The organism is Neobacillus sp. FW104-15D2, from assembly GCF_058790155.1.
The window spans coordinates 57,672-115,342 of sequence record NZ_JBYTCJ010000009.1 but is presented as its reverse complement, the minus strand read 5'-3'; the positions used below and the strand labels follow the sequence as shown (position 1 = coordinate 115,342).

Annotated in this window: 51 protein-coding genes, 1 other RNA gene and 1 riboswitch (2 of these 53 cut by a window edge); of the genes, 28 read left to right on the top strand and 24 right to left on the bottom strand. The window is 40.6% G+C overall.

The features are described from left to right. From leuB to ilvE, 7 genes are all read right to left on the bottom strand, one after another. Window positions 1-433: the 5' portion of a 3-isopropylmalate dehydrogenase gene (leuB, locus tag AC3WR0_RS09505; RefSeq protein ID WP_492552089.1), read on the bottom strand. The gene continues 674 nt to the left of window position 1, outside the view; 433 of the gene's 1,107 nt are visible here — the first part of the coding sequence; the start codon lies at window positions 431-433; the stop codon falls past the left edge of the window. 18 nt (window positions 434-451) lie between these two features. Next, on the bottom strand, window positions 452-1,996 hold the full coding sequence (locus AC3WR0_RS09500; protein WP_492552088.1) for a 2-isopropylmalate synthase: 1,545 nt from the start codon (window positions 1,994-1,996) through the stop codon (window positions 452-454). Next, complete coding sequence (gene ilvC / locus AC3WR0_RS09495) at window positions 1,983-3,014, bottom strand: ketol-acid reductoisomerase (protein WP_492552087.1); 1,032 nt, start codon at window positions 3,012-3,014, stop codon at window positions 1,983-1,985. Before ilvC ends, AC3WR0_RS09500 begins: the two co-directional genes overlap by 14 nt. A gap of 28 nt (window positions 3,015-3,042) precedes the next feature. Continuing rightward, entirely contained in the window at window positions 3,043-3,564 is a 522-nt protein-coding gene (gene ilvN / locus AC3WR0_RS09490; protein WP_027321866.1) for an acetolactate synthase small subunit, read from the bottom strand. Next, window positions 3,561-5,285 (bottom strand): acetolactate synthase large subunit, encoded by a 1,725-nt coding sequence (ilvB, locus tag AC3WR0_RS09485; protein ID WP_492552086.1) that lies wholly within the window; start codon window positions 5,283-5,285, stop codon window positions 3,561-3,563. Before ilvB ends, ilvN begins: the two co-directional genes overlap by 4 nt. Window positions 5,286-5,709: 424 nt before the next feature. After that, a complete protein-coding gene (gene ilvD / locus AC3WR0_RS09480; RefSeq protein WP_492552085.1) occupies window positions 5,710-7,377 on the bottom strand; it encodes a dihydroxy-acid dehydratase in 1,668 nt (555 codons plus the stop codon). Window positions 7,378-7,386: 9 nt separating this feature from the next. Beyond that, window positions 7,387-8,292, bottom strand: a complete 906-nt coding sequence (ilvE, locus tag AC3WR0_RS09475) for a branched-chain-amino-acid transaminase (RefSeq protein WP_492552084.1) — start codon at window positions 8,290-8,292, stop codon at window positions 7,387-7,389. 402 nt (window positions 8,293-8,694) lie between these two features. Here ilvE and AC3WR0_RS09470 point away from each other — a divergent pair, with 402 nt between their 5' ends. Beyond that, window positions 8,695-9,525, top strand: a complete 831-nt coding sequence (locus AC3WR0_RS09470; RefSeq protein WP_492552083.1) for a formate/nitrite transporter family protein — start codon at window positions 8,695-8,697, stop codon at window positions 9,523-9,525. Between the two features lie 141 nt (window positions 9,526-9,666). Here AC3WR0_RS09470 and AC3WR0_RS09465 read toward each other — a convergent pair whose 3' ends face one another. The 3 genes from AC3WR0_RS09465 to AC3WR0_RS09455 all read right to left on the bottom strand — a co-directional run bounded on the left by AC3WR0_RS09465 (window position 9,667) and on the right by AC3WR0_RS09455 (window position 12,053). Then, window positions 9,667-9,828: a hypothetical protein gene (locus AC3WR0_RS09465; RefSeq protein WP_492552082.1), complete on the bottom strand. Its 162-nt coding sequence runs from the start codon at window positions 9,826-9,828 to the stop codon at window positions 9,667-9,669. 161 nt (window positions 9,829-9,989) lie between these two features. Then, on the bottom strand, window positions 9,990-11,222 hold the full coding sequence (gene pepT, locus AC3WR0_RS09460) for a peptidase T (protein WP_492552081.1): 1,233 nt from the start codon (window positions 11,220-11,222) through the stop codon (window positions 9,990-9,992). A 93-nt stretch (window positions 11,223-11,315) separates the two neighbouring features. Then, window positions 11,316-12,053, bottom strand: coding sequence for an RDD family protein (locus AC3WR0_RS09455; RefSeq protein WP_492552080.1), 738 nt, complete (start codon window positions 12,051-12,053; stop codon window positions 11,316-11,318). 139 nt (window positions 12,054-12,192) lie between these two features. On the opposite strand from AC3WR0_RS09455, the gene AC3WR0_RS09450 reads away from it, so the two are divergent. The 7 genes from AC3WR0_RS09450 (at window position 12,193) to AC3WR0_RS09420 (ending at window position 16,699) form a co-directional block, all read left to right on the top strand. Then, window positions 12,193-12,789, top strand: a complete 597-nt coding sequence (locus AC3WR0_RS09450) for a GNAT family N-acetyltransferase (protein WP_492552079.1) — start codon at window positions 12,193-12,195, stop codon at window positions 12,787-12,789. 13 nt (window positions 12,790-12,802) lie between these two features. Further along, entirely contained in the window at window positions 12,803-13,012 is a 210-nt protein-coding gene (locus tag AC3WR0_RS09445) for a hypothetical protein (protein ID WP_492552078.1), read from the top strand. A 144-nt stretch (window positions 13,013-13,156) separates the two neighbouring features. Beyond that, a complete protein-coding gene (locus tag AC3WR0_RS09440; protein ID WP_492552077.1) occupies window positions 13,157-13,861 on the top strand; it encodes an MBL fold metallo-hydrolase in 705 nt (234 codons plus the stop codon). Window positions 13,862-13,875: 14 nt separating this feature from the next. After that, window positions 13,876-14,469, top strand: a complete 594-nt coding sequence (locus tag AC3WR0_RS09435) for a TetR/AcrR family transcriptional regulator (RefSeq protein ID WP_492552076.1) — start codon at window positions 13,876-13,878, stop codon at window positions 14,467-14,469. Next, entirely contained in the window at window positions 14,453-14,794 is a 342-nt protein-coding gene (locus AC3WR0_RS09430; RefSeq protein ID WP_492552075.1) for a YrdB family protein, read from the top strand. The genes AC3WR0_RS09435 and AC3WR0_RS09430 overlap by 17 nt, the downstream gene beginning before the upstream one ends. A 265-nt stretch (window positions 14,795-15,059) precedes the next feature. Next, window positions 15,060-15,353, top strand: coding sequence for a putative quinol monooxygenase (locus AC3WR0_RS09425; RefSeq protein WP_492552074.1), 294 nt, complete (start codon window positions 15,060-15,062; stop codon window positions 15,351-15,353). Window positions 15,354-15,577: 224 nt separating this feature from the next. Then, window positions 15,578-16,699: an NADH-dependent flavin oxidoreductase gene (locus tag AC3WR0_RS09420; RefSeq protein WP_492552073.1), complete on the top strand. Its 1,122-nt coding sequence runs from the start codon at window positions 15,578-15,580 to the stop codon at window positions 16,697-16,699. 218 nt (window positions 16,700-16,917) lie between these two features. Here the strand turns inward: AC3WR0_RS09420 and AC3WR0_RS09415 are convergent, their stop codons facing one another. The 5 genes from AC3WR0_RS09415 to AC3WR0_RS09395 all read right to left on the bottom strand — a co-directional run bounded on the left by AC3WR0_RS09415 (window position 16,918) and on the right by AC3WR0_RS09395 (window position 22,613). Further along, entirely contained in the window at window positions 16,918-18,600 is a 1,683-nt protein-coding gene (locus tag AC3WR0_RS09415) for a glycosyl hydrolase family 28-related protein (protein ID WP_492552072.1), read from the bottom strand. A gap of 490 nt (window positions 18,601-19,090) precedes the next feature. Further along, complete coding sequence (locus AC3WR0_RS09410) at window positions 19,091-19,807, bottom strand: exonuclease domain-containing protein (RefSeq protein ID WP_492552071.1); 717 nt, start codon at window positions 19,805-19,807, stop codon at window positions 19,091-19,093. A gap of 17 nt (window positions 19,808-19,824) precedes the next feature. Then, on the bottom strand, window positions 19,825-20,796 hold the full coding sequence (locus tag AC3WR0_RS09405; protein ID WP_492552070.1) for a DUF294 nucleotidyltransferase-like domain-containing protein: 972 nt from the start codon (window positions 20,794-20,796) through the stop codon (window positions 19,825-19,827). A gap of 73 nt (window positions 20,797-20,869) precedes the next feature. Next, entirely contained in the window at window positions 20,870-22,171 is a 1,302-nt protein-coding gene (locus AC3WR0_RS09400) for an ammonium transporter (protein WP_492552069.1), read from the bottom strand. A gap of 118 nt (window positions 22,172-22,289) precedes the next feature. Then, window positions 22,290-22,613, bottom strand: coding sequence for a MerR family transcriptional regulator (locus tag AC3WR0_RS09395; RefSeq protein WP_492552068.1), 324 nt, complete (start codon window positions 22,611-22,613; stop codon window positions 22,290-22,292). A 186-nt stretch (window positions 22,614-22,799) separates the two neighbouring features. Here AC3WR0_RS09395 and AC3WR0_RS09390 point away from each other — a divergent pair, with 186 nt between their 5' ends. Continuing rightward, window positions 22,800-23,717 (top strand): DUF2971 domain-containing protein, encoded by a 918-nt coding sequence (locus AC3WR0_RS09390; RefSeq protein ID WP_492552067.1) that lies wholly within the window; start codon window positions 22,800-22,802, stop codon window positions 23,715-23,717. Window positions 23,718-23,919: 202 nt separating this feature from the next. Here AC3WR0_RS09390 and AC3WR0_RS09385 read toward each other — a convergent pair whose 3' ends face one another. Beyond that, window positions 23,920-24,912, bottom strand: a complete 993-nt coding sequence (locus AC3WR0_RS09385) for an NADPH:quinone oxidoreductase family protein (protein ID WP_492552066.1) — start codon at window positions 24,910-24,912, stop codon at window positions 23,920-23,922. 483 nt (window positions 24,913-25,395) lie between these two features. On the opposite strand from AC3WR0_RS09385, the gene AC3WR0_RS09380 reads away from it, so the two are divergent. After that, complete coding sequence (locus AC3WR0_RS09380; protein WP_492552065.1) at window positions 25,396-28,131, top strand: dynamin family protein; 2,736 nt, start codon at window positions 25,396-25,398, stop codon at window positions 28,129-28,131. Window positions 28,132-28,213: 82 nt separating this feature from the next. Here AC3WR0_RS09380 and AC3WR0_RS09375 read toward each other — a convergent pair whose 3' ends face one another. Beyond that, window positions 28,214-28,918 carry an MOSC domain-containing protein gene (locus tag AC3WR0_RS09375; RefSeq protein WP_492552064.1) on the bottom strand — a complete coding sequence of 235 codons (705 nt, stop codon included), beginning with the start codon at window positions 28,916-28,918 and terminating at the stop codon, window positions 28,214-28,216. Between the two features lie 147 nt (window positions 28,919-29,065). Between AC3WR0_RS09375 and AC3WR0_RS09370 the strand changes: the two genes are divergently transcribed. Further along, a complete protein-coding gene (locus tag AC3WR0_RS09370) occupies window positions 29,066-29,560 on the top strand; it encodes an isochorismatase family protein (RefSeq protein ID WP_492552063.1) in 495 nt (164 codons plus the stop codon). A gap of 62 nt (window positions 29,561-29,622) precedes the next feature. Here AC3WR0_RS09370 and AC3WR0_RS09365 read toward each other — a convergent pair whose 3' ends face one another. Together AC3WR0_RS09365 and ssrS are read right to left on the bottom strand one after the other, a co-directional pair. After that, window positions 29,623-30,606, bottom strand: coding sequence for a DMT family transporter (locus AC3WR0_RS09365; RefSeq protein ID WP_492552062.1), 984 nt, complete (start codon window positions 30,604-30,606; stop codon window positions 29,623-29,625). Window positions 30,607-30,872: 266 nt separating this feature from the next. After that, window positions 30,873-31,067, bottom strand: a non-coding RNA gene (gene ssrS, locus AC3WR0_RS09360) — 6S RNA. 51 nt (window positions 31,068-31,118) lie between these two features. On the opposite strand from ssrS, the gene AC3WR0_RS09355 reads away from it, so the two are divergent. After that, window positions 31,119-31,670: a hypothetical protein gene (locus AC3WR0_RS09355; RefSeq protein ID WP_492552061.1), complete on the top strand. Its 552-nt coding sequence runs from the start codon at window positions 31,119-31,121 to the stop codon at window positions 31,668-31,670. Window positions 31,671-32,238: 568 nt separating this feature from the next. On the opposite strand, the gene AC3WR0_RS09350 is transcribed toward AC3WR0_RS09355, so the two are convergent. Continuing rightward, window positions 32,239-32,958, bottom strand: a complete 720-nt coding sequence (locus AC3WR0_RS09350) for a polysaccharide deacetylase family protein (protein ID WP_492552060.1) — start codon at window positions 32,956-32,958, stop codon at window positions 32,239-32,241. A 201-nt stretch (window positions 32,959-33,159) separates the two neighbouring features. On the opposite strand from AC3WR0_RS09350, the gene AC3WR0_RS09345 reads away from it, so the two are divergent. The 11 genes from AC3WR0_RS09345 to AC3WR0_RS09295 all read left to right on the top strand — a co-directional run bounded on the left by AC3WR0_RS09345 (window position 33,160) and on the right by AC3WR0_RS09295 (window position 47,430). Then, window positions 33,160-34,230: a CAP domain-containing protein gene (locus AC3WR0_RS09345; RefSeq protein WP_492552059.1), complete on the top strand. Its 1,071-nt coding sequence runs from the start codon at window positions 33,160-33,162 to the stop codon at window positions 34,228-34,230. A gap of 121 nt (window positions 34,231-34,351) precedes the next feature. Next, window positions 34,352-34,855: a hypothetical protein gene (locus AC3WR0_RS09340; RefSeq protein WP_492552058.1), complete on the top strand. Its 504-nt coding sequence runs from the start codon at window positions 34,352-34,354 to the stop codon at window positions 34,853-34,855. A gap of 255 nt (window positions 34,856-35,110) precedes the next feature. After that, window positions 35,111-36,490: an amino acid permease gene (locus AC3WR0_RS09335; protein WP_492552057.1), complete on the top strand. Its 1,380-nt coding sequence runs from the start codon at window positions 35,111-35,113 to the stop codon at window positions 36,488-36,490. A gap of 106 nt (window positions 36,491-36,596) precedes the next feature. Continuing rightward, complete coding sequence (locus tag AC3WR0_RS09330; RefSeq protein WP_492552056.1) at window positions 36,597-36,926, top strand: rhodanese-like domain-containing protein; 330 nt, start codon at window positions 36,597-36,599, stop codon at window positions 36,924-36,926. Between the two features lie 31 nt (window positions 36,927-36,957). Further along, window positions 36,958-37,923, top strand: a complete 966-nt coding sequence (locus tag AC3WR0_RS09325) for a bile acid:sodium symporter family protein (protein WP_492552055.1) — start codon at window positions 36,958-36,960, stop codon at window positions 37,921-37,923. A gap of 599 nt (window positions 37,924-38,522) precedes the next feature. Continuing rightward, a complete protein-coding gene (locus AC3WR0_RS09320) occupies window positions 38,523-41,066 on the top strand; it encodes a putative bifunctional diguanylate cyclase/phosphodiesterase (protein ID WP_492552054.1) in 2,544 nt (847 codons plus the stop codon). Between the two features lie 409 nt (window positions 41,067-41,475). Next, window positions 41,476-42,327, top strand: a complete 852-nt coding sequence (locus tag AC3WR0_RS09315; RefSeq protein WP_492552053.1) for a hypothetical protein — start codon at window positions 41,476-41,478, stop codon at window positions 42,325-42,327. A 250-nt stretch (window positions 42,328-42,577) separates the two neighbouring features. Next, on the top strand, window positions 42,578-42,829 hold the full coding sequence (locus tag AC3WR0_RS09310) for a hypothetical protein (protein WP_492552052.1): 252 nt from the start codon (window positions 42,578-42,580) through the stop codon (window positions 42,827-42,829). 163 nt (window positions 42,830-42,992) lie between these two features. Then, window positions 42,993-43,077: riboswitch (cyclic di-GMP riboswitch) on the top strand. 100 nt (window positions 43,078-43,177) lie between these two features. Next, window positions 43,178-45,835 (top strand): DUF4084 domain-containing protein, encoded by a 2,658-nt coding sequence (locus AC3WR0_RS09305; protein ID WP_492552051.1) that lies wholly within the window; start codon window positions 43,178-43,180, stop codon window positions 45,833-45,835. A 339-nt stretch (window positions 45,836-46,174) separates the two neighbouring features. Then, on the top strand, window positions 46,175-46,936 hold the full coding sequence (locus AC3WR0_RS09300) for a threonine/serine exporter family protein (RefSeq protein WP_492552050.1): 762 nt from the start codon (window positions 46,175-46,177) through the stop codon (window positions 46,934-46,936). Between the two features lie 47 nt (window positions 46,937-46,983). Beyond that, window positions 46,984-47,430 (top strand): threonine/serine exporter family protein, encoded by a 447-nt coding sequence (locus AC3WR0_RS09295; RefSeq protein ID WP_492552049.1) that lies wholly within the window; start codon window positions 46,984-46,986, stop codon window positions 47,428-47,430. Window positions 47,431-47,470: 40 nt separating this feature from the next. Here AC3WR0_RS09295 and AC3WR0_RS09290 read toward each other — a convergent pair whose 3' ends face one another. Continuing rightward, on the bottom strand, window positions 47,471-48,433 hold the full coding sequence (locus AC3WR0_RS09290; RefSeq protein ID WP_492552048.1) for a LacI family DNA-binding transcriptional regulator: 963 nt from the start codon (window positions 48,431-48,433) through the stop codon (window positions 47,471-47,473). 208 nt (window positions 48,434-48,641) lie between these two features. After that, complete coding sequence (locus AC3WR0_RS09285; protein ID WP_492552047.1) at window positions 48,642-49,841, bottom strand: MFS transporter; 1,200 nt, start codon at window positions 49,839-49,841, stop codon at window positions 48,642-48,644. Between the two features lie 229 nt (window positions 49,842-50,070). Between AC3WR0_RS09285 and AC3WR0_RS09280 the strand changes: the two genes are divergently transcribed. Continuing rightward, on the top strand, window positions 50,071-50,424 hold the full coding sequence (locus tag AC3WR0_RS09280) for a winged helix-turn-helix transcriptional regulator (protein ID WP_492552046.1): 354 nt from the start codon (window positions 50,071-50,073) through the stop codon (window positions 50,422-50,424). Between the two features lie 459 nt (window positions 50,425-50,883). On the opposite strand, the gene AC3WR0_RS09275 is transcribed toward AC3WR0_RS09280, so the two are convergent. Further along, complete coding sequence (locus AC3WR0_RS09275; RefSeq protein ID WP_492552045.1) at window positions 50,884-51,609, bottom strand: VC0807 family protein; 726 nt, start codon at window positions 51,607-51,609, stop codon at window positions 50,884-50,886. Window positions 51,610-51,861: 252 nt separating this feature from the next. Between AC3WR0_RS09275 and AC3WR0_RS09270 the strand changes: the two genes are divergently transcribed. Beyond that, window positions 51,862-52,953: a YflT domain-containing protein gene (locus AC3WR0_RS09270; protein ID WP_492552044.1), complete on the top strand. Its 1,092-nt coding sequence runs from the start codon at window positions 51,862-51,864 to the stop codon at window positions 52,951-52,953. Window positions 52,954-53,096: 143 nt separating this feature from the next. On the opposite strand, the gene AC3WR0_RS09265 is transcribed toward AC3WR0_RS09270, so the two are convergent. Beyond that, window positions 53,097-53,231 carry a hypothetical protein gene (locus tag AC3WR0_RS09265; RefSeq protein WP_492552043.1) on the bottom strand — a complete coding sequence of 45 codons (135 nt, stop codon included), beginning with the start codon at window positions 53,229-53,231 and terminating at the stop codon, window positions 53,097-53,099. 463 nt (window positions 53,232-53,694) lie between these two features. Between AC3WR0_RS09265 and AC3WR0_RS09260 the strand changes: the two genes are divergently transcribed. The 3 genes from AC3WR0_RS09260 to AC3WR0_RS09250 form a co-directional block, all read left to right on the top strand. Then, window positions 53,695-55,425 carry an ABC transporter ATP-binding protein gene (locus tag AC3WR0_RS09260; RefSeq protein WP_492552042.1) on the top strand — a complete coding sequence of 577 codons (1,731 nt, stop codon included), beginning with the start codon at window positions 53,695-53,697 and terminating at the stop codon, window positions 55,423-55,425. Further along, the gene (locus AC3WR0_RS09255) at window positions 55,418-57,241 is read left to right on the top strand and encodes an ABC transporter ATP-binding protein (RefSeq protein WP_492552041.1); all 1,824 of its coding nucleotides are present in this window, start codon (window positions 55,418-55,420) and stop codon (window positions 57,239-57,241) included. Before AC3WR0_RS09260 ends, AC3WR0_RS09255 begins: the two co-directional genes overlap by 8 nt. Window positions 57,242-57,364: 123 nt before the next feature. Further along, on the top strand, window positions 57,365-57,671 hold the 5' portion of the coding sequence (locus AC3WR0_RS09250) for an NAD(P)-dependent oxidoreductase (protein ID WP_492552040.1). It continues 566 nt past the right edge of the window; 307 of the gene's 873 nt are visible here — the first part of the coding sequence; its start codon is at window positions 57,365-57,367; the stop codon falls past the right edge of the window.

The window sequence follows — 57,671 nt, the reverse complement described above, 5'->3', positions numbered from 1 at the left end:
GAGTTCCAAAATATAGGCCTCCAGTGAGCTCGCGAACAATGAGAAGGTCGCTTCCGCTAACAACAGATTCCTTAAGGGGAGAGGCATGAAGCAAATTTTTAAAGCTTTTTACTGGCCTTAGATTTGCAAATAGGTCTAGTTCTTTTCTGATGCCAAGCAAACCACGTTCAGGCCTTAGATGAGAAGGAAGCTGATCCCATTTCGGCCCGCCAACAGCACCCAATAAAACGGCATCAGCCTTTTTACAGGCATCAACAGTTGCCTTAGGAAGGGGGGTGCCATGCAAATCAACTGCTGATCCGCCTATATCGTGGGTTTCAAACTCAAAGGTATGATTGAATTCTTCAGCAATTACCTTTAAAACTTCCTTAGCAGAGTGGATAACTTCGGTTCCGATCCCATCACCGGGCAGCAGTACAATTTGTTTTTTCATTCTGGTTGGCCTCCTAGGTTAAATTAATGCCTTTTCCTTTTGAATTGCCTTTGCATTGAAAAACACACGATTCACTGCGTTTAGAAAGGCTCTGGCTGAAGCCTCCAGTACATCCTGAGCAGAACCGCGTCCACTTACAGCTGTTCCATTTACGGTCATGCTGACATGAACTTCTGCCAATGCATCACGCCCCTGCCCGACAGAGCTTAGTTTGAAATTTGTTAGGTGAATTTCTTCTTTAATTAGTGCTTCTAGTGTATTGTAAAGAGCTTCCACGCTTCCCTGGCCGGTTCTGGCTGTTTCTGCACGAATCCCTTCAGGGTTAGTTAACGCTACAGTCGCAGTTGGAAGATTAGCGGATCCATATTGAACCTGGAAGGCCTCAAGTTCATATTTTTTCACGTCAGAGAAATCAGTTTGGATATCGGTAAGTATGGTGAACAGATCTTCGTCCGTAACTTCCTTCTTCTTGTCGGTTAAAAGTTTAAAGGCTTTAAAAGCTTCTGACAGTTTATCGCTTGAAAGAGAAAATCCAAGCTGTTCTATTTTGTCTTTAAAAGCATGGCTTCCTGAATGTTTGCCAAGTACGAGCTGGTTTGATTTAATACCTACTAGTTCAGGAGTAATAATTTCATAGGTAGATGCATGCTTCAGTACTCCATCCTGATGAATTCCAGATTCATGGGCAAAGGCATTCTTGCCGATAATGGCTTTGTTAGGAGGTACCGCCATCCCGGTGAATCGGCTGACCAGGTCACTGGTACGTTTAATTTCATTTAATACAAGATTAGTAGTATAAGGGTATCTGTCTTTACGGATATTCAGAGCAACCCCGAATTCCTCCAGCGCTGCATTCCCAGCACGTTCTCCGATTCCGTTAATGGTGCCTTCAATTTGTGTAGCACCATTTTCCATTGCTGCCAACGAATTGGCTACTGCGAGACCTAAATCATCATGGCAGTGGGCGGAAAGAGCCACTTTATGAATATTTGGAACTTTTTCTCTAACGTAACGGAAAATGCGTCCGTATTCCTCGGGAGTTGTATACCCAACAGTATCAGGGAGGTTAATAACGGTAGCTCCTGCATCAATGACTTTCTCAATGATTTTTACAAGGAAATCAAGGTCAGATCTTGAAGCATCCTCAGCTGACCATTCAATTTGGCCGAATTTCTTTTTAGCGTAAGAAACCATGCTAACCGCGGTGTCGATGACTTCCTCAGGTGTCTTTTTGAGCTTATAGGTCATATGGATAGGGGAGGTTGCCAGAAAAACATGCAGCCTTGGATCGCTTGCGCCCTTTAGGGCTTCCCAGGCGATGTCGATGTCCTGCTTCGTTGCTCTAGCAAGACCTGTAACCGAAACATTTTTAATTGTACGGGCAATTGCTCTTACAGCTTCAAAGTCACCCTGTGAGGAAGCCGGAAATCCGGCCTCCATAATATCTACTCCAAAACGCTCAAGCTGTCTTGCTATTTCCAGCTTTTCTAGCTGATTAAGATTGACGCCCGGTGACTGTTCTCCATCACGCAGAGTTGTATCAAATATGTTAATGTGAACCATGGACAGCCACTTCCTTTTTCGCATTTACTGGACGTTTAATAAATGGCATCAGTTCGCGAAGCTCCCGGCCTACTTTTTCGATTGGATGATTATTCTCACTTCGGTTTATAGCATTAAATTGAGGGCGGTTTGCCTGGTTTTCCAGGATCCAGCCTTTAGCAAAAACACCAGTTTGAATATCCTTCAAGATTTCCTTCATTCGTTCTTTGGTATCCTCGTTTACAACACGTGGTCCAGAAACGAAATCTCCCCATTGGGCTGTATCGGAGATGGAATATCTCATATTTTCAAGCCCTCCTTCATAGAGAAGGTCAACGATCAGCTTCATTTCATGAAGACATTCAAAGTAAGCAACCTCTGGCTGGTATCCTGCTTCAGTCAGTGTTTCAAAACCTGCTTTAATCAGACTAGTAACACCGCCGCAAAGCACTGCCTGTTCTCCAAACAAATCTGTTTCGGTTTCTTCCTGGAAGGTTGTTTCCAAAACTCCGGCACGGCCAGCACCAATAGCTTTGGCATAAGCAAGAGCGAGGGAACGTGCATTGCCTGTATAATCCTGATAAATACCATATAGCGCCGGAACACCTCCGCCCTCTGTGTAAGTACGTCTTACCAAGTGGCCCGGTCCTTTAGGGGCAACGAGGAAAACATCAACATCGGCAGGAGGGACGATTTGGTTAAAGTGAATATTGAATCCATGTGCAAAAACTAGTGAGTTCCCTGGTTTTAAGTTAGGTTTAATGCTTTCTTCATATACTTTTGGCTGAAGCTCATCTGGAAGTAGAACCACAACAACATCTGCAGCTGCCACAGCTTCCGCAACTGTGCGGACATCAACTCCGTCTTCCACAGCCTTATCCCAGGATTTTCCCTCTCTAAGACCTACGACCACATCAAATCCACTTTCCTGGAGGTTAAGTGCATGTGCATGGCCCTGTGAACCATACCCCACAACTGCTACCTTTTTACCTTGTAGTACCTCTTCCTGAATATCGCTGTTATAAAGAACCTTTGCCATCTTTTATCATCCCTTCGTGGAAAAATTTTTATTTTAATAGAGAGTAGGAATTCATTTCCGTTACCTGTGGCTGCTGTCCACGCAAAAAGGCTGTTAAACCTGTTCTGGAAAGCTCTTTTATACCGTATGGACGAAGCAGTTCAATCAGTGCTTCAACTTTTTCCGGCTTTCCGGTTACCTGAATCGCAAGACTGTCCTTGCTTACATCAATAATCGATGCCCGGAAAGGTTCAATTATTCCTTTGATTTCACTTCTGAGCTGTCCGCCGCCGGCTACCTTTATTAGCGCCAATTCCCGGGCAACAATAGCTTTGTCGGTTATATCGGAAACTTTTAAAACATCAATCTGCTTGTTTAGCTGTTTTGTAAGCTGCTCGAGCTTCTGGCTGTCTTCCACCTCAACAACCAGAGTCATTTTTGAAATTCCTTCTGTTTCAGTGGGGCCAACAGAAATACTTTCAATATTGAACTGACGTCTTTGCAAAAGCCCTGTTACGCGGTTTAGGACACCGCTTCGATTTTGAACAGTTGCAGTTATGATTCTTCTCATTCTTTCACCCCGATCATCTCGTGAAGCCCTTTACCCGGGGCAATCATTGGATAGACGTTTTCCTGCTGGAGGACACGGCAGTCCATCAATACTGGTCCATCGTATGCCATGACATCTGGCAAAACAGAAAGAAGTTCTTCTTGTGAGGTTACCTTCATGCCGCGAACTTGATAGCTTTCAGCAAGCTTTGCAAAATCAGGCTGGGATTGCAGAACCGAATGTGAATATCGATTTTCATAAAATGCCTCCTGCCATTGCCTTACCATTCCAAGAGCTCCGTTGTTTACAATAATGATTTTAATAGGCAACTTCAGCTCATGAACCACGGATAATTCCTGCAAAGTCATCTGAAAGCCTGCGTCCCCAACGATGGCAACAACTGTGCTTTCAGGTGAGGCAATTTGAGCGCCAATAGCTGCAGGAAAGCCAAATCCCATCGTGCCAAGCCCGCCTGATGTCACCCAGCGGTGTGGCTGTGAAAATGTATAGTATTGAGCTGCCCACATTTGATGCTGTCCGACATCTGTTGTAATGACAGCATCCCCGTTTGTGGCTTGATGAATGGCCTGCATGAGCCACTGCGGACACATTTCAGAGTCGCTATTTTTATACCAGAGAGGGAACTGCAATTTGTTTTGCTGCAGCCTCTCCATCCATTCATTGTGAACAGGAGGTTCAGCAATTTGAGATGACAGTTCACAAAGTGCTTCTTTTGCATCTGAAACAATAGGAATATGTGTGACTACGACTTTTCCTATTTCCGCTGGATCAATATCGATATGTGCCACTTTAGCATTAGGAGCAAAGTGTTTAAGATTACCTGTCAGGCGGTCATCGAATCTTGCTCCAATATTGATAAGTAAATCGCATTCATAAAGAGCCATATTTGCTGTATAGGTCCCATGCATTCCACCCATTCCAAGGGAAAGGGGGCTGTCAGCAGGGAAACTTCCAAGGCCTAAAAGTGTATTAACAACAGGCAGGGAATGTTTTTCTGCAAAAAATCTTAGTTCTTCAGAGGCTTTGGCATGAAGAATACCAGCGCCTGCGAGTAAAACCGGTTTCCTTGATTTTGACAGTGCCTCGGCCAGCTTCTTGATTTGAAGCGGATTTGGCTTTGTTGTCGGCTGATAGCCAGGAAGATAAAAGTCTGAATCCAAATCAATGTCATTGATTTCGGCAGCTGAGATATCTTTTGGAACATCGATGACCACTGGGCCGGGTCGGCCGGTAGAAGCAATATGGAAAGCTTCCTTAACAATTCGCGGCAGATCCCGGGCTGATTGGACCTGATAATTATGTTTGGTAATAGGGGTAGTAATGGCCATAATGTCTGATTCCTGGAAGGCATCTGTTCCGATAACACTCCTGGCCACCTGTCCCGTGAAAATAACCAATGGAAGGGAATCCATCATGGCATCAGCAATTCCAGTCACAAGATTGGTTGCTCCGGGGCCGGATGTCGCAATGACTACTCCAGGTTTTCCTGTAATCCGTGCATATCCTTCAGCTGCATGGATAGAGCCCTGTTCATGGCGGAAGAGGATGTGTTTAATTTCATCCCTTGCCCTGTATATTGCGTCATAGATTGGAAGTACGGCTCCTCCCGGATACCCGAACAACAATTCAACTCCTTCTTCAATAAGTGATTCGATGAGAAGGTCTGCGCCCGTTTTGGGGGCTGTGCTGGTTTTTACGGCCAGCGCTGCTTCAACATTCACGTAGTGATCCCTCCTTGGATTAAATTAAGTAATATTAAATCGGCATTTGCCGTGGTAAACGTTTGAATTTTCTGGATTTTATGAGTCTAATTATCCATAGAAAAAAGGCCTATTCCTGTCCGAATAAACTGCATATAAAGGATATACAGCTCAAACGGGGAGAAAAGGCCTTTGCTTTTCACGGTACCACCCGATTTCACAGCATTTTTGCAAATGCTGCCTTATGAAGCGGCATGTTACGAAAGCACCGCCTCTTTTTGGTAACGGGTATTTTAGAAATACCCGGCTCAGCCTAATTGGTTGCCCGTTCAGCTCAGCACTCAGGGATGATGTCAGAATAAGAAGTATTGTCGGGCTTCCAGCAACCCCGGCTCTCTGAAAATACTTATTCTTATTCCTTTATTCCCGTCATCGATTTTAAGAGTTATATTTTCATTACTCCGCCTGTGTTAGCGGATGTTACAAGCTTTGCATATTTTGCAAGATAGCCAGATTTGATTTTTGGTTCAGGCTTTTTCCAGGCAGCGCGCCTTTTGGCCAAAACTTCTTCATCGACCAGAAGTTCAATACTTCTGGTTTGGAGATCGATCATGATTGAGTCACCATTTTCAACGAAGGCGATAGGGCCGCCTTCAGCCGCTTCTGGTGAAATATGGCCGACAGAAATTCCGCGGCTTGCTCCTGAAAACCTTCCATCGGTAATGAGGGCAACCTCTTTATCGAGACCCCGTCCAGCAATGGAAGAGGTTGGGGCGAGCATTTCGGGCATCCCTGGACCGCCTTTTGGTCCTTCGTAACGGATAACCACCACGTGCCCCGATTCTACAATGCCGTTGTCAATTCCGGCCTGGGCTTCTTCCTGGGATTCAAAAACAATTGCTTCACCGAGGAAGGTTTTAATGGAAGGATCTACTGCACCAACTTTAATTACGCCGCCATCTGGAGCGAGATTTCCAAAGAGGATGGAAAGTCCGCCAACAGGGCTGTATGGATTCTCTTTGGTACGAATAACCTTTTCATTTGTAATTTTTGCTTCGCTTACGCTTTCAGCAATGGATTTTCCTGAAATGGTTAAACAATCTTTATTTATCAGGCCGTCAATTTGGCAAAGCTCATTGATAATGGCACTGACTCCGCCAGCTTCATGAACATCCTGCATAGAATAATCAGAAGCAGGGCTTATTTTTGATAAATAAGGAACTCGTTCAGCAATTCGGTTGATTTCCTTTAGGTCATATTCAATACCAGCCTCATGGGCGATAGCTAAGGTATGAAGGACGGTATTTGTTGATCCTCCCATAGCCATATCTAGTGCAAAAGCATTATCAAAAGCTTCTTTTGTTAAAATGTCCCGCGGCTTGATATCTTTTTTGACTAATTCGATTAAATGCCTTGCTGCCTGTCGTATAAGTTCATGCCTTTCTTCGGAGGTGGCAACAATCGTTCCATTGCCTGGAACTGTTAAGCCAAGAACCTCCATTAGGCAGTTCATCGAATTTGCAGTGAACATTCCTGAACAGGATCCGCAAGTTGGGCAAGCATGTGTTTCAAGTTCGAGCAGTTCCTTTTGGGAAATGGAGCCCTGGTTATAGGCACCCACTCCTTCAAAAACAGATACAAGGGAGAGGGGCTTTCCTGATGGAGACATTCCGGCTTCCATTGGACCACCTGATACAAAGACAGAAGGAACATTGGTGCGGGCAGCAGCCATCAGCATTCCAGGCGTGATTTTATCACAGTTTGGAATATAGAAGACCCCATCAAACCAATGGGCATTAATAACTGTTTCAGCACTGTCAGCAATAATCTCCCTGCTTGGGAGGGAATAACGCATGCCGATATGGCCCATTGCAATTCCGTCATCTACACCGATTGTATTAAACTCAAAAGGGATACCGCCGGCTTCGCGAATCGCTTCCTTGACTATTTCTCCGAATTTATTCAGATGACGGTGGCCTGGAATAATATCAATGTATGAATTGCATACTCCGATAAAAGGCTTTTCAAGATCTTTAACTTTTACTCCTGTTGCATATAAAAGGCTTCGGTGTGGTGCACGGTCCATGCCTTTTTTTATCATGTCACTTCTCATATGGTCCTCCTAACTGTAAACGGCCTGTGTTTTTGGAGGGTAGCAAGATACTCCATCTGTTACAACAGCCTTTCTGAATTCCTCCAACAGATGAGTTGTAATTGGGCCTGGCAGGCCGTCATTTATTTTTCGTCCATCTGCTTCGATAACCGCGATTACCTCTACTGCGGTACCAGTTAAGAAAACCTCATCTGCCACATAAACATCATGGCGTGTAAATGGTGATTCCCTTAATTCGTAGCCCTTATCACGTGCAATATCGATAATAGCGTTACGGGTAATCCCTTCCAGGGCTCCAAGATATACAGGAGGAGTAAGGATAACTCCGCTTTTAACAATAAAAATATTATCTGCAGAGCCTTCTGTAACATAGCCCTGATCATTCAGCATTAAAGCCTCATCCACGCCAGCCTGGTTGGCTTCGAGTTTTACGAGGATATTATTTAAATAGTTTAGGGATTTTACCTGTGGGCTAAGAACATCCGGTCGATTTCGTCTGGTTGCGACTGAAGCAATTTTTAGCCCGCGTTCATAGATTTCTTTTGGATAAAGAGCCAGTTCCTCAGCAATAACGATTACACGAGGCTGAGAACAGGAAGAAGGATCAAGGCCTAAATTTCCGGCTCCCCTTGAAACAACGACACGGATGTAGGCACTCTGGAGGTTGTTTTTCGTGACAGTATCGACGATAATTTGGTTCATTTCATCCTTCGTGTAGGGAATCTGGAGCCTGATAGACTGGGCGGATTCATACAGCCGTTTAACATGGGCATCAAGTCTGAAAACATTTCCGCTGTAAACACGAATACCTTCAAAAACCCCATCTCCGTACAAAAAACCGTGATCATACACCGATACTACTGCGTCTTCTTTCCTGACGAATTTACCGCCAAGAAAAATCCACTGACTTGTCATTGTTGAAACAACTCCAATCTTTAATAAATAACAGCTTTAAAGGATTAAAATAAAAGTTTAAAATAACAGCCTTGTTGTCCATATCTTTTTATACCGAAGTCATGGAAAAAGGCTTCAAGGTTAATGGATGTTTTTCTTATTGTCGTTAATAATACAACCATTCAAAAATGCGGTCAACATATAATCTGATAATTCAAAACAGTCTGAAATGAATGATAGCGTTTACATTGTTGTCAGGTTAGGAAACAGTCCAAAAAAAATTTTTTTTGGAGGAAAAAATGTAAGCGTTTTATAAAAGGTAGAAAAATGTTCACACGATTGAAAAGGGGTAATGCGGTAAAATAGGCATGTAAACATGTGAAGAACTTCACAAATTATGAAAGTGAGAGGACTTGAGAGAGTATGGCCTTCAAGAAACCTGAGGAAGTAATGTCAGCTACTATTGATATTGGTGTGAAAAAAGTGAAATATCCTTTCCGTGAAAAATTTATTCTTGGCTTTGAAGCAGGTGCCTTCATTGCTCTTGGATATCTGCTTTTTATAAGAGTGACAGCCGGATTGGAGGGACCTATAGAAGGCTTGGGGAGTTTAATAGGGGCATCCGTTTTTCCCATTGGATTAATTCTTACGCTCCTGGCTGAGGGAGAACTGTTAACGGGAAACATGATGGCGGTGCCTTTAGCTCGTTTTGCTGCAAAGATTGGATCTGGAGAGGTCATAAAGAACTGGTTTGTTATAACTGCCAGTAACTTTATCGGGGCCATTTTTGTTGCCTATGTTTTCGGACATTTGGCAGGGCTGACAGAAACGGGACCGTTTTTGGAGAAGACAGTCAGTATTGCTCAGCATAAACTCGAAGCAAACTTTATGCAGGCCTTTTTATCAGGAATTGGCTGTAATTGGCTTGTAGCCCTGGCTGTTTGGCTGTCTTACGGAGCAGAAGATATAATGGGGAAAATTGCAGGAATTTTGTTTCCTACCATGACTTTTGTCGCAATTGGTTTTCAGCACGTTGTCGCCAATATGTTTGTCATTCCAGCAGCTATTTTCGCAGGTCATTTTACCTGGAACGATTACCTGTACAACTTCATACCTGTCTTCTTAGGAAATGCAGTCGGCGGAAGTATTTTTGTGGGGCTCGCTTATTGGCTTGCTTTTAGGAAAAGCGAAACGAAAAAAGGTGCAAAAATTCCTCAATATCCGTTTCCCTTAAAAAAGACAGAAGGAATGTAATCATTAAAGAGCCTTTCATAGAGAAGGGCTTTTCTCTTTCCGAAGTAAGAGTTCTGCATTACTCTTTAGAAGTTAAGTATTTCTTTTCAGAAGCTGGACAAGGTTCTTCTAAAGTAAGTGAAAGTCTATAAAGGTGCTATTTTAAGACTTACGTACCAGTTCAAGCTTTTCAACGGTCCATAATGCTGATGACAATACGAAAGCAACCTCCCTCTGTGCATCGCTATTCTCTAATTCAAGTCCGTTTATTAGTTTGTTTAGGGCAAGTCTGACATGACCTAATTTATATTGGTCCATACTCATAATAATGCCTCCTTATGATATATCCGAAGTCTCTTCTTACCCTCCAATATCTCCAAGTCCAAAGAAACTACACATAATTCAAAAATAGTTCATTAACTTGCCTTATATTAAAAACAGAACACAAAAAAAGCCGTCCCAGCAATAGGGGCGGCCTGTATCTTTTACGCTTTTTGTTCGAACAGCTCAGCAATTCCGATTATAACATTTACAGCTTTTAGCATGTTATCTACAGAAATGAATTCATATTTACCGTGATAGTTTTCACCACCGGTAAATATGTTTGGTGTTGGAAGGCCCATATAGGAAAGCTGCGAACCGTCTGTACCGCCACGAATAGGCTTGATAATCGGTTTGATATCGAGCTTTTCCATTGCTTCGTGTGCGATATCGACAATAAATTTCACTGGTTCGATTTTTTCGCGCATATTGTAGTAGGAGTCTTTTAGTTCTAAATGCAGACGGTCTTCGCCATATTTTTGCTTTAAATTATTCACAATAGACTCCATTTTTTCCTTGCGTGCTTCAAAACTCTCGCGTTCGAAATCCCGAATGATATAGCTAAGCTTTGTATTTTCTACATCTCCATTAAAACCAAGAAGATGATAGAAGCCTTCATAGCCTTCTGTATGCTCTGGGGCTTCTTCTGCAGGAAGCATGCTGTTTAATTCCGTGGCGATTTTGATGGAATTGACCATTTTTCCTTTAGCTGTTCCAGGATGAATGTTAGTTCCTTTGATTGTTATTTTGGCTGAAGCCGCATTAAAGCTTTCATATTCGAGTTCTCCCAAGGGACCGCCATCAACTGTATAAGCATATTTTGCGTTAAACGCTGCCACATCAAATTTATGCGGACCTCTACCGATTTCCTCATCCGGAGTAAACGCTACTCTGATTTTTCCGTGCTTAATCTCAGGATGTTTGATCAAATAATCCATTGCTGTCATGATCTCAGCCACTCCTGCTTTATTGTCGGCTCCAAGAAGAGTAGTACCGTCTGTTGTGATAAGAGTGTGGCCCTTATAATCAGGAAGCTGCGGGAAATCACTAGTTGTCATCACAATATTTTGGCTTTGGTTTAAAGTGATATTCTTACCATTGTAGCTTTCAACTATTTGGGGTTTAACGTTCTTTCCTGTAAAATCAGTCGCTGTGTCTACGTGGGCTAAAAATCCGATTACAGGAACCTCTTTGTCGGTGTTGGCAGGAAGGGTCGCCATAACGTATCCACCTTCATCCATGGTTACTTCATTCATACCGATGGATGTAAGCTCATCTACAAGCATTCTGGCAAGCGTTAGCTGGCCTTCAGTTGAGGGGCATGTTTCGCTGTTGTCATCGGACTGGGTGTCCACCTTTACGTATGTAGTAAATCTCTCAATGATTTCATTTTTCAAGTTTCTTCATCTCCTTAAAAAATAACTATAATCATCATATCATGATTGAAGGGTACTCATATATTTAGCTGGTTATTATTTTTTAAAAATTCCTTATATTTTCCCGAAAATAAAACCAGTACAAAATAAAGCAGCAGGTAACAGAGCAGCCAATAAAATACGGCCAATGCTGGTTTCACCGTAGAGAATAATTGTCCCGTATTTTACATCCCATGGAGACATGCCGTTTTTAGTCCTTCTGAAATGTGAATGTATTGAAAATAGGAAACTAAAGAAAGGAATTCCTAACCCCATTCCGGATAATGCGATATAAACACTTCTTTTAAACGCAGTTAAATAATCCAAAGGCTCTCCAGTAATGCTGCGGATCCTCGTATTGAGAAGAGACTTTCCAAGTGTATTGCCAAAGATAAAAAGAATGATAGGTTCTGTTGCTGCCCAAAGTGAAAGAATGAGCAATCCTAAAAACGCAAAGGAAATTTCAGATAAATAATGAGATGGGAAAATGGTTAAAAAAATGCCGACTAGTGATGAAAATATAGTAAGATCAAACATCCTGGCAATATATCTGATTTGTGAATGCCATTCAAATAGGCAATTAAGGGGGAGAATTTCCTGACGAGTTTCTAAGGTGATAGTGTTATTAAAAAAAGGGGAGAGGTGATCGAGTAATCCGGCAGATTTCCAGCCGTGCATATCCTTGGTCCAAATAAGGGTATTTTGGTCAAGCACACCTTGTTCAAACATTTTAGTTAATTCAAATAAACTGATTGGTCCCTCTTGCTGACGATTTCTGACGTAAAACCAAGAATTCTGGTTTCCGGTTTCCATATAATCGCCTCCTATATAAGTAAATTGTACCATATCAGATGTCCCCCTTTTGGATAAATTTATCAATTTTTTAAAATACAACTCCCGCGTTTTAGAAAATTTTGTATAATAATAGAAAATTAAAAATAGGGGTGGAAGCATGGAAGCAGGCGAAATATACAGTGATTTGCCAATCCTGGAAACAGAACGGCTGATTTTGAGAAAGGTAACAATTCAGGATTTGAATGATATGTTTGATTATTGTTCAAACAAAGAAGTTTCCCGCTTCGTAACCTGGGATGCTCATGAATCTTTAGACGATACAAAAGAATTTATTGGCTTTGTTTTAAATCAATATTTAAATGGAAAAGTAGCTCCTTGGGCTATTGAATATAAAGACAATCATAAAATGATAGGAACAATCGACTTTGTATCCTGGAATCCGGGTCAAAACAGTGCCGAAATTGGGTACGTGCTCTCTCCGAAATACTGGGGGAAAGGGATTACAACAGAAGCAGCTAAGGAATTAATAGGTTTTGGATTTAAAAATATGGATTTGGTGCGAATCCAGGCCCGCTGTTTTACCGAAAATATTGGTTCGGCAAGGGTCATGGAGAAGGCGGGTATGAAACACGAGGGCATTCTGCGTAAAGGGATGAAAATTAAGGGGAAGCACTGGGACCTTCACGTTTATTCCATATTGAAGGAAGAATACATCAGTTCCATAGTAGATAGTAAAAAAGCATTAGAAATTTAGGAGTAATTACAGGATGAACCGACAAAAGGATATTAAAATCCATATCGGCCTTTCCCATGAAGATACAGAAGGAATGAGAGAAGTATACCATTCTGTCGGTTGGACAAAGCATACGAATCAAATTATTAAACAGATCTTTCATACCAGTCAAGTTAAGATGTTGGTTATAGGGGATCAACAAGTGATTGCTGGGCTATCACGGATGTTTTTTCAATGCTGCTAAGAAGTTTTCCACTGTTAAGTAATATATATCTTGAAAAAGGGGGGGCAAATAGCCCTCTTTTACTTTTGGAAAAAAAAACCTTTACTTAACTAATGGTGTTAGTTAAAATAAAACTAATAAGATTAGTTAAAGGGGTGTGTTTTAATGAGAGTCATACATGAAGGATATCTATATCAATTAACTTCTCTGGCTAGACTTTTCCCGGTGAATTGTTATTTGATCGAGGAAGAAGAGGGGCTGACGCTTATTGACGCTGCAATGCCATTTAGTGCAAAGGGCATTCTCCAAGCGGTAAAGAGAATTGGGAAACCCGTTACAAAAATTGTACTTACACATGCTCATGAAGATCATGTAGGAGCACTGGATGCTGTAAAAGCCGAATTTGCCAATGCACCAGTTTATATATCAAAAAGGGATGCAAGGATAATGGACGGAGATAAATCCTTAGAAGCGGGAGAGCCTCAAGTACCTATTAAAGGTGGGGTTCCTAAAAATCTTAAAACCAAGCCGGACATATTGGTTAAAGAAGGTGACCGGATCGGATCGCTTTTAGCCATAGAAACTCCGGGCCATACACCAGGTTCTATGTCTTTTATTGATACACGTTCTAACTCCCTTATTGCCGGAGATGCCTTTCAAATAAGAGGGGGCATGGCTGTTGCTGGAGACAAAAGGTTTTGGTTTCCTTTTCCTGCATTCGGGACTTGGGATAAAAAAACGGCATTAAAAAGTTCGAAAAAGATTCTCTCCTATCAGCCTTCAATACTTGCTGTTGGTCATGGAGAGATGATCAAAAATCCGCAATCAGAAATGGAAAAGGTCATTAACCGATTTGAGATGAAATTATAAAGGGAGTAAGTAAGATGTCACCGAGGCCAAAACATGCATTAGATTTACCTGCGATTTTAAAAGAAGCTGCGAATATTGCAGATGAATACAGTTACCTTGAGGTCACATTAGCAACCCTAGCAAAAAAGCTAGGAATCCGTCCTCCCTCTCTATATAACCATTTCAACGGGCTTGCAGATTTACGTGAAAAACTGGCTGCCTATGGAATTGAACGGTTATACAAAGCACTTGAAGAACACACAATCGGCGGCTCGGGAGAAAACAGGATATTAAACGTTAGTAAAGCTTATATTAACTTTGCGCGAAAGCATCCAGGTCTCTATGAGGCAACCTTGTCAGCCCCATATCCAGAAAATGATGAAGTACAGCGGGCGGGAAGTAAAATAGTTGAACTGGCGGTAAGTTTGCTTCAGGTTTATGGGCTGGCAGGGGATACTTCATTGCATGCCGTTCGCGGACTAAGAAGCATTCTGCATGGTTTTTCAATGCTTGAACAAAAGGGAGGCTTTGGCCTTGCGCTTGATACGGATAAAAGTCTGGAGCTTATTATTTCGTCCTTTCTTGGAGGTTTGGAAAGGTTAGGAGGAGAAAATGGTGGAAGTGATTAAATCAGGGAATCTGGCGTTGAGATTTTTGTTGGAGCTTGCTTCATTGGCAGCGCTCGGAATATGGGGATTCCATACTGGTAACGGAGTGGCATTAAAATGGCTCCTGGGGATAGGAGCTCCGTTGGCCTTTACTGTTGTTTGGGGTACTTTTGGTTCGCCGGGCGCTCCTTATCCTATAACAGGTATATATCGGACTTTGCTTGAGTTATTGATTTTCTCCATTGCTGCAGGTGCCTTCTTCTTTTCACTTCATCATAAGCTCGCAGGTATATTCGTTACCCTTGCCATTGTTAATCTATTCCTGCTTCGTTTTTGGAAGCAATAATATAAATGTCGGGAAGCCTCCCTATTGGGAAGGCTTCTTTTCTTTGTCTGCTCAGAATTTATATTTTTATATACCGTCTGTATAAAAAGTGTTTAGCCATGTGCAGGAATGTAAAAATAAAAAGGTCTACTGTCCCTTTTCGCAAATAAAACGGATTAGGCAGAAAGTTTGTAAACAACAAGCTTGTTGTTTTAAGGTTGTTTACATATAAAAGCATGGTTTTTAGTGGATAATAACACTTGGCCAACAAACAGGAGGGAAAGTTATGATCATCATTCATGCGTTCATTAAGGTTAAGCCAGAAAGCAAGCAGCAGTTTTTACGTGCCGCTGATAAGGTAATGGAAGGTTCTAAAGCGGAAGAGGGGAATATCAGCTACCACTTATATGAAGATGTAAAGGATCCAAGCACCTTTGTTATGGTGGAGGAATGGAAGGATAAGGATGCCACCACTTTCCATCGTGAGACTGAGCATTATAAAGCTTTTGGCAAAGAAATTAAGGAACACTTGGCTACGCCAAATGAAGTTAAAATATTTGAAGCGGAAAAGCTATCGTAAATTCTCTCATCCGAAGGGAGAGATTATGTGGCCCTACATGACAGCAAAGAAACAGGAAATCTCAGATTCACTGGAATACAGGCATGTCACCAAGGAATTTGATCCTGATAAAAAGGCTTTGGCTACAGAGTTAAAGAACCGCGTCTAAAAGCGGAAGGCGGCTGGATGATATTGTCCGGTGGATTGAATAAAATTTTTATCAATGAGAGCAAGGAGGAACAAAAATGAATCAAAAGTATAATTCTTTATTTCAGCCGTTTTCTTTAAAAGATGGCATGGAGTTAAAAAACCGTATTGTAATGGCACCAATGACAAATTTTTCATCCAATCCGGATGGCACTGTAACGGAGGCAGAGGTAAAGTACTATGCCCGCCGTTCAAAGGGTGTCAGTATGGTTATTACTGCTTGTACTAATGTAACTGCTAACGGCCAAGGTTTTAAAGGAGAATTTGCCGGAGATCGCGATGAAATGATCCCAAGCTTAAAACAGCTTGCTTCCGCTATTAAAGAGGAGGGAGCAAAAGCAGTTCTCCAAATATTCCATGGCGGCCGGGAATGCCCGCCTGAGCTGGTTGATGGTGATGTTGTTAGTGCAAGCGGAGTTCAATCACCAAATAGACAGTCAGGACCAGTTCCAAGAGAGCTATCCGAATCTGAAGTTGAAGAAATTATTAAGGCTTTTGGAGAGACAACACGCAGGGCAATAGAGGCTGGCTATGACGGAGTAGAAATCCACGGTGCAAACGGATACCTTATCCAGCAATTCTTCTCTCCTCATTCAAACCGCCGTGAAGATCGCTGGGGTGGAAGTCTGGAAAACAGAATGGCTTTTCCACTAGCTATTGTAGATGAAGTTCAAAGAGTAGTGAAAGAGCACGCAAACGCCCCATTTATTGTTGGTTACAGATTTTCTCCAGAAGAACCGGAAACACCTGGAATTACAATGGATGACACTCTTGCGTTAGTGGATGTTCTGGCAGGTAAGAGTCTTGATTATCTTCACGTTTCTTTGATGGATTTCTTTTCTAAGCCAAGAAGAGGAGGAGATCTTGATCGACTAAGGATTGAACAGTTAATGGACACAATCAATAACAGGGTGCCTCTTATTGGTGTAGGCTCCATCTACACAGCGGATGAAGCATTAAAGGCAATTGCATCAGGTGTTCCTCTGATCGCCTTGGCACGCGAACTTATTATTGAGCCTGACTGGGTTGAAAAAGTACAAAGTGGAAGAGAAGAAGAAATTATTACGGAAATTGATAAAAACGATCCTAACCATCACGAGGTTCCTGAACCTTTATGGCAGGCGATCGTTAACTCACCGGGATGGTTCCCTGGTGTTTAACAAATAAATAAAAGGCTGAGTACCTATTTGGTACTTCGGCCTTTTTAATTACAAACTTTATATTGAAAAGGAAAGGCCTCCAATATGGCCAAAGGGGCCCAAGGAAATGTTAAAAAAGGATTGCCGGTGATCTTGCAAAGGAAGCAACCATAAGCTATTGGAATATAAAAGGCTTTCCCAATCGATGAATTGGGAGAGCCTTTTATCCTGCAGAATACTTATGAAATGGTTTTTGCCTCGTCGCCAGCAATAGAAACCGAAACTTTATATCCATCAGCACGGAAGTTGGAAACGAGAGTTCCGGGCTGTTCGGCAACAAGTCCCGCTTTTCCGTTTTTTCCTGTTGCCCTGATATTTTGAATGGATGCTGTTAAAATGCCTGATCCAATATGGATAGCCTGTGGGGCGGAGTCGTGAACAATAATATTGTTAATGGCTACATCTTCCGGATGGTTATCGCCGCCGAATACCTTAATATCAATTCCCGCCTTTTTAAAGTGGCGGATGTTAACATTATGGAGCCCGACATTTCGCGATCTGTATTGAACAGCAATCACGGGGTTCTTCCGGTAGTCATATTCAGGGTCACCTATTAAGGTAAAATGGTTAATGGCCACATTTTTATATGCAGATACAACCAATCCCCTTGGTTCTGAATCCTTATAAAGATCGGTATAAATCGGTGCCAGGGCAGCCAGATTAGTTGCTTTGATATTGTAAGCAGTTTTCGACTCGGGATCTGTGCTTTGGTGATGGCCAATATGCCTGAAGTTATAGGATCGGTTATCATTAACGGACAAATGGCCAATAATTTGAACATTGCAGGCTGCTGATGAAGTGGCATGTGCTTTTATTTCTACACCGCCAAAACATCGGGTCGAAGAATTATTAACCAGCCAGACATTCTTTGAGCCATCATCCACTTCAATCCCGTTTGAATTGGAAAAACCTTTTTTATGAGCACGGCCGCTAGGGTCGCACATATGGCAGTTTGTAATCAGGATATTGTCACTGTGGTGAGTTGTAATTCCATCGTCACCAAAACCGTAACCGTTTAATAAATCAAGCCAGACGTATTGGCTCCCGCCGCGTGCGCGGAATCCATCTCCCGAATAATTATATAATGTTGAAGAAATATCGAAACAATGCAGCCCAGGATTAATTCCCTCTACATTCTTAACCCAGCCGTATGATACATTCGCAAATGTTAGGCAGCTGGAATGGTTCCCCCAGGTACTTGTTTTTTCTGCAGTTCCTAGCCGTTCTACATTCCAATCAAGGCTCATTCCCTCCACAAGGATATTTCTGTTTCCTTTCCGATGATGAAAATTTGTCACAAGGCGGGTGCCCTTTGGTGCCTTTTCGTGGAGTTTGATGGTGGTAACGCCTTTTCCTTTTCCGATTAAGCCAGTAAAAGAAGGGAGCCGAATGCCTTTCGTTATATAGGTTCCTTCTGGAACATGCACAATCACTCTTCCGTTTCCGAATGCTTTTTCAAAGGCTTCCGTACAGTCGGTAATACCGTCGCCTACCGCCCCGAAATCGGCTACATTCACTTCTCTTACAATGTTCATTAAGTGTAGGTATTCCTCGTCGAGCAAAGGCTTCCATTCCGGCCAGGGGTTTCCCATTTCATCAACGGTTGTATTTAACATCGGTTCATCAGAGGATGCTCTAATAGTATAAAAGAACCTAAAAATTCGGGCTTTTATTCTTTGGAAAAAAGGAAGCTTTGGCTGGGGAGAAGCAGAAGGGAGGCTGACGGATGGAGCAGCACTATTTTGCTGAAAAAGCTGATCCGTCTCTGCGAGCGCCTGTTTTAAGTCAAGCCTTTGTCCGGTAACCTCAGCAAGTAAGTTTCTGTTTTTAGCCGGGTCATGTTTTTTATCGAGATACAGCATTATTCCATACACCTCTCTTGATATTTATTACATTATTCCCGGTCTCGGGGGATATAACCTTTTTTCAAACTTTATCAATGCTAAAAGCAACCCTTTTTTATAACCAGCAATTTGCTCCCCTACATAATAGGGCCCAAGTAAACGTCGAATCGTATAGTTTATGAAAATTCAAGAACTTTCTTGTCCGAATCCAGGGTTCATTCAGACAGCTTAGGGAACTCCAAGACCCTACGTGTCCGAATCCAGGGTTCATTCAGACAGCTTTGGTAGATCCAATAGGCATCGTGTCCGAATCCAGTGCTCATTCGGACAGCTTTAGCAAATCCAATAAGCAGCGTGTCCTAATCCGGTGCCCATTCAGGCAGCTTTAGCAAATCCAATGGGCATCGTGTCCGAATCCGGTGCTCATTCAGACAGCTTTGGAAGATCCTAGGGCCCTCGTGTCCGAATTAGGGACCCTAAAAACAAAAGCAACAAAAGAAATGCCAGGCTATAGCCTGGCAAGATAATCATAGACCTCATATAAATTGTTAAAGCCGCTTTCAAGTGCTTTCTTCAAATAGTATTGCCAAATCCGCGCTGTCATTTTGGCATCCTGCAGAGCATGGTGGCGATTCATAACTTCAATTCCACAATTGCTGCAAATCTCCTCCAATGGCTCCGATTTATAGGAGGACTGCTGCAGCCTGATAAGGAAGGAAGTATCCAAAATCCGATGTTCAAATGAAGAACGAAGGCAGTCCCGGTTCCATTTTTGCATGAACGCTCTTTCGTGCTTCGCATGATGAGCGATAAGAACATGGCTATCAATAAACTCATAGAATTTAAGTAACACTTCTGATGGGGAAGGAGCTATAAGTAACTCTTTATCTGTTATGTTTGTTAATTCAGCTATGTGTAAAGGAATTGATGAGTTCGTACGGACTAAAGAATAAAAGCATTGTTCTTCCTTAATCTCAGTACCGGTCATTTTAATAGCGCCAATAGAAATAACCTGATCTCCTTTATCTGGGTTGAATCCGGTTGTTTCAAGATCGAAAACAACGGTTTCGAGATTAGCAAGATTTGTCCCTAAATGGTTTTTTTCTTTCATTTCTTTTTGCAGCTGGCGGATAAAAGAGATATGCTTCGGATCGGTATTTCCGTTCATACCTGCATAAACATTTGAACCGAGCTTCCCAGACATTTGCCTGAAAAACTGAATCATTTCATGCATCCCCATAGTTATGGTTCCTTCTCAACAAGTTTACGGACAAATTGATAAAGATGGGGACCATTTTTTATAACTTCCTTTACTGCCTTCTTCTGATGGGCCGATAGCTTGCTGACTAAAAGAAAATGACCCGAATCATAATTCGAATGGTCACCAAATTGAAGACGAAAGTCCAGAAGCTGATAAAATTGTTTTTCATATAACAAGCGTTTTGAAGCGGGAATTGACGCCTCTGACAGCTTTTGAAGGCGGGAAAGAGTGGAAGAATCGGTAATACACTCCTTCAAGGCAAGAATTCTTACCGCATTTACATATGGATAAAGAGCCTTTTCTTTAATATTTAGTAATCCTGAATGGGGACCGTGCGTTTCGGTTAAAAATTGTCCCAGCAGTCCGACCCCTTTTTTTAGCAGCATCGTGTTGTCGAGCAACCGGGCTAATAGATGTTCTTTATGAATTAACGAGCATGCTTCCTGTTTAAGTTCCTTAATAAATAAATCTTCCCCGGCCAAAGACCGGCCATCCATAAAAATCAATAAGTGACGGATCGTTTCCCATGAGGGTTCATTTATCCAGTTCTTTAACTGTATACTCCATTCATTCAGTGATTTACACCATAAAGGATTCCCGGCCATTACCCCTCCATCGCAAAAGGGGTAACCGGCAATATAAAGACCTTGAGCGATTTCTTTCCCCAGCTTTAAAAAATAATTTTGTGCCAGTTTGCTATCCTCTTGAAAAATAATCCCGTGATCCTGATCGCTCCAGACGGATTGTTCAAACCTCCCGGCGCTTCCCATGACAAAAAAGCAAAAGGAAGTGGGGGGTTCCCCCAGTTCCTCCTTAATTCGATCTATAGAAATCTCAACTGCCTTTTTAATCAATTCATCATGAAGTCGATTGAGTTCAAAATGATCCTTCGATGCTAAACCCATCCTTTGTTGACGATATTCCTTTATCTCTGAATAGGTATAATCAGCCAATAGTTAGACACCTTCCTTCAATGGGAGGCTGCTAATGCGGCCTAATCCGTTCACTTAATAGGATCCAAAACGTTTATTGTACAATGGCTTTTTTCGTATTTACTGAATTTAATTTTTGGTCACCTTGAAGGTTTTCTGAACGCAGAAGTTCAGGATAGCCATAGCTTCCATGTTCACTCATATCCAGGCCGATAATTTCTTCCTCTTCGGTTACACGCAAGCCTTTTATTACATATTTGACGACTAGAAGAAGAACATAGGAAACAAGAAAAGCATAAAGTCCACTTGCCGCCACTCCAAGTGCCTGAACTCCTAGCTGTTCAAATCCTCCGCCATAGAACAATCCTGGTTTTCCGATAGTAGCGAGCTCTTTAGTAGCAAAGAAGCCAGTAGATAAAGTACCCCAAACCCCTGCTGTACCATGTACGGAAAGAGCGAAGATAGGATCATCAATACCCTTCTTCTCAAAAAAGCGAATGCTATAGAATACGAGAATACCAGCAATAAGACCGATTACGACAGCTGCCCAAGTTTCGACGAATGCACAGGAAGCAGTTATGGCAACAAGGCCGGCAAGAGAACCATTTAACATCATTGGTACATCTGCTTTCCCCAGAACGATCCAGGAAATGATTAAAGCGGAAATGGTGCCGGCTGCTGCGGCTAAGTTGGTATTAAGCGAAACAAAACCAAAAAATCCTGCATCTGCTGATAAAGTACTTCCTGCGTTAAATCCAAACCATCCAACCCATAGAAGCAGAACGCTTAAAGCGGTAAAAACCTGATTGTGACCATCAATCTGATTGGCGGACCCATCTTTATTGAACTTCCCGATTCTGGGCTTTAATAGAATAGTAGCAGCCAATGCCGCCATTGCACCAGTCAAATGGACGACAGTGGATCCAGCGAAGTCCTGTTGGCCATATTCAGAAAGCCATCCTCCGCCCCAAATCCAATGGGCAATCGGTGGGTAAACAAATACAGAAAATAAAAGTGCGAATACAAGATATGAAGCAAGCTTTGCCCGTTCTGCAAAGCCGCCAAAGGCAACTGTTAACGATATTCCGGCAAAGGCTAGCTGGAACATGAAGAAAACCGAACCTGAAAGCTGAATGCCTCCTATGTCATAGCCTGAGTAAAGGAACTTTGACAGCCCTATAAGTGCGTTTCCTTTTCCAAAAATAAGTCCAAAACCCGCTGCCCAAAAAACAATGGAGGAAATACCGAATGCCAAAATCGTTTTTCCTGCAATATGACCCGCGTTTTTCATCCGTGTAGAACCAGTTTCCAGTAAAATAAATCCGCCAATCATTAAAATGACAAGAACGGAACTTACCATTACCCATAGACTGTTTAACAAAAATGCTGTATTCAAATTCAACTCCCCCTTTAAGTTTGAAAAAGATATTTGTATTTTCACATAATAGAAGAGGGGGAATCTATAACTATGTCAGAAAACCTGACATAGAATTTTAAGAAAGCTGATGGAAAAGCTATTTTCTTAGGCCGAATTGGGCATTGATCTGTCCCTGAATCATTTTTTTGCGGATGCTTTGTTCGTCCTCTGCCTTTTTCCTTCTGGACATTTCCTTTTTAATCTCGTGAGTTTGGACACCATCCTCAATTTTATTAGCAATATCCATTAACAATTCCACGTCTGCAAAGGAATATTTTCTGCTTCCGCCTTTTGGCCTTTCAGGAAATATAAGTTTTCTTTCTTCATAATAACGAATCTGGCGCTCTGAAAGACCTGTTAGTTCACTGACTACTCCAATGCTGATAACCTTCTTGTCTTTGTAGGAAAGACTGTTTTCCATATCATCACCCTTAGTCCGGTATATTTTGCACATTATACTACATAATATGTGAGTTTTCCTAACATGAGTTATTTTTATGAAAAAGATTAATATATTTTTTATAAAGAAAAGAGAGAGTTGATTGAACGGAGGTAAATGGAGGTATAAAAGGGGTAGCGATTTTCCAAAAGAATGGGAGCATGGTATATGAATCTATTCGAAGCGTTGCTGAAGAGTGAGGAAAGGGATTTAAGAGTTCGGAAGAAAACTGATGGAGTGCTTTATCATTATACGAATTTGCAGGCCTTATATGCGATTATCAATACAGGCTACTTCTGGGGGACGAGAAGCGAGTTTTTAAACGATACCTCGGAATTAAAACATATAAAAAAAGTTATTGAGGAGGTTGCCATACAGGAAGGGGAGGATAAACCGAAGCTCTCCTTTAAAGATGCAATCTTCAGGATTCTAAACGGGCTTTATTTTAATATGCACCATAGAAGTAAATGCTTTGTACTGTCCCTAACAGATATTTCTGACTTAATAACAAATTGGTCCTCCTATTCAAGCTTTGATGGCTACAATATTGGCCTTGAGTCCTCCTATTTGCACGAAATTCTTGAATACCGTTATCCGCAGGCTTATATCAGCGGCTACGTGATTTATGATGAAGAAGTTCAGGAGGAAATTATCAGGGAAGAATATAAAGAGTTTTTTAGCATTTGGGAAACGGCGGCAAATTTCTCCCAGGAGGCCCTGGATACCATTACAGAAAAGTTTATGGAGCGTATTTTGAAATACAGTTACTTTTTTAAACATCCCTCTTTTAAACAGGAAGAAGAATACCGGATAGCCTTCTTTCCAGAGAATTTTGATGACCACCGTAAAACCGATGTAAAATTCAGAACCTCAAAAGGTGTCATTATCCCATTTATCGAACTTAATTTTAAAGATATATTGGGGGATAAAACCAAGCTTCCCTTAAAAGAGGTGTGGATCGGGCCTACTAATAAAATGGATAATGCCTTTCTTGGGCTGGATACTTTTTTAAGCACTCTTGGCTATGATACAGAATCACCTGAGGGGGTCCAGATAAAAACCTCTGTGATTCCGTTGAGATTTTAAGATGTTAATGGACATATCCGTTTAGCTTAGACAAAAGCTCTCCATAATGGATATTCCATCATCAAGAGAGGCATTCGTTTACCGAAGTTGTGGATTTGCCAGGCAAAGTCCACATATAGTCTTTGGGGCAGAGGATTTGTCCCTAATTATCAGCGGTCAATGTGAAAAGAGGTTATCCTGTAGTAGGATAACCTCTTTTTGATTAAAATTTAACGAGCGTACGGCCGCGAACTTCCCCTTTAAGGATAGCCGCAAGATAGTCAGGGAGATCTTCCAGTGAGACCTCTGCGTTTATTGCAGATGATAAATCCTCTGGTTTATAATCACCAGCCATTTTCTCCCATACAGATAGCCTTTTTTCCATAGGACAGTAAACAGAGTCAATGCCAAGGAGGTTAATGCCTCTGAGGATAAAAGGAAACACAGTAGCTGCAACATCGGTCCCGCCGGTTAGTCCGCTTACTGCTACCGATCCGTTATAGGAGGTCTTACTAAGAATGGAAGCAAGAGTCTTTCCCCCAACAGGATCCACTGCGCCTGCCCAAAGCTGCTTATCAAGTGGTCTGAATTTATCTCCTGTCACATCTTCACGCGAAATAATTTCTTTAGCCCCAATCTGTTTCAGGTATTCATGTTCGGACTGTTTGCCAGTACTGGCAGTGACATCGTAGCCTCTCTTGGCCAAAATAGAGACGGCAATGCTGCCAACTCCGCCAGTTGCTCCCGTAACAAGTACTTTTCCTTTTTCCGGGCTTAAGCCGTTTTCTTCAAGCCTCATAACAGATAAAGCGGCAGTAAAGCCAGCTGTTCCATAAACCATAGCTTCCCTAAGGGTTAATCCTTTTGGGAGGGGTACTACCCATTCTGCTGGAATGCGGGCATATTCGCTATAGCCTCCATAATGGGAAACGCCAATTTCATAGCTGGTAGCAATTACTTCGTCGCCTTCCTTGAAACGGGGAACAGTCGAAGAAACCACCGTACCTGCCAAATCAATTCCTGGTATAAACGGATAGGAACGGACGATCTTGCCATTTGGAATGCTCGCCAGACCGTCTTTAAAGTTGACGCTTGAATAGGCCGTTTTAATGGTTACTTGTCCTTCTGGAAGATCCTCTATGGAAATTCTTTTGACTTTCAGTGAAAAATCATCTTCACTTTTATTTACCATTAAAGCTCTAAATTGTTCTGCCAATGAAAAAACTCCTCTCGGGACTGGATTATTATCAGTATAGGCTTGAGAGAATGCTAATTCAATTATGCTGTTAAATATCACTGACTATGTAGTAAAAGTTGCAACAGAATCGCCACAATATTTACAGTTAACTCCAACACTTTATTTTTATTACAGTTTAAGAGGTAAGGGTTTTGAACTAAAACCTAAAAGAATACTGGCAGATGTTCGGACTTTATATAGGAAAAAAAACCTATGTTATAAACTGTGTAAAATGGGTAAATATAAATGTTTCGAAACATTACTGTTGCTAAATTGAAAGCTTGCTGAAACCTTTTGGGATAAAAGTTTTGGTAGAATAATAAAATATGAGACTTATATCTTAATTTGGCAGCGAATTATATTTAGGTATTCTTTTTAAAGAGAACCCATATGATGATTTGTGTATTGGGGATAAGGGCCTCTAGGCACCCTTATATTTATATAGAAGGGAAGGTAACTACTTTGGAAAATCAGTTGATCCAGAAAGCGTACTATGAATCGTTTATGGAAGAGAATGAGAAGCGCCATCCTATCCAGGTACTTGGCGAAGCCTACCAGGAAGAACAGGAAAAAGAGCTTCCTGAACTTGCGAACATACGCTTTGCGCAGGGAGAGGTTTACTTTCTTAATAGGGATTTTGAATCAGCTATCTTTAAATGGGAAAATATAGCGAACGATTTAGAACCTTGGGCAAAAAAGAACATTGGAGATGCCTATTATGAGCTGGGGCAGTTTTCAGTAGCGGAGGATTTTTATAAATCAGTTGAGACTGACAATGAAGTCTTACAAACTGAAGTAGCGTTGCAGCTATTTTCTCTTTACATAGAGCGCGGCAAACAGGAACCAGCTGTAAGCATCATCAAAAGGACGGTTTCAGCTAATCCGGATTATCCAAATGTTACAGAAATAGCCAGAGCCTTTTTTGAAAGAGAAGAAGATTGGAATAATGCCATTGAATTGGCTGTTCTTGAGGCAATAAGGACAGAATCCCTTGATTGGTTTGATGTTCTGAATTCTTATGTAGAAGGCGGATATGCAAGAAATCATTCGCCGGAGTATTTCCTTCAGGCATTATTGGTTCTATTTGAGATTGACCAAAAACGTTTTGAAAGGCTGGCTGTATCGCTTTGGGAAAATTACAAAGACCAGGATAATTACTTTACTTGGCTTAAAGAAATTAATCAGCTGCTGGTAACGTTAGATATGAACAGGGAAGGTAACTGGCAGGCATTATCTGCTGAATTCCAGGAGGCATATTTTGCTTTAATAGATGGAAGATTCCTAATCCAAAAAATTCAGGATTTGGTTCCTGTTATGCTTGAAAACTGGCTGAGAATTACGGATGTTTCTCACGCGCTGTTTGCATCGGCAGCCGTGTTGTCATGGAGTGAGATATTCCCTTCAAGCATTAGCGCAGCTTCAGGTGCAGATGCAGAAAAACTATTAAACTTTACTGGTGCAAAGGTTAATTGGATTGAAGAGGGCCTTCATATGTTTGAAACAATCCAGAACTGGGCGAAGGGCCACCAGATGGATATCGGCAACCGAATGAGATGGATTATTGGGGAGCTTACTGATTTCCATACAAACCATCTTCTCTTGGCTGGAATGAAAGGCAGCGGAAAATCGGCATTTATCAATTCTATCCTAGGTGAAAATATTCTCGGCGAGGAACCAACTTCCGCAGTTGTTATGTTCAGGGATCATGCACAAGTTGAAATTGATGAAATTGGTGATACGGAGTCAAGGATGATCTCTGATTTGACTGATTTCCGCGATAGTACAGAAAGACGGCGGGGGTCAAATTCCACCATCGTAGACTTTAAACTTCCATCACAGTTTTTGATGGAAAACAGGGTGGCGTTAATTGACACACCAGGATTTAATGGGGAATTAGAAAAAAGTGAAACAGTAAAATATCTGCATCTTGCAGATACGATCCTATTTTTCTTGGATGCCAATTCACCTTTAACAGACAGAGAGCGTAGTGTCCTTTCTTATATTCAAGAGCTTGCTCCCGAAATTCCGGTTCATTTTCTGCTGAATAAGATGGATATAGTAGAGAACGAAGAAGACGCACGGGCAGTTGCAGAAGATACATGGGAAAAAATTAACCACTATTTCCCGAACTCCAAGGTGTTTGCTTTTTCCAAGGAGTACGACAGCGGAAAACAGCTGAAGGATTTGTCGGAGTTTATTAAAGCGAGCGTTGGTGCGGCGATTTCTGATGAAGGCAGGACAGCTCGTCTACTGTTCTTTGTACGCCAAACGATAAGAAATCTTGTTCAGGATCGGATTGCACTGGAAAATGATCTTGTTGAATCGATCAAATGGAATAATGATATGTCTGTCAAGCTCAATGGTGCTGTAAACCAACTCGATGATATCGAAGTGGAAAAGAAAAGAAATATTACCAAATCGTATAAGGCCTTAAAAGATGAAATTAAAACTGATATTTCCAATACTGTTCCTGGACTATTGAAGAATACTTCTGAATTAATTACAGAACAAAGTGATTTGGGCAAAATTCACATAGAATTGAACGATGAAATGAATAGGCGCATCAGGGAATATCTCGAAGAAAACATAATGCCTAAATATTATCAGGGATTACAAGAGTGGATTCAGCAATCCAATAATGAATTTACCGAAACGCAAATTTATTTGGATGAAATGAGCGAGGGATTTAATACCCTGTACGGGGAAGAGCGAATCAAACTTCAATGTGATTTCAGAGTGATTGATGACTGGCGTCGGGATGCAGACCGAATGACAAACGGAGTTCAGTTTGAAAAAGAAAATATACTGCTTCGAAATACGCCTGGCCAGTTTCTTTTAAAAAGTGCTGGAAGACTGTTTGGTGTTAATAATTCGATGGTTTATAACAAATATAAATCATTTGTTGAGACGGAGGATTACCGAGAAACTACAGATTCGGTGATTAAAAAATTCCTTCAGCAGTTTGAGCTGTTTGAAAAATCACTGGAACGCGATATTGAATTATTCTTCCGAGACCCGATCCAAGTTTTGAATAGTGCAATCACAGAAACAAAGGCAGAAACCGAAACGGATCAGGAAAAACTTGATAGAATGAGGACTAATCCGGAAATGTACCGAGACCCATTGGCTTTGTTCGAGGTAAGAGTCCGCCAGTACGAATGGATAAGTGTAGCAGGCAGGGAAAATTATATACATTAAGAACGGCGCTGAAAATGAATTATAAAAAAGGAAGATGCATTGAGCATCTTCCTTTTTTGTGTGTTTGGAAAACCGAGAATCATTAATCATTATGAACAATAACTTCGCTTCCTTCTTTGATGCTTCCTGTTTTCACAACGGAGGCATAAACGCCAAAAATGGTATTTCGCTCTCTGACAAGTGTTTTTAAAATCGAAGGATTTATTTTGGATGGATCCTCTGGATCAACTGTAATATAGAAACACCGTTCACAGCCCTGGTTCACTTTAAACCTAGCTTCTCCAATGGATAATTCTTTGCCGATCCACTGTTCTTCTTCGAATGGTACATCATCATCAAGGTCAAGTACTATAGTTGGACGGAACCTCCTTAAATCAAGGATCTCCAGCCCGCACATTTCACTAAACTTTTTGAGTGAGGAGCGTGTGACAATAAGAGCATGATCCTCCCAGTACGCCCCTCTTTCCTTTTCTGTGTTAAAGGACACCTGTTTTAGTATGCGTCCTGATTGGGAAGAAATCTGTTCAAAAAGCAAAGGATCTCCCCATTCATATTCAGTGCCGTCCTTTGAGATAATAACATTACCAGGAATAGATGACAGCTGTGACTGATAGGTTAGCAGTTTGGGCATCTTTTGAACGGTTAAATACTTTTCATCCTCAAGCATGAACGCAAATGAACGATCACCGGGGATTCCGTGCTCTGAAATGAGAACTTCATTCAAGCGCTCGCCTCCCATGGATTTTACCGGATAACGGTATAGATCTATGACTCTCCCTGCACGCATTTTTATCTCTCCCATAAAATTGTTAATTTAGATTATTGCCTATTTAAATCTTTTTGTATACCTATAAGAGTAAACTTGCTTGCCGTATGTGTAAATTATTTCTATGATTGATGGGAAAACATTTTTGGAACGGGAGATGGATTTGAGATGAAAACGGCTCTCTTAGTTGTTGACTTGCAGAACGCCTATTATGCTATGGAAGAAAGTAAGAAAAGCTTGAAGGGTATCCTGGGGTATGTGAACTACTCCATTTTAAAATTCCGTGAAGCAGATCAGCCTATTATTTTTATACAGGATGAAGAGACAGGGGTTGGCACGCATGCTTTTGATTTATATGAAAAATTAGATGCAGATAAAACAGATATTTTTATTTCTAAAAGATACTCCAATGCTTTTTGGCAGACGGACCTTGAAAATATATTAAAGGATTTGAATGTTGGTATGGTGCTTGTCTGTGGTTTTGCTGCGGAATATTGTGTCCAGGCTACATATCAGGGTGCCATGGAAAGAGGATTCGAGCCTGCTTTGCTGCAGCATGGCATAGCCAGTTCGAACGAGAAGTATGTGGACTTCATTCAGGATATCTATCGAACAACCTCCATTAAGGTTGTTGAGTATATGTTTAATACCCAGCGCTTATAGCCTTAATCATCACGTTTTATAAAAATAAAAACCCGCCGTATGGCGGGTTGGCCGTGGCGACCTTAGCCTTTTTTCAAATGGCTATACGTAACTGAACGGGCGCTTGTGCTTTTTTTATGAGATACATAGCTGTGCAAAACCATGCCCATAATGATGACAAACATGCCGCCCCAGGATAAGAGTGACGGCATTGGAAGAGCGAGGAAGAAAAGCTCACCGGCCAGAGCAAATAAGACTTCAACTGATTGAGTTGCTTCTACGGCTGCAAGTTTTTGCATATTACCTCTAACCATGTCTGTTGCTTTAAAAAAGATAACAGTGGCAATTACCCCTGAGCTTACTGCTACTAGGAGAGATTGATATACCTGGCCGGATTCAGGTAATCCGGAATCAAAGAAACCATAAAGGGCAAGCAGCAGCCAGAAAGGCAGGCTGGCAATTGTCATTCCAAGCACCCTTTGGTAGGCATCCAGACGGCCACGGCAAACGTCCATCATTTTTCGGTTTCCGAGAGGATAGGCAAAAGAGGCAAGAATAACAGGAATTACACCAAGCAATAATGCAGGTAGGGTAATTACCTTTGCCTGTTCAATTTGCAGAAGTACGATACCAAGCAAAATGATCATCGACAGGGCAAGGCCTTTAAAAGGAATTTTTCCACGCTGCTTTTGAGGGCCATTCTTAGATATTATTGTCTCATAAAATAACGGGGCCAGGAGCGAACCTGAAATGATAGTAATCTGCCAGGTTCCGGCAATCAGCCACCCTGGTGAATATGCGGCGGCAAAGCATAAAGGCCCGTAAAAGAGTCCGAATCCTACAAAACTCCATATTAACCATGGACCGGGTCTTTCGCGCATAACATCAAATAGCTGCTTGAGATTTTTTCGTATCAGGACGATTCCAAAGAGAAAAGGGATCATAAAAATATACCTGAGTGAAGCGCTCCATAGCCAGCTGCCTCCAGCCAGCTCCATTGAGCGGTTTAAAATAAACGTAACGGCAAAAAAGAATGCTGCAAAAATACCTAATATAATGGGCCGCATGAAACTCCTCCTTATATGGGCCAGAGGTTCCCGTATTTAAGTTCCCTGTTATTGTAATCATTTAAAAACTTAACGTGCCTGTGCCCTTTATTTCTGGTAACTAAGCGCTAGTATTGCATCCTCCAAATGCTCTGAAGGAAGGGAAAGGCTAATTAACTTATAACATAACAAGAAAATTCTGAATAATAAAGAGAAAAAATTTTATCTTTGAAAATGGAAATAAATAAAAAACCAGTTCCAATAAGGAACTGGTTCAATGCTTTAAGTAAGAAGCCGCATTTGCCGTAGTTAATATAAGAAAGTTTTAAACCACCACTCCTCAAAGTGGGTGTTCGCAGAAACCATCCTGCATGTCCTCCTTGTCGTATAGACAGAGGCTTGTCATTCCGATTTCAATTAAAACTCCCTATTACAGCTTAAAGGTTAAAACTTTATTATGAGTACGAACAACGCAGCTTGTATTAATATAATACCCGGAAATTTTTAAAAATACAATGGGAGATGTTACCTATATGAATCCAATAACAATGACTTGCATTGATGAGCTTATTTTTATGAAAAGTAAAGGACTCTTTTCAAGATCTGATGTTATTCTTTATCATCCCGGGCACTTTCCGGAGTTAAATGAACAATTATTTAATTATTATAGGAATAATGACAAAAGCATAATTATGATTCCTGATGTGTTTAATACATTTCTCGGAATGAGCGAATATGAGTATTATACCCCTCTCTTAACAGAAAAAGGCATAAAGAAGGAAAAACTTTGTAAGATACCGGTTTATGAGAGGGAACAAGGAGTGGAGGCTGTTATTCGATCCGCATTTCAATTACTTAATGGCACCAATTACAAATACATAATGTTAGCGGGGAAATCCTTTTTTTCGCGAAGATTTTATTTGCTTGCCTCTATTTATGCCGCAGAGGATAAGGTTATTGATGTTTTGCCTTTAAATGACAACAGAGGAATTGTTCCGGCTAATTGGCATGATAGCAAAAAAGGCCGTGAACGAATTTTAAATGAATTGGAGCAATATGGAGCAATCCTAAAGAAATTTCTATAGAGAAAAGATTAAATTTAGGGTTGGAGGGTTTAATACGGTTTTATGGGTCTATCAATCGGGAAGTTAAGTTACAGGATGCAAAAGGATAGGAAATAGCAAATAATTGGAAGTTCCAATTCGGTTAAAATTTGTAAAAAAGGGGAAATAACGATATATATAGTTTGATGAAAAGAGGTGCATAAATGGCAGACAACTTTGAAAACCTTATGTTTATCCGAGAATTAGGCCGGTTGATGAGTGATTATAGAAACTGTAACGATAACGACATTAAAAGAGCCATTTATAAAGATATAGAGCTATTGGGTAAGGCGTTAAATTGTTAAATACAGGGAAATTTCCTTATTATAAATTTCAAAGTGTCCTTATGGGCACTTTTTTATTTTGTATTTAAGGATGGAATGCCTCTTATTAAGCCCAAGGTGCAGTTATGTCCTTGAGAGTCTGGATGAAGGACAGTTTCAAATCACCGGATCAACTTTTTGACCCTTAAAAGACTAGATAAGGCTCCTTGTGGAGATTTGACTTCTCAAAGCCCTGAAAGAGGAGCAAATCCATGATACTTACCTTTTTATTTCACAAGTTGTGCAAATTCTTTAAGGGATGTGGAATAATTTACATAGATTCTTGGCAAAAGGAAGAGCTCGTCATTTACCTGTTTTTTTGTAAAAGGTCCGGGTATTGTTGTAAGCCCGTATTGATAATATTTTTTTGTTCCTGAAACAACTATAGGGTTATAACTCCCATATGGATAGGCAAGCGCCATTACGGGCTTTCCGGTAATTTGCTCAATTTTTTCCTTAGAATGTTTCAACTCATAATCTAGATTTGTTGTTTTTGTTAGGTTTGGATGTGTTGCTGTGTGGGATTGTATCGAAAAGTAGCCTGAGTGAGCTAAAGATTTTAATTCCGAAGCGGAAAGTCTTTCGATTCTTCCGATAAAATCTGAAATAGCGAAAATGGTCCCAGAAGGAGCAAATGTTTCATCCTTTAGTCTTTTAAATACCGATAAAGCATTGAAATTGTCTTTCCAGCCATCATCAAAGGTAATAAAAATGGGTTTATTTACTTTGTCTATTTCTTCAAAACGTTCGAAAGTTAATAAGGTATATCCATTCTTCTTAAGAAAGTCCATTTGCTTTTCAAAATTTTCAGGAGTTACATACAATTCTTTTTGTCCATAACCTTTATATTCATCGATCCAATGATAAAGCAGGATTGGTGCTTTCGAAGCGGCAGATGCTTGATTTGGGATGAACAGCAGCAAGACGATTACAATAAATTTTTTCATAATACTCCTTTTTCAATTGACAAGAAAGTATAAAAGTTTTCCCTTTTAAATTGTGCAGCTCCAGCAGCTTGCGTTTTTCTTATATAACCTCTGCAGTCTTCCAATTTTTATTCTCCGGCGGCCTTTAATTTCCACCTATATTTTATGAAGAAACATTGAAAAATAATAAGGTAACATATCAATGCAAGGGAGGAATTTGAATTGATAAAAAAGCATCTCGCTGTGCTGGTCGCTCCTGTTTTAATGCTGGGACTGGCAGCGTGTAATAATAATGCAAATGATGACATGAACAACAGGGGAAATAATAATGGACCTCTTCATGTCCGCTACAACCCTGATCGGGATACTAATAACGGCCGTGTCAATGACTATGATAATGTACGTTATAATACAAAAAGCAGGCTGAATGACCGATATATGAATGACCGTGATGTCGACCATGCAGGGCCTATGACAGAGAATTATGATAAGGGTAACAAACGTAATGCAGGATTCAATGACAGGTTTAATGGCCGAAAAGATATGCTGAACATTTCCTCAATGGAAACTGATATGAATAGCAACAAATATCCTCATACTAAAGCTGTTTTAATCCAAATGGCTAAGTATCAGTTTATTCCATTTACATTGGGTCAGGCAGGCGAATTGCCGCAGGGGCTTGGCCAGCAGCAAAGACCTTCTGTATCCGTACCGAGGGTTCAACAGGGAACCCCATCGCAGCAGCCATCACCACAGCAGGGACCAACAGGAACGCAACAGGGTCCAACTGCCCAGCCGGCTCCGCAGCAGGGATCAACAGGAACACAACAGGGCCCAACTGCTCAGCAGCCAACACAGCAGCAAAAGCCAGCAGCACAGGCACCTGCGCAAAATAAGACACAAACAACTCAAGGGATTAGTCAGTTTGCACAGCAAGTCATTGATTTAACCAATGTTCAGAGGAAACAAAATGGGCTTCCTGCTCTGAAAGCAGATACACAATTAAGCGGTGTAGCTCAGAAGAAAGCAGTGGATATGGAGAAGAACCATTATTTCTCACATACCAGTCCGACTTATGGTTCCCCATTTGATATGATGAGGGATTTTGGGGTGACTTATAGTTCCGCTGGTGAGAATATAGCCATGGGACAAAAAACTCCTCAAGAGGTAGTAACCGCCTGGATGAATAGCCCGGGGCACCGTGCTAATATTCTAAACCGCAGTTTTACCAATATTGGGGTAGGATTTGACCAAACCGGGAACTACTGGTCACAGATGTTTATCGGTAAATAAGAAAACAGAGTGAGCCAGAATTCCTGGCTCACTTTTATTTAATTACAATATGGGTAGACAACCATACGGTCCTGTTTCCTTTACATATACTATCTTGAATCTTTTTAGGAGGAGAAGTTTAATGGCTGAAAATAGGCAATATGGTATGGGAGGTTTCCCGGGAATGATGGGCGGCTCGCAGATGGGAAATCCGATGATGGGCGGTTCGCAGATGGGCTATCCGGGAATGGGCGGCTCGCAGATGGGTTATCCGATGATGGGCGGCTCGCAGATGGGCTATCCGGGAATGGGCGGCTCGCAGATGGGCTATCCGGGAATGGGCGGCTCGCAGATGGGATATCCAGGAATGGGCGGTTCGCAGATGGGCTATCCAGGAATGGCCGGCTCGCAGATGGGATATCCAGGAATGGGCGGCTCGCAGATGGGATATCCAGGAATGGGCGGCTCGCAGATGGGATATCCAGGAATGGGCGGTTCGCATATGGGGTATCCAGGAATGGGCGGTTCGCATATGGGGTATCCAGGAATGGGCGGTTCGCAAATGGGCTATCCGGGAATGGGCGGTTCGCAGATGGGATCGGGACAATATTACCCAGCTACCCCTAAACCTAAATCAGGAAGCTGAGGCAATCATTCTTAACATATGCTTGGCAGTTAGCCTGGCAGAAACAAGTGACATAGCTCGCCCGCAGATTTTAGTCTGCGGGCTGCTTTTATTTAATTGAAAAAATATTTTGTATTCGCTATGTTAAAATAGGATTACAGTTAAGAAAAAATGGTTATAAATCATATGAATTGCTCGAATCTTATAACAACAGGGGAAAAATAGTCGAAAAATGAGAAAAGAACAAGATAATACTAAGTAACAAGGGGGATTTCGATGAGTTCACAGAAAAGGGAGCTTCACAGGGGGTTGGAGGAACGTCATATTACGCTTATGTCATTGGGAGCGGCAATAGGTGTAGGATTATTTTTAGGATCTGCTTCAGCCATAAAATTAGCTGGTCCGGGGATTTTGCTAGGATATGGATTTGCCGGAATAATTATGTTCTTCATTATGAGAGCGCTGGGAGAAATGGCAGTACAAAAACCAGTTGCCGGTTCTTTCAGTAAATATGCGCGTGATTATTTGGGACCGCTCGCAGGGTACATAACAGGTTGGAACTACTGGTTTCTATGGGTTGTAACATGTATGGCTGAAATTACAGCTGTAGGTATTTATATGGAATATTGGATACCTGGTGTTCCTCGCTGGGTTTGGGCCTTGGCTGCTCTAGTAGCGATGGCGACTGTCAACTTTCTTGCCGTAAAAGCATATGGTGAACTTGAATTTTGGTTTGCATTAATTAAAATTGTAACCATTGTCGCCATGATTATTGTAGGTATAGGTATGATTGCTTTTGGAATAGGCAACGGAGGTATTGCAACTGGAATTAAAAATCTTTGGGCACATGGCGGATTCTTCCCGAATGGAGTCAAAGGTGTGCTCATGTCATTACAAATGGTTATGTTTGCTTATCTTGGCATTGAAATGATTGGGGTAACGGCAGGAGAAGTGAAAAACCCTGAAAAAACTCTTTCCAAAGCAATTGATTCAGTCTTTTGGAGAATACTAATATTTTATGTTGGCGCTTTGTTTGTCATCATGTCTATATATCCTTGGCAGGAGATTGGCACTCAGGGAAGTCCCTTTGTCCTGACTTTTAAACAAATCGGTATTCCGGCCGCTGCGGGTATTATTAACTTTGTTGTTTTAACAGCAGCTCTTTCATCCTGCAACAGCGGAATTTTCAGTACTGCTCGTATGCTGTTTGACCTCGCGGAGCATGGCGAAGCCCCGCAAAGCTTTAGTAAAGTAACAAAAAACGGGGTGCCAGGAGCGGCCGTAATCGCCTCCGCTGCAGTGCTCTTGTTAGGAGTATTGTTAAACTATGTAGTTCCTGCGAAGGTTTTTGCCTGGGTTACCAGCATTGCAACGTTTGGAGCGATTTGGACTTGGGGAATTATCCTGCTGTCCCAAATTCGCTATCGCCGCAGTTTAAATCCGGGTACGAAACTGAAATATAAAATGCCGCTTTTCCCGGCTGCATCCTATATTTCACTTGCATTTCTAGTCTTTGTAGTGGCTCTCATGGCCTATGGAGAGGATAGCAGAATTGCTATTGTTATTGGTCCTCTGTGGATTGTATTTTTGGTAGTGTTTTACTATGCCAAAGGGCTGCATAAAACCAATAGGGACATTATTAATAGAGCAAGCTAAAGGTGGACAAGCAGCGCCAGAGGTTAAAATTCCTTTGGCGCTTTTGTATTTATTTTCTTAAAATAGCATGATAAAGTGTTATCCTATTAATGAGGTGTATATTAAAATGTGTGATAAAAAAATAACTCCTGAAGAGCTTTATAAAAAGTTAAACAATAACGAAAAAGTAGTGATTCTTGATGTAAGGGCAGAAGAAAAATTTCAGCAATACCATATCGAACATCCGATGGCTGCTACTGTTAATCTGCCAAAAACAAATATTCTGGGTACAGACCAGCAGGTTGCGGATCTGCCGGAAGCTAAGGAAATCGTAGTTGCCTGCACAACAGGAAACTCTGCTCAAAAGTGTGCAGATGTTTTATCTGGTCAAAAGGTAAATACTATTGTGCTTGAAGGCGGGATCACTGCCTGGAAAGAGTTTTTAAAAACGATCTAGTGCTTGTGGCAAACAGTTTGGAGAGAGCAGCATGCTGAAGACAATCAATCAACGGCTTGAAAAAATGATGCCATTTATTACGCCTACAGGTGTGATTTTGGGTGTTTTGTTTGCAGCCTATTTAAAAGACTTTTCTTATCTAATTCCATGGATTTTTGCATTTATGACATTCTCGGGGAGTTTAAGTTCCAATTTCAGTTCACTAAGAGAAGCTATTGTTCATCCTTTTCCAATATTTATTGCCTTAGCCATTCTTCATTTTATTATGCCGATATGGGCCTGGGGAATTGGCCATCTCGCGTTTAGTGGTGATGGCTACACTATCACTGGGCTTGTATTAAGTATGGTTATCCCTACGGGTATTACAAGCTTCATCTGGGTTTCGATTTATAAAGGGAATATACCTGTTACTCTGTGTATCATATTAATTGATACGCTGCTTTCTCCTCTTATTGTTCCATGGAGTTTATCCTTATTTATCGGGCAGAAGGTAGAGATGGATAGTGTGGGAATTATGCTGGGGCTTATGAAAATGGTTGTAATTCCTTCGCTGTTGGGAATGTTTTTAAATCAATTTACAAAAGGAAAGGTAAAAGAAATGCTAAGTCCAAAGCTTGCGCCTTTCTCGAAAGCAGCCCTTGGCATAGTAGTAATGCTGAATGGAGCGGTTGTGGCACCTTTCCTCAGGCATCTTAGTCTGAAATTAGCTGGAATCATTGGTGTAGTATTTTTTATTGCATTAACGGGATATTTATTATCCTATGGAATAGGCAGGATTTTAAAAAGGGACAAGGAAACAACTGTTTCGCTAATTTTTACTGGAGGTATGAGAAATATTAGTGCCGGTGCAGTATTGGCTGTTTCCTACTTCCCGGCAGCCGTTGCCGTTCCTGTAGTAGTAGGGATGCTGTTTCAGCAGGTGTTGGCTTCCTTAAATGGCCTGCTCCTGAATGGATTTTTTTATAAAAGAGATAAAAGCCAAAGCACAGCCATTTGAACAAATTTGGTGAGCCTGAATCTATTGCGATTCAGGCTTTATTTAGCTAATCAGAATTTTATATCCATAAAATCTGAATGCACGACGGACAGGATAAGGAAGGATTCGTCAGCAATATCATCGCACGAAGGAAAAGCACTAGCTTTTCCATGGATGTCTTAGTCAGGCGAAAGGCACACGATGTGCCGAAGTGTGATAAGAAAAACTACGGCATCCGTCAAAAAGGACTTGGGGCATGATGAGCTCTTCTAATATTTTGTATTACTAGGCCGTTATACCCCTTTTGGATGAGCTAACCGGTTTAGGTGCACGATACTCCGATTTGTGACAGGTACAAAAAGTGCAGCATCGGCTAATGCCATTGGAGGTCCTATAATGGGGCTTGGCATTGTGCTTGTTGCTTTTTTATGTTCTTGTGAAGGTAAAAGGAAGTTAATTACAGTAAAAATTCCCCTGTTATTCAATATTGATATAGTGATATAATCTTAAAATCGCTAGAAAAAGTTAACGCCACTTTAACTATTTAATTTCCAGAATATTACCTTTTTCAGGAACAGTGGGGCTTTTTATTGTGCTATTTACAGGGGGATTTCACAAATATGGATATAAAGAAGAAATTGCCGCTTATTTTTACTCTTCTAGTTTTTGCAATCCTACTTTCTAATAATACAATCCATTTTTTTCAATCAAAAGAAGAGCTATTAAACCAGAATAATCGGGAAATTACCTTGCTTGCCCAGGAATTAAGCTTCCAGGTACAGCAGGCAAAAGAGGGAAGCTTGTTTGTAGAAGATCAGCTTGGTAGGGAATTACGAATTGCATCAGTTGCCATAAAAAAATCTCTTCCGCCAAATTATGAGCAGGTGACAAATGATCAGTTAACAGCTCTCTCAAAGGAGCTTATGATATCCCATATTACCTTACTGGGGAAAACAAATAACGATATTATTGGTGTTAGGTCCTCTGATCCGGATGAGTTAAATATGTCAACAAAGGACTGGGGATATTGGCATACAGCCTTTAACCAGCTGTTTGTAAATAAAAACGTCACGATTAAAAAAGGTCAGTCATTGCCAAATTACTGGTCCGGTCCGGTAGAGGTGGCTTCAAGCAATCCAAAGCATATTGATAAATGGGGCTATTTTTATGAAGGAAGCACTAATTATATTATCGATCCCTATCTCCGGGACAATGAAGTGTTGGCATATGAGAACCGGTTTGGACCTATCAAAATCATCAATCGTTTCACAGATAAACTGAAGGGTGTCCTTGAACTGACTGTTTTCAATCCGAAGAAATTTGGTGAGAAAAAAGAAATTATCAATGACAACGGAAAGCCTTACACAAGAATTTCTGCAAAGCCAATCTGGTATGGAACCTATCATTTTTATAATCGCGATACCGATCAAAAATACATAAAAAAAGCGATAAAGACGGGTAAGCAGCAAAGCTATATTCAAGTGCTCAATGGAAAGAAGGTCCAAAAAACCTTCGTACCTTCAAAGCTTGGACCAGATGAGCCGTTTGTTCTGGGATTTACCTATGATTATGGTGTTATCGATAGTCAGCTTCATAAAGAATTGGTGAAGCATATCATTCTCTCTGGAATTTTTATGCTGCTGGTTTTAATTACAAGTGTTATTTTTTCAAGAGCAATAACAAGGCCAATCGATTATATTGCCGAACAGGTAAATGAAATTGCCAAGGGGAACTTTGGAAAAACCATCGAATCAATCAGAAAGGATGAGTTAGGCTTCCTTGCAAGAAACGTGAATGCCATGTCCTCTTCATTGAAAACCTACGTGGACAATTTTAAAACCAGCCAGCAAATGATAGAGTACCAAGCCCTCCATGATCCATTAACAGGACTGCCAAACAGAAGACATGCGACAGAAAAGCTGACAGCTTCATTATCTTCTATAAAAGAAAATGGTGAAAATGTTGCGCTTATGTTTATTGATATTGACCGTTTTAAAAATGTAAATGACTCACTTGGACACAATATGGGCGATGAGCTCATCCAGCAAATTGCGAATCGCTTAAAAACATGTGCGCTGCTAAGCAAGGGATTCATCTCTAGACAGGGAGGCGATGAATTTATCATTATTTTAGAAAACGCCCAATTACAAGCCCTTCAGGAGCTCGGAAATAAAGTGGTTAATAGTCTTAAAAAACCATATTTTATAGGTGAAACTGAAGTTTTTGTGGGTGCAAGCTGCGGGGTAAGTGTATTTCCGGATCATAGCAAAGATATTGATACACTTATTATGTACGCGGATATGGCTATGTACGAAGCAAAAAACCAGGGTGGAAATTGCGTTGTTTTTTACAATGAAAGGCTGAATGAAAAAAACCATAAGCGGCTGACGATGGAAACACGATTGCGGAAAGCAATACAGGAAGCAAAGATTGATGTCTATTTTCAGCCAAAGATTAATGCAAAAACAGGATTTATAACCGGAGTGGAAGCCTTGGCTCGCTGGACGGATGAGGAGCTTGGGCCGGTATCTCCTGAAGTATTTATACCTGTCGCTGAGGATTCAGGATTGATTTCGCCTATATGGGAATTTATTATGGAACAAGCCTGCAAAAAGGCTTCAGTATGGAAGGGAAAGTATCCTTTCCCGCTTACTATGGCTGTGAATTTTTCCGCAAAGCAGTTTCAAAACCCTTCAGCGTTGGTAAAAAGAGTAAAGGAATTCTTAACTTTTTATAAACTTCCTGGAGAGCTGTTTGAAATAGAAATAACGGAAAGTGTGCTGCTATACAATACAAATGAAACAATTGCTGCCTTATGTGAGCTAAGAAATGAAGGTATTAGGGTGGCAATAGATGATTTCGGAACGGGCTATTCATCATTGAGTTATTTAAAAAGGCTTCCAATTAATACTCTTAAAATTGATCGCTCTTTTATAACAGATATTGACGAAGCCTATAATAATGCAGAGATTGCATATGCGATTATTAATCTGGCTAAAAGCCTTCGTCTTCACGTAATAGCGGAGGGAGTAGAAGAGGCTTACCAGATTCAATATCTGCTTGAAAATGAATGTACGGAAATGCAAGGATATTATTACAGCAAGCCGGTTAAAGCAAGTGACTTTGAGGATCTCCTGTCAATGCAGGGTACATTCACCGCCTGATAAGGGCGGTTTTTTGTTGTTTAAACTTTCATCATCTGATCATGGTGCTTATCCCTTTTGTTCGCTAATCAGAATTTATATCCATAAATTCTGAAGCATAAGCAAAACTAAGGCATCCGTCAAAACGGACTTGGCGAATGCCAAGTTTTTCTAATGTTTTCCTATATATCCATTAAGGCTTAACTGTTAATGTACTAAAGTACTATTTAAATAGTAAAAGCTGATTAAATGTGAAAAATATCAGGGGACATATGGCATGTTTTGGTTTAACTCATTTTTTAAATGGAAAAAAGAAGTTGGAAGATGCATAATTTGGACTAAAAAATTTTTAAAAATAGGACATTCGAAGTTTAATATTTCCAAATTTGTAAATATATAATTATACCAAATTTGGAAGGAGAAAGTAAATATGAAAAAAATCCTATTTTTCACCTTTTTAATCGCCTTAGGCTTTGCCGGGGGGAGTATTATGCCTAAAGTATGGGCAACTTCAGGAGAAAAGGATTGTAATTGTGGATGCGGTTCGGGCCAGACACAGGTTTCAGTTATTCCCTCAGCAAGTGATATGATGGTAATGACCAGCCTTATGGAAGCGTTATCTAAGGATCAGGATGGATCCCTCTCAAAACAGGAAGTAGCAGCGATGCTTGAGCAATTGCAATCCCGATATGCAGCTGTTTTAGCCGCAGCAGCCATCCCTCCAGGAACGGAAAAGGTTACAGGTACGAAGCAAAGTACATTTACAAGCAATTATTATGAATACCTAAATCGTTATATTCAAAACAGCACTGGTACACCACAAGCGAAAGATAATACTTCAAATACAAGTGAAATCACCTCTAAGTCTATAACTTCAAAAGTTATCCCAGTACAACCACCGGGCACAACAGAGACAACAAATACAGCAGTAAAACCAAGAACATCATCCACAACCAGTCAGCCTGTTGAAAGGAAGAAAAAAGTTAAAAATAATAATGGATTAGGTAATGGCTCAGAGCCAGGGGATGGAACTGCATCAGACGTCAAAGGAGTTGACCCTTCTAATCCTGGCAAAGGAAAGCAGCAGACTAAGAAAACAAACACTGTTACTAAGAGTACAAAGGCTTCACATACTGAAAAATATAAAAAAGAAAAGGTTAAAAATAATAATGGTCTGGGAAATGGTTCAGAGCCTGCGGATAATACTAGCACAGATATAAAAGGGGAAGACCCATCCAATCCGGGAAAAGGAAGTTCAAATAATAAAGCTGGAAAAAATTAAATTATGATTATAGCAAAAGAGCCTAAGGGGGAAAGTCACCATCTCCTATTAGGCTCTTTTTTCTATCGTGTTTCATTATTATTTGGTATATGAAAACGTTTTAATGATGAGCGGAAGCAGACTTATGATTTTTCTCTTCCGTATTTCCTTTCTATTAATAAGATCTTAGTGCCGAAGCTAGTGCGGAAGACCTGAAAAAGAAAGCAGCTGCAGTCCAGCACGAACAATAGGGCAGGAAGCAGTAGAAAAGATGTTTGAAAAGACAATAAAAATCTTAAAAAACTCGAAAATAACAATTTGGCTATTGGAATTAAATAGTGGAGGGACTGATGCTGTTGTAGAAGTTTATGCTAAAAATGAACCCGAGAAAAAGCTGAAGGTAATTGAAGACAGCAAAAACCTTTCCATTGAGTTTTACAGGATGGCATTTCCAACAAGAAGCAAATTAAGCCCTGAATTGGATAAGGCTGTGGAAAAGTCCTTTTTAAATAAGGCCTTATAGAAATTTAATCAAACGTTTGATTAAATTTATTTTTGCTTAATTATGTCAAAAATACAGGCTTATAGACCTTGGAATAACTATTTTTTATGCTATATGTGGAAAAAAATGAGTCCATTTGATTATTATGTGTGGTAAAATAAGGCTCATATCATAAAAACTGAATCTACTGAAAAGGCAAACTCATTGAAAGGTGAGGACGCAAAGCTACGGGCCTAAGGTGTTTTCACTATGGCAGCCGGGTTGCCGGTTATCTGAGCAAAAAAAATTTTTTCAGATTGGTACTGCCTTTTCGCAAAAAAAGGCAGTTTTTTTATTACATCATCTCTGACATACAGCAGGAGTGGAAAAATGGAAAATAGCCGCAGAAAATGGGTTCTCTTTCTTTTTATTGTTCTCTATTTATTTAGTTATTATGGATGGATTCTTTACTGGAAAATGAATGATAGAATGCTGATTCCTGGAGGAAATGCTTTTTCAACTTTTGCTCCACTGCTTTCATCGATTTGGCTATTCCTTGCTTGGAAAAAGGAAAAAGTGGTAGGCAGGCCGTTTTGGTTCCTCCTTTTCCTTGGGGCGTTAAGCTTTTTTACAGCAGAAGTAATCGGGGATTATTATGAAAACCATTTAAAAATTAATGTGCCTTATCCTGGTTATGCCGATATTTTTTATATGCTTCAAATATTCTTTTACTTTTCGGCTTTAACATATCAGCTTGTTAAAGCAAGAGAACAGTACAAAGCAATTAAAACTCTTTTGAGTATGGCTATTACCATGACGGTTGCTGCAACTTTTAGCTGGAGCTTTTTTATAAAGCCTATTCTCGAAGTTTCAGAGGTTTCTCCGTTATTTATGCTTGTCTCCTTAGGAACGCCGGTTGGCGATTTGGCGCTGTTTCTGGGCATTTTAAATATTTATGTTTTTTCAAATAACATCTTTCAAAAGAAAAGCATGAAGTTTATTATGTGGGGACTTCTAATTCAGGTTTTCGCTGATACCTTTTATCTGTATATGCGGACTACTGACACTTACATTTCAGGGAGTTTTATAGATCCTTTATATCCCCTTTCTGTTTTGCTAGTTGGACTTGCCGGTCTAAGAGGCGGAGATAAAGTAAAGCATAAAGGGTTAAAACAAACCGGTTTGTTTCAAAAAACATCTTTTTTTGTTCGCTTTCTTTTACCGTATATGGCCGTTGCCCTTCTTTTTCTGTTTATTGCCGAAAAAGGGGCTGGGGACAAAACTCTGGTGGTTGGATCCGAAGCGACTATCGTTTTAATTATTCTTCGTCAGGTTGCTATTCTTATTGATAACCATAAGCTGCTTAAGCAATATGGAGAAAGGACCAGAGAACTAACCTATAGCGAACAACGTTACAGCTCTCTTTTTCATAATCATCCGGATGCCGTTTTTTCTGTGAACCTTGAAGGGATATTTACATCTTCCAATGAGGCTTGCCAAAAACTTTTGGGACTACAAAGTTATGAATTGGCCGGACGGCATTTTTTACAGATTGTAAGTGAGCAAAATAGGGAAGTGGTAACCGAAATCTTTTCAGAGGCTATAAAGGGTTATTCAAAGGGCTTTGAAATTCAACTGTTTGTTACTGAAACGATTGCTTCATTTACAATAGTTCCAATTATAATTGAAAACCAAGTTACGGGAGTATTTGGGATAGCAAAAGATATTACGGATAATAAAAGAAATGAAGAGAAAATCAGAAATATGGCTTACAATGACCTGCTTACAGGCCTTCCAAACAGAAGAATGATTGAGAAGGTTTTGAATGAAGCTGTCAACATTAATAAAAATGATATGCATGGAATTATGTTTATCGATTTAGATCGTTTTAATATTATTAATGACACTCTTGGACATACTCTGGGAGATCAGCTGCTTCATTTAGTCGGTGGTAGGCTAAAAGGGCTTATTGCTACAAATGAAGTGGTTGGAAGGCAGGGCGGAGCGGAATTCGTCCTATTCTCGAAAGGGATTAAATCTGAAGAAGATGCCTTAATGAGGGCTGAAAAAGTGCTCCAATCTCTAAGACAGCCTTTTCATGTCAATGGTCATGAACTGCTGATTTCAGCAAGTATTGGAATCTCTATTTATCCAATGGACGGTTTGACAGGAGAGGAGTTATTGAAGAATGCAGATATAGCCATGTACAGAGTGAAAGAAAACGGGAAAAATGGTTATGCCATCTATTCCCCCTCGAAGGCTGCTTCCTCTTCAAGAAGACTGGAATTGGAAAACGATTTATATTATGCCTTAAAGCATGGCCAATTTTTACTTCACTATCAGCCCCAAATCGATAGTAAAGAAGGAAGGATTGTGGGTGCCGAAGCATTATTACGCTGGAATCACCCTCAATACGGCTTTATTTCACCAGCGGAATTTATTCCGATTGCCGAAGAGACGGGTTCTATAGTCCCTATTAGTGAGTGGGTTCTTAAAATGGCCTGCCTGCAGGCAAAAAAGTGGAGGACTGAAGGGATAAATATCAAGGTTGGTGTGAATTTATCACCTAGACATTTTTATCAAAAAAACATGATACATACAGTCAAATCAATCATAGCCGAAATAGGAATTGAGCCGGGAATGATTGATCTGGAGATTACAGAAGGAATAGCTGCCAAAGACCGGACGCTTGTTAATAATAAACTCTCGCAGCTCAGGGATATGGGAATCTCGATTTCAGTCGATGATTTTGGAACCGGATATTCATCCTTGTCCTATTTAACTAATTTTCCAATAGATACTTTAAAAATCGCCCGGGAATTTGTTGTTGAGATTGGTAAGGATTATGCTAATGAGGCCATTATTTCTTCTATTATAACAATGGCCAACAATCTTGGCCTTGATGTAATAGCAGAGGGTGTAGAAACGGAACAGCAATCAGCTTTTCTTCAGGTGCTGGGATGCTCCAGAATGCAGGGTTACTTGTATGGGAAGCCATCCATTCCTTCTGACATTGAAAAAATGATGAGGGAACCTATTTTAGTATAAATATAGAAAGCGGCCCTCAACATTTCTTCAGGGGGCTTTTTTCTATAGCTGTCCTAGTATCCAACCCACTTCCTCTTACGATAAGTCAACATCAAATCATTTCATGCTTCGTGTTTCCTTTATCTCTGTTGAAGCCGAGGCCCACAGGAAAAGGAAAGCTTCGGGAGTATCGCACCAAGGAATAGCGCAGCTTTTTCGAGGACGTGGTGAATTTAACTCATCATAATATACCTTACGGAGCCAAACGTGTCCCTTTTGCTTTTTCTTAGGATTTGATTAATATTTGTTTTTTCCTTTAAACTGTAGAAGATAGTACTATTGATTGCCAGGGAGATTTTTATGGAAGTAATGAATCATTCAACTGAAGAAGTGATGGAAGTCTGCCTGCTGGCCGGAAAAATCATGCTGCAAAGCGGGGCTGAAACATACCGTGTAGAGGATACCATGATGAGAATGGCAGCTGCGTTTGGAATCCGTCAATCACATAGTTATGTAACCCCTACTGGAATTATTTTTTCAGCAGAAGGAACCGGTCCAACCAGAACAAAGCTGACTCGTATATCGGAAAGGTCCACCGATTTAAAAAAAGTGACCATGGTAAATAGCATCTCACGCAGCATTAGCAGTTTTGAAATAGACCTTCTTGAAGCAAAACATCTTCTAAAAGAAGTAGATTTACAAAACCTTACATTCCCTTTTTCGGTGCAAGTTGCAGCGGCAGCTATAGCAAGCGGCTGCTTTCTTATAATGTTTAACGGAACCTGGAATGACTTTCTTCCTTCAGTGATTGCTGGAGGCTTTGGGTTTCTTGGACTGGTTTACTTTCACCGGTTTTTGCCCATCAAGTTTTTTTCGGAGTTTTTGGCCTCCTTTATTATAGGATTTCTTTCAGCATTGTTTGTAAAACTGGGAGTTGGGCAGGAGCTGGATAAAATTATTATTGCATCAGTAATGCCACTAGTCCCTGGACTTTTAATTACGAACGCTGTCCGGGATTTAATGGCGGGGCATCTTGTTTCGGGGCTGTCTAAAGGGGCGGAAGCCTTTTTAACTGCTTTTGCTATTGGTTCCGGGATAGCAGTGGTGTTGTCCTTTCTTTAAACTCTCTTCCAAGATCCTGAAATAATGCAGACAATTAGGTGGATAAAATGAAAATTTTGGAACAATTAATAACAAGCTTTATTGCAACAGGAGCATTTGGAATTATCTTTAATGCACCAAAACAATCTCTTGTAAAGTGCGGCTTGGTTGGAATGTTCGGCTGGCTTATATATGTGGTCATGGTTGATCAGCGTGCTGACGCAGTCCTTGCTACGCTAAGTGCAACCTTTTTAGTCGCAGTCATCAGCCATATTCTTGCGAAAGTGTATAAAACACCCGTCATCATATTTAGCGTTTCCGGAGTTATTCCTCTTGTTCCTGGCGGGCTGGCTTATGATGCTATGAGAAATTTTGTTCAAAATGATTATGGACATGCTGTTTCTCTTGCAGCTGAGGCTTTTCTTCTATCGGGGGCAATCGCATTCGGCTTAGTGTTTTCCGAGGTTTTAAACCAGGTTATCCGGAAAATTAATCAGCATGAACAGGTGAAGTAGTTATATAAGGTAGTAGCCGTCCAAAGGATTGGACGGCTTTTTAAACAGTCTTTCTTTTGATTAACCGGTAGGGAATCTCTATCTGTTGTACTTTATTTGATTGCAGGATTTGGTTAAAAGCGTTTCTGCCCATTACATCCAGGGGCAATTCAATGGCAGTTATATCAAGAAGCTCCGAGATTTCATGGTTTTCAAAGCCAATAATCGCGAGCTGGCCTGGTATGGAAATACCAAGTTTTCTGCATTCTATAATGCAGCCGGCTGCAACCAGGTCGTTTGTAAGAATTAAAGCGGTTGGCTTTTCTTCTAATTGAATCCATTCTCGTGCAATCCTTTTTCCATCCTCAACGGTCAGGCAGTCTGAAAAAATCCACTCTTCTCTAAGTTTTTCCCCTATTTGACTTAAACAATCCTTATAAGCTATATACCTGGCATGGCTGTTTGTTCCTACCCTTCTTCCCACTGCATACCCAATTTTTCGATGCCCTCTATCTGTTAAATGGGTTAATCCTATGTGAAAAGCTTCAAAATGATTGATAAAGACACTTGAAAAATCATTATCCATCGCATTCATACACATAATGATTTTTCCGTACTCCTTAAAAAGCGAGTAATTCTCCAAAGGAAGCGATCGGGAGGTAATAATCAAGGCGTCCAGCTGTTTTTGTCGAAGCAGTTCCAGGGCTTCTTTTTCCTTTTCTTGTTTGTAGTTAGTTTGGATAATCATGATTTTATAGTGCTGGAGCTGGGCTTCAAGAGCAATCCCCTCAAGGATAGAACTAAAATAGGGATGGTTAATGAAGGGAAGCACAACCCCGATTATATTGGTTTTTCCTTTTGAAAGATGAACCGCATTCATATTTTTATGGTAGTTTAAGTCATCAATAGCCTTTTTGACAGCTTCCTTTTTTTCATCTGAAACATAAGGGTGATTATTGAGAACCCTTGAAACAGTCGTAACCGATACCTTAGCTAATTTGGCGATATCCCGGATATTTCCCATTGTTCATCATCTCTTTCTTGCGCTGAAACGCGTTTCATACTTTATATTTTAAAAAAAGAAGAAGGAGTGGTAAACATGTCAGGCTTGTTTTATCTTATTTTGCTTTGTGTAATTATATGGTCTGGTGCGGCTATCGCCTTATCTCTAGGGAGAAAGTAAAGATAGTAAAAAGCGGCATACAAACTAGGTGTGCCGCCACTTATTTTCTCTAACTCATAGATTTCTTTTCAATCGCCGAACTCCAGGCTGTCAGGACTACTGCGCCCATAACCATTAAGCCGCCAATCCAAGGGGTGTGCTGCAGCCCTATGGAGTCGACAATGATGCCGCCAACAAACGCTCCAATGGCTATTCCTACATTAAATGCGGCAATATTCAAAGCCGATGCTACATTAACAGCAGAAGGAACATACTTTTCGGCAAGGTTTACAACCAGAATTTGAAGACCCGGAACGTTCATAAATGCTAGCAGTCCCATTAGAAAGATAGTCAAAAGACCAGCAATTTTAAATGGAGCAGTAAACGTTAAAGCGATTAGAATAATCGATTGGATGAGAAACATCCAAAATAATGCTTTTAAAGGGTTTTTATCAGCGGCTTTTCCGCCTGTGGTATTACCAATTGCCACAGCAAGTCCGTAGCCAAATAAAATCGTGCTGACAGCCTTCGATGAAAATCCTGTAATATCTTGAAGTATTGGTGTTAAATAGGTAAAAGCTACAAATGTTCCTCCATATCCCAGAGCAGTAATAGCAAAGGCTAATAACAGCGGACCATTTTTCAAAATCTTAATTTGATCGCTGAATGACGATGGAGGGGCATCCTTGAGATTCTTAGGTATTAATACTGCACTGGCGAAAATCCCGATGATACCAAGTAAGGCAACTCCCGAAAAGGTTGCTCTCCATCCAAAAGCCTGACCAATAAATGTACCCAACGGAACTCCAGTGACAGTCGCAACTGTTAATCCTGTAAACATGAAGGCGATCGCGCTAGCCCTTTTATTTTCAGGAACTAAATCCGCCGCAATAGTTGAACCGATAGAGAAGAATACTCCGTGAGAAAAAGCTGTAATGATGCGAGCTATTAGAAGCATGCTAAAACTTGATGAAAGTGCTGCTGCTGAATTTCCTGCGATAAAAATCACCATTAGAGCCATAAGCAAGGTTTTTCTGCTTATTTTATTTGTGAGAGCTGTTAAAATAGGAGCCCCAAAAGCTACTCCCAATGCATATCCAGAAATTAATAAACCTGCCATAGTAATAGAAATATTTAAATCATTAGAAATGGTCGACAATAACCCTACAGGAACAAATTCGGTCGTTCCGATACCAAAAGCACTAATTGCCAAGGCAAGAAGGGCTGGAGTTCCTCCTTTTTTAACTTGAGTATCTATATATGAAGTCATTTTAATTCCTCCAAAAGAGTTAAATTTTATGCGGGCAGGGTGAAGGCGCCATTCACCAGCTGAACCCTGAAACCCAGTATGCAGGATATAGATGAAAAGGAAAAGTACGCACTTTTAAGTACCGCAGGCACCTTCAGGGTATATAGGCACCAAAAAGTACCCTATAGGATAAAAAGTGGCAAATGGGTATAATGGTACTATTGGAACTTTAACGAGGAAGGCGAAACCGATGAAAAAATATAATATACCCGTGGAAGCCGCCTTGGAGGTAATCGGCGGAAAGTGGAAGGTAGTAATTTTGTGTCACTTAATAAAAGGGAAAAAGAGAACAAGTGAACTAAAAAGGCTGATGCCTGGAATTACTCAAAAAATGCTGACTCAGCAATTGCGAGAATTGGAAGAGGATGATGTTATTTTGCGTGAGGTATATAACCAGGTGCCTCCAAAAGTCGAATATTCCCTGACTGAATATGGGTGGACGTTAAAAACGATTCTTGACTCTTTATGTATGTGGGGCGAACAGCATATTGAAAAAGTTTACCCAGATAAAGATCAGATGCTTGTTAAGCCGGTAGAAGGGTAATACGTATAAAGGTATATTGAATTATACAAGTTGAATTACTTAACTTTTTTAAAAGTAAAGGTCTTTCTGTGTGGATTATATTCAACCGATGCGGACAAATTCTGATATTCCCCACGCTTCAGCCCATCCCTTAAAACAGAAACTTCATATTAAAGTGACTTTTGTAAAGGAAATTAAAAAAGCTTGGCCTCAACTATTACAAGAAAAAGCAAGGATTTTTTATGTTCTTTACTCTTTTACCAAAGAAAAAATCGCAAAAAAAGACGACCTATTTATTCAAAAGCTTGAATGAAGGTCGTCTTTATTTATGTTAAAAAAGCCTCTTTCAAAAGGAGAACATCCTTTTCGACGCTTTAAAGAATACAATTTTATAAAAAAACAAAGGGTATTGAGGCTAATACCTAATTAGCTTTGGAAATGCCTTTTTAATTACATTAGGACAGCATTTAACCTTTCCTTTTAGCGATTCTGATTGCCGAAGAAGAAATAGCTTTTTTCTAGCAGAAACCAGCCTTTATTGAATTTTATTAAATAATGCTTCCGTGTAACAGTGGGGTTACTGGGCTTTTTAATAGATACAATCCTGTCAACGCGGTTATAGAGAATGTACAAACCTGTTATGTAAATAACTGAAAACAGTAGATTCAGGGCCTGTTCCATAAGAATCCCGGTTTCGAAGGCTTCAACTCCATATAATTTAACTAGTTTAGCCATTATCAGACTGTAAAGAAGTTCTCCTAATCCAAAAATAAGAGTAACCCGATTCAGCAAAGTTAAAATCTCTCTTTGAAAAAATAATTCCTTGGTTAATTTTCGATCATTTCCTTGTGATGTTAATAAGTCTAAAGAGAAATATAAAAATAAGGGCCGCTTGATAAGGGAACTCCCAAGAAAAATCATCGTTAATATAATGGAATAGTAGATATTATTCCAAAGAAGATGGGAAGCAGTCTTTGAAAATAAGTCGGTTAAGGTTCCTGCAGCCATGTTAAGGATAAGGTAAATAGAAGAGAAATTTAAAAATCCTGAAGAAATAAATCTCAATGTTCCATAAATAACTCCTGGGATTGATGAAAGAACCATGCATAAATAATCGCCTATCATAGGCCTTCCAAACTCCCATAGAACAAGTGGGATAACAAGATAAAATATAATATCTACCAAAAGAAAAAGATTATTTCGCATATAATTCCCCTGATTCCTTAATTTCCACAGATCTTGCCCGATGTATTTGTCCTCTTTTCAGTATATTTCTTGACGGGGAAAAAATGCCCATCCTAAAAAACTAAAGTCTCCAAAAAGCCTTAAGGATTGTCGAAAAATGCGTATTTTGTAAAAAAAATAAATTCCCTATTTGAAGCTGAGAGAAGAGGAAAAAGGATTAAGCCTGTTTATACAGGGTATCTATATTATGAATCTATCTTAAAGGAGGAATTTATGATGGAGAAACGAATTGTTGGTGTATACAATAATGGGCATGAAGCTGTTGAGGCAATTGAAGATTTAAAACGTCAAGGTTATGACCGGGATGATATTTCTGTGGTAGCAAAGGATCACTCGGATGTGGAAATGATAAATGATGAAACTGGCACAAAAACAGAAGAGGGAATGGCAACAGGAGCTGCTACAGGTGGCGTCCTTGGAGGGCTTGCTGGCTTTTTAGCAGGTGTTGGTGCGTTGGCTATCCCTGGTGTCGGACCTATTTTGGCCGCAGGCCCGATCGCTGCAACGCTTACTGGCGCGGCACTGGGTGCTGGAGCAGGTGGACTTGCAGGTGCTCTAATTGGAATGGGTATTCCTGAAGATGAGGCTAACCGATACGAAAGTGATGTTAAGTCAGGTAAAATTTTAGTTATGGTGGATGAGAACGGAAAACGATCATCACTCAATTTAAATAATGATACAAACGATGCGAATCTTTCTGGTGGTATGGGTGCCGGAACAGAAGGTACAACCTACGGTACTGATGACACCCTAAGAGGAACAGCGATTGATGACTCTCGAGCAGGAGGCGCTCTTCGCAGCGGTACTGTTGATGCAAACGATGATACTCTTGGTGGGAATAGGACCATTGGCGGTGTAGGTTATGACGCAAACAGTTCTCTTGCCGACAATGTTTCAGTAGATGGGACAAGCAGTCGAGATACCTTAAGGAACAGAGAAGATTTCTCTAATGAATCTGAGAGTATGATGACTGGTGGATCTACGATGGGAAGGACGGGAGAAATGCCGTTCGGTACTGGAGGCACAGGTGTTTCCGATCCATCAGCAGTAAACAGCTCTGGGCCAGACCTCGATTCTTCCCTGGATGACAACCGTAATGCAGGAAAGACTGGGGCAGGAATGGGAGACCCGACTTTTGGTAATGAGGGCGGATATAATCCTGTTCTTGGATCCGATTCCTCGATTGGAAATACACCTCCAGCAAATAGCGAAGCGGACCCTGGAGTTAATGTAAACCCATGGAATGAAACGGATGACACAGCACGAAACAGAAGACGCGGAACAGATTCGTTTAAAAACGAATGATAAAAAAGCAAAAAAGCAAAAAAGCATGCTTTCGAGCATGCTTTTTTGCTTTTTGTATAAGATAAGAAAACAGTTTTTTCACATTTCTATGGAAAAAGCGGGCCAGCATAGCCCGCTTATTTAATGAATATTCATCTATCACGTTAGTCACCAATAGGTGATACGCCTTTTTGTCCAGCTCTGGCACCCGCTGAACGGGTGCTTACGCTTTTCTTTTGTCCAGCTCCAGCACCCAGCGACTTGTGTCCATCCCGCTTCTCCCTACGATAAGTCAACAACGAATCGCTAAGCTCTTCGTGTTTCCTTTATCTCAGTCGAAGTGGGCCCCAGTCCATTCGTCGCTGAACGGGTGCTTACGCTTTTCTTTAGTAACTTGCAACTTAACAAGTGTAATATATATATATGTCATCATAGATGTATGCCGCGGTAATAATTCCACCTGACCGTTTTTAACCTAAACGACGTAAGCCCTACCTCTCTTACATCCTTACGGCTCCGAAGCCGATCCAGTGTGAATAAGTCTTGCTAGAAAAACAAAAAGCAGAATGCCAATAATTAATATGCATAGTTGAAAGTTACAGTAAGTATTAATCATAACATGTATATCAGGTAATATCAAGGGTTTTATTTTCGGAAAATAATGCAACAAGATTTGTAAAAAAAGAGAAAAACGATATCATTTAAAATATAATATATTTAGATTTCCGAAACAATCTCAGAAAAACCAGGCGGGTGAATTCAGTGCAAAAAGTATTTTCATTTTTAAAGCCGTACCGTATTCCAATGGTTATTGCCCTTTGCTTAATGCTGGTGGAATTGGTAGTTGAGCTTTGGCAGCCATATTTAATGGCAAAAATTATTGACGAAGGTGTTATGAAAAAGGATTTGCATGAAGTGGCGTTACTCGGAGGAATCATGCTTGCCATATCTTTATTTTCATTTCTATCTGGTCTTATTAATTCTTTCTATGCGTCTCATGCAAGTCAAAGCTTTGGATTTGATTTGAGAAAGGCATTGTTCGAGAAAATTCAATCCTTTTCTTTTTCAAATTTCAGCAGGTTTTCGACTTCCTCACTTGTAACCAGGATGACAAATGATGTTACCCAGGTACAAAATACTGTTTTTATGAGTTTGAGAATTATGCTGCGAGCTCCTCTCCTCATTATAGGCGGACTCATAATGGCGATTTCAGTTGATGTTAAGCTTGGATTGGTTTTGGCAGGTGGGGTTCCATTCCTTGTCGTGTTCCTAGTTTGGGCTAGAACCAGAGCAAGGAATTACTTTCAATCCACCCAGCAAAAGCTTGATAACGTCAATAATGTTATTAGGGAAAACCTCACTGGGATGAGGCTCATAAAAGCCTATATTAGGGGAAACCATGAAGTAAAAAGATTTCAAAAATCCAACAAAGAGCTAAGAGATAAAACAGCCTCTGCGCTTCGATTAATTGAATTTACCACTCCAGTACTAATGTTCGTTATGAATTTGGCCATTTTGCTGGTTCTCTGGTTTGGTGGATTTGAAGTCAGTTCTCGCGGTGCTAAAGTAGGAGAGGTTGTTGCCATTGTTAATTATGGCACAAGAATCACTGGGGCGCTTTCTGTGGTTTCGATGATTCTTATGGTTTTTGCCCGCTTTAGAGCTTCAGGTCAAAGGATTGCCGATGTATTGGAAACCGAGATTGATTTGTTGGACCATGAAGATGTGGATGCATCCTTTCAGATTAAAAATGGAAAGGTCGAGTTTAAGGAGGTATCCTTTCATTATCCTGAATCCCCTTATCCTGTTCTGAATAAAGTTTCTTTTTCTGCAAAAGGGGGAGCAACAATTGCTATCCTTGGGGCAACTGGATCAGGAAAATCTTCATTATTTCAGCTAGTGCCCCGTTTATATGATGTAAATAGCGGAGCAGTCTTTATTGATGATAAAGATATACGTTCAATTAAGCTTGATACACTACGTGGAGCAATCGGCTATGTACCACAGGAGGCGCTACTTTTCACCGGAACTATTGCTGAAAATATTTCATGGGGAAAAGAAGGTGCCTCAGTAGAAGAAATTATTGAGGCTGCAAAAAATGCACAGATTCACGAAACCATTAAGTCATTTCCTCAAGGATATCAATCGCGAATTGGCCAAAAAGGAGTTAATCTTTCAGGGGGTCAAAAACAAAGAATTTCTATTGCGCGTGCATTAATCAGAAAACCAAAGGTCCTGATGCTAGATGATAGTACAAGTGCTCTCGACTTAAAGACGGAAGGTCAGCTTCTTCATGCACTAAAAGGATATTCATGTACAACTCTTTTAATAACGCAAAAAATCAGTACAGCTATGGCAGCGGATAATATTCTTCTTTTAGAAGACGGAGAAATTAAAGAACAGGGAACACATGAAGAACTTTTAAAGCAATCCCAGCTTTATAGAAAAATCTTCGAGACACAATTTGAAGAGGAGAAACGGATGTATGTATAAAGAACTAAGAAAACCATTTCAGTACAGCCGCCCCGACTTTAAAGCCAAAGGCCGAGTGGCTGGAGGGAAAAAGATAGCAAAAGCAAAAAATATGCAGAGTACGTTGAAAAGACTGTGGATGTACCTTTCCGAGAAAAAAGGGATGTTATTTCTGGTTGTTTTAATGGTTGTGGCAAGCTCCGGCCTGGGACTCCTTGGCCCTGTCCTTATCGGCAGGGCGATTGACCACTATATTGTCACAAAGCATACACAAGGTCTTTTCCTTTTGCTGGCCGGCCTTGCGGGTACCTACTTTCTTTATTCGCTATCGTCCTTTTTGCAAAGCTTTTGGATGATTGGGATCGCACAGGATACAGTTCAGAAAATGAGGAATCAAATGTTCCGGCATTTGCACAGCCTTCCTATTTCTTTTTTTGACCGCCGCCAGCATGGGGAGCTTATGAGCAGGGTTACAAATGATATGGAAAACGTCAGTTCAACCTTGAACAGCTCGGTCATTCAGATATTTTCTAGTTTACTTACTTTAATTGGTACTGTGTCAGTTATGCTCTGGATGAGTCCGCTTTTAACACTTATTACCTTATCCATCGTTCCCCTAATGTTTGTTGGACTCAAGTGGATTACCAATCGGACGGGTGTTTTGTTCAAAGAGCAGCAGTCGAATATCGGTGAACTGAATGGATATATAGAAGAAACCATTTCAGGCCAGAGGATTGTTAAGACATTCTCTCAGGAACAAAAAGTAATAAAAGATTTTATGATGAAAAACAAACGCCTGCGTGAATCGGGCTTTTGGGCGCAGACCTTTTCGGGATTTATTCCAAAATTAATGAATGTTTTAAATAATTTAAGCTTTACCATTATTGCTGCAGTTGGTGGGATTTTTGCCTTAAAGGGTATGATTACAATTGGAACCATTATCGTTTTTACCGAGTATTCCCGACAATTTACAAGACCTTTAAACGACCTGGCGAACCAATTTAATACATTGCTTTCTGCAGTAGCAGGAGCAGAACGGGTTTTTGAAATACTCGATGAAAAACCAGAAGCAAAGGATGAAAGTCATGCTATTGAAGGAATAGAGATCAAAGGCGAAGTGGAATTCCGGAACGTATCGTTTTCTTATGAAAAAGGCGGAGATACTGTGTCTGGTATTAGCTTCAAAGCAGAACCCGGACAAACAGTTGCATTAGTGGGACCAACCGGAGCAGGAAAAACAACTTTGATTAATCTCCTTTCCAGGTTTTATGACCCGGACAATGGCGCTATTTATTTTGATGGTGTAGAATCCCGAAGCATCAAACGGACAAATCTCCGCGGTCAAATGGGTTTTGTTTTACAGGACTCTTTTCTGTTTGAAGGCTCGATTATGGAAAATATCCGTTACGGGAGATTGGATGCAACGGATGAGGAAGTGGTGGAAGCAGCTAAGCAGGCAAACGCCGATTCTTTTATCCAAAAGCTTTCGGATGGATATCAAACTTTATTGAAACAGGATGGGAGCGGGGTCAGTCAAGGGCAGAAGCAATTACTGTCCATTGCTAGAGCTCTTCTCGCAGATCCTGCGCTGCTCGTATTGGATGAAGCAACAAGCAGTATTGATACTGTTACAGAATTAAAGATTCAGGAGGCTTTAAAACGGCTTATGATGGGCAGAACAAGTTTTATTATTGCCCACCGCCTGAATACCATTAGGCATGCAGACCAGATCCTAGTTCTTCATAGCGGAATGGTCATCGAAAAAGGCACGCATGAAACACTTATTAAAAATAAGGGCTTTTATTATGATTTAAATAAAGGAGTTAAAACAACCTGACCTGGTTGTTTTTCTTTTTTTCTAAATTGGGTACCATATACAGGTAAAACCAAGTCGTAATGTTTGATTGGCTGTTCAAAAGTATAAATAATAATACTGACTGTAAATAAAGGAGATGTCTTCATGATTGGATTTATTGGCTTAGGTATAATGGGAAGCAGAATGGCGGAAAACCTTCTAAATAAAGGCTATGATTTAGTGGTACATAACAGAACAAAAGAAAAAGCTCAAAGTTTACTGGATAAAGGGGCTCAATGGGCTGATAGTCCGGCTGAAGTGGCCCGAAAGGCAGACGTTGTCTTTACCATGCTTGCCAATCCGTCAATTGTAGAAAAGATTGTTTACGATCAAGATGGGCTTTTTAATGGACTTTCGGAAGGTAAGCTTTGGGTCGACAGCAGCACAGTTGACCCTGCGTTCTCGAGAAAAA

Coding starts and splice junctions, on each gene's coding strand:
- AC3WR0_RS09430 (WP_492552075.1), top strand. CDS start 14,453: ATGGTGGAAGTGATTAAATCAGGGAATCTGGCGTTGAGATTTTTGTTG.
- AC3WR0_RS09290 (WP_492552048.1), bottom strand. CDS start 48,433: ATGGGAAATATCCGGGATATCGCCAAATTAGCTAAGGTATCGGTTACG.
- AC3WR0_RS09315 (WP_492552053.1), top strand. CDS start 41,476: ATGAAAAAAATCCTATTTTTCACCTTTTTAATCGCCTTAGGCTTTGCC.
- ilvE (WP_492552084.1), bottom strand. CDS start 8,292: ATGACAAGTCAGTGGATTTTTCTTGGCGGTAAATTCGTCAGGAAAGAA.
- AC3WR0_RS09320 (WP_492552054.1), top strand. CDS start 38,523: ATGGATATAAAGAAGAAATTGCCGCTTATTTTTACTCTTCTAGTTTTT.
- AC3WR0_RS09465 (WP_492552082.1), bottom strand. CDS start 9,828: ATGAGTATGGACCAATATAAATTAGGTCATGTCAGACTTGCCCTAAAC.
- AC3WR0_RS09355 (WP_492552061.1), top strand. CDS start 31,119: ATGAATCCAATAACAATGACTTGCATTGATGAGCTTATTTTTATGAAA.
- AC3WR0_RS09275 (WP_492552045.1), bottom strand. CDS start 51,609: ATGCGAAATAATCTTTTTCTTTTGGTAGATATTATATTTTATCTTGTT.
- AC3WR0_RS09375 (WP_492552064.1), bottom strand. CDS start 28,918: ATGCGTGCAGGGAGAGTCATAGATCTATACCGTTATCCGGTAAAATCC.
- AC3WR0_RS09450 (WP_492552079.1), top strand. CDS start 12,193: ATGGAAGCAGGCGAAATATACAGTGATTTGCCAATCCTGGAAACAGAA.
- AC3WR0_RS09310 (WP_492552052.1), top strand. CDS start 42,578: ATGTTTGAAAAGACAATAAAAATCTTAAAAAACTCGAAAATAACAATT.
- AC3WR0_RS09395 (WP_492552068.1), bottom strand. CDS start 22,613: ATGGAAAACAGTCTTTCCTACAAAGACAAGAAGGTTATCAGCATTGGA.
- AC3WR0_RS09330 (WP_492552056.1), top strand. CDS start 36,597: ATGTGTGATAAAAAAATAACTCCTGAAGAGCTTTATAAAAAGTTAAAC.
- AC3WR0_RS09340 (WP_492552058.1), top strand. CDS start 34,352: ATGGCTGAAAATAGGCAATATGGTATGGGAGGTTTCCCGGGAATGATG.
- AC3WR0_RS09440 (WP_492552077.1), top strand. CDS start 13,157: ATGAGAGTCATACATGAAGGATATCTATATCAATTAACTTCTCTGGCT.
- AC3WR0_RS09325 (WP_492552055.1), top strand. CDS start 36,958: ATGCTGAAGACAATCAATCAACGGCTTGAAAAAATGATGCCATTTATT.
- AC3WR0_RS09390 (WP_492552067.1), top strand. CDS start 22,800: ATGAATCTATTCGAAGCGTTGCTGAAGAGTGAGGAAAGGGATTTAAGA.
- AC3WR0_RS09500 (WP_492552088.1), bottom strand. CDS start 1,996: ATGGTTCACATTAACATATTTGATACAACTCTGCGTGATGGAGAACAG.
- AC3WR0_RS09335 (WP_492552057.1), top strand. CDS start 35,111: ATGAGTTCACAGAAAAGGGAGCTTCACAGGGGGTTGGAGGAACGTCAT.
- ilvD (WP_492552085.1), bottom strand. CDS start 7,377: ATGAGAAGTGACATGATAAAAAAAGGCATGGACCGTGCACCACACCGA.
- AC3WR0_RS09365 (WP_492552062.1), bottom strand. CDS start 30,606: ATGCGGCCCATTATATTAGGTATTTTTGCAGCATTCTTTTTTGCCGTT.
- AC3WR0_RS09425 (WP_492552074.1), top strand. CDS start 15,060: ATGATCATCATTCATGCGTTCATTAAGGTTAAGCCAGAAAGCAAGCAG.
- AC3WR0_RS09415 (WP_492552072.1), bottom strand. CDS start 18,600: ATGCTGTATCTCGATAAAAAACATGACCCGGCTAAAAACAGAAACTTA.
- AC3WR0_RS09435 (WP_492552076.1), top strand. CDS start 13,876: ATGTCACCGAGGCCAAAACATGCATTAGATTTACCTGCGATTTTAAAA.
- AC3WR0_RS09280 (WP_492552046.1), top strand. CDS start 50,071: ATGAAAAAATATAATATACCCGTGGAAGCCGCCTTGGAGGTAATCGGC.
- AC3WR0_RS09295 (WP_492552049.1), top strand. CDS start 46,984: ATGAAAATTTTGGAACAATTAATAACAAGCTTTATTGCAACAGGAGCA.
- AC3WR0_RS09455 (WP_492552080.1), bottom strand. CDS start 12,053: ATGGAAACCGGAAACCAGAATTCTTGGTTTTACGTCAGAAATCGTCAG.
- AC3WR0_RS09305 (WP_492552051.1), top strand. CDS start 43,178: ATGGAAAATAGCCGCAGAAAATGGGTTCTCTTTCTTTTTATTGTTCTC.
- AC3WR0_RS09470 (WP_492552083.1), top strand. CDS start 8,695: ATGGCCTTCAAGAAACCTGAGGAAGTAATGTCAGCTACTATTGATATT.
- ilvN (WP_027321866.1), bottom strand. CDS start 3,564: ATGAGAAGAATCATAACTGCAACTGTTCAAAATCGAAGCGGTGTCCTA.
- AC3WR0_RS09255 (WP_492552041.1), top strand. CDS start 55,418: ATGTATAAAGAACTAAGAAAACCATTTCAGTACAGCCGCCCCGACTTT.
- AC3WR0_RS09350 (WP_492552060.1), bottom strand. CDS start 32,958: ATGAAAAAATTTATTGTAATCGTCTTGCTGCTGTTCATCCCAAATCAA.
- ilvC (WP_492552087.1), bottom strand. CDS start 3,014: ATGGCAAAGGTTCTTTATAACAGCGATATTCAGGAAGAGGTACTACAA.
- AC3WR0_RS09370 (WP_492552063.1), top strand. CDS start 29,066: ATGAAAACGGCTCTCTTAGTTGTTGACTTGCAGAACGCCTATTATGCT.
- AC3WR0_RS09420 (WP_492552073.1), top strand. CDS start 15,578: ATGAATCAAAAGTATAATTCTTTATTTCAGCCGTTTTCTTTAAAAGAT.
- AC3WR0_RS09285 (WP_492552047.1), bottom strand. CDS start 49,841: ATGACTTCATATATAGATACTCAAGTTAAAAAAGGAGGAACTCCAGCC.
- AC3WR0_RS09300 (WP_492552050.1), top strand. CDS start 46,175: ATGGAAGTAATGAATCATTCAACTGAAGAAGTGATGGAAGTCTGCCTG.
- AC3WR0_RS09270 (WP_492552044.1), top strand. CDS start 51,862: ATGATGGAGAAACGAATTGTTGGTGTATACAATAATGGGCATGAAGCT.
- AC3WR0_RS09410 (WP_492552071.1), bottom strand. CDS start 19,807: ATGATTCAGTTTTTCAGGCAAATGTCTGGGAAGCTCGGTTCAAATGTT.
- AC3WR0_RS09445 (WP_492552078.1), top strand. CDS start 12,803: ATGAACCGACAAAAGGATATTAAAATCCATATCGGCCTTTCCCATGAA.